The sequence below is a fragment of the Deinococcus detaillensis genome (assembly GCF_007280555.1).
In the GTDB taxonomy this organism is placed as follows: Bacteria; Deinococcota; Deinococci; order Deinococcales; family Deinococcaceae; genus Deinococcus; species Deinococcus detaillensis.
The window spans coordinates 57357-114193 of the sequence record NZ_VKDB01000004.1; the positions used below are offsets into that span (position 1 = coordinate 57357).

Below are 56837 nucleotides of genomic sequence, written 5' to 3' on the forward strand. Positions count from 1 at the left end.
TCAGCGTCAGTAAAGGCGGCGAGGCGTCCAGCTCGGCAGACCAGCACATCGGCGCTCAAATCACCCGGCTGCCAGATGACCCAGCGTTCACCCTGCCCAAGAATCAGCCGCAGGAGAACTGGGCCGTTCATCCGCCTCCCGGAATTTCAGCCGCCGTCTCCCCTGCTTTGCTGACCTGCGCCGCCTGAATGGCCGTCAGCGCGATGGTGTACACGATGTCGTCCACCAGTGCGCCGCGTGAGAGGTCGTTGACCGGCTTGCGCAGGCCCTGAAGCATCGGCCCCACCGCCACCACGCCCGCGCTTCGCTGCACCGCTTTATAAGTGGTGTTGCCGGTGTTGAGGTCAGGGAAAATAAAAACGGTGGCCCGGCCTGCCACGCTGGAACCGGGAGCCTTTTGCTGGCCGACGCTCAGCACGCTGGCCGCGTCGTATTGCAGCGGGCCGTCCACGTTGAGATCTGGGCGACGCTCTTTGACCAAGCGGGTCGCCTCGGCCACCTTTTCGACGTCCTCGCCGGAGCCGGACGTGCCGGTGGAGTAGCTGAGCATGGCAATTCTCGGCTCGATCCCGAAGGCGGCTGCCGAGTCCGCCGATTGAATGGCGATGTCGGCCAGCTCCTGCGCATTGGGGTTGGGATTGATGGCCGCGTCGCCGTAGACCAGCACCTGTTCGGGCATCAGCATAAAAAAGATGCTGCTCACCAGGGCCGCTCCCGGCGCAGTTCTGATCAGTTGCAGCGCGGGCCGCACAGTGCTGGCGGTGGTATGCACCGCGCCCGATACCAAGCCGTCTACTTCGCCCAGCGACAGCATCATGGTGCCCAGTACCACGTTGTCTTCGAGTTGGGCCTCGGCCATCGGCTCGGTGAGGCCTTTGCTGCGGCGCTGCTCCACCATCGGCGCGACGTAGCGCCCACGCACCGTTTCGGGGTCTAAAATTTCCAGCTCTGGCGGCAGCGTCACGCCCTGCGCCTCGGCCACCGCCCGCACCCGCTCGGGGGGAGCCAGCAGCACGCAGCGGGCGATGCCTTTTTCGTGGCAGATCACGGCGGCCTTGATGGTGCGCGGCTCGTCACCTTCTGGCAACACCACCCGCTTGGCGGCGGCTCGGGACTGCTCGATCAGGTAGTGCCGAAAAGCAGGCGGGGTCATGCGGCGTTCGCGTAGCGGGGCGCTGCCGCTCAGCAGCCCTTTGAGCGGCTGAATATCGAGGCGGTCGGCCATAAATTCTAATGTGCGCTCCAAGCGTTCCAGATCGTCCAGCGGGATCTTGCGCTCCATCTGGGTCAGGCGTCCGGCGGTGGTGTAAGTGTTGGCCGCCACTTGCAGCACCGGCATAGACCCGCTGAGCGCCGAGCGGCACAGCCGGGCAATCGAATCGTCGGGAGCGCTGCCCGCCGTGAGCAGCAGGCCCGCCAGCGGCACGCCGGAGAGGTGCGCTAAGCTGGCGGCCATCACGATGTCTTCGCGGTCGCCGGGAGCCACCACCAGTGCGCCGGGACGCAGCAAGTCGGCCACGTAGGGTGCGCTGCGGGCCGAAACCACCGTACTGATGACGCGGCGGGTACTCAGTTCGCCTTCGTTGAGAATAACGGCTCCCAGCGTGCGGGCCACGTCGCCGGTGCGGGGCGCGTACAACTCAGTTTGCTCACCCACCACGCCCAGCAGCGGCAGCTTACCGCCCGCCAGACTCGGAGCGTGGCGGCGCAGCTCAGCCAGCGCCGCGCCGAAGTCGGTGCCCAGCGGCACGTGGTTGAGAATCAGGCCCGCCAGCCCGCCGCCGTCCGAGCGGTCGTAGTCGCGGGCGGTGATCTCCAAGCTGTCGCCCAGCGCTCCCGCTCCCATGCCGGTGTCCAGACCGCGCATCGAGGCCACCAAGACCGCCTCCGCGCCCAGCGTGCGCGAGATCAGGGCGTTGAGGCCGCCCGCATAGCTGTTGCCGCCGCTGAGGTTCAGCCCCTCCACCACCACGATGTCTGCGCCGCTACGGGCTTGTTCGGCCAGCGCCACTATTTCTTCTAACAGGTCATCGCTGTCTTCTCTCCCCAGCAACATTTCGGCGTGGGCACGGGGCAAGGGGTCGGGAACCGTTTGCAAAAAGGTGCGGGCAAACACGGTGCTGCGGTCGGCGGCGCTGTGGTCTTGGGCAATCGGCTTGAGAAAGGCGACGCTGGCTCCACTGCGCGACAACGCGCGGGCGAGGCCGAGAGCCAGACTGGTCAGGCCGACATCTTGGCCGACCGGGCCGACAAAAAAGGTGGTGGTCATTGCGGGTGCCTCATGCAGAAAGTCTAACGGAGCGGGGCCTGCCGACTCTTCCTCAGCATCCCGAGTTGTGTAGCGCAGGCGAGAGCGCCTACAAGGAGGCCGGGCGCTGGGCGGTCACAGCAAAAATCCCTTAAACGCAGCGCTCAAAACTCCGTCACTTGCGGCCTGAAATCCAGTTCCAAAAGCAGGTCGCGGTACTGCGCTTCACTCAGCGCCGCGCCGGCATCTTGTGAGGCCACCAGCATGGCTTCCATCACATTGGTGGCGAAGTTGCGGCTGCCGATGCGCGGCGTGGTGGTAATCAGCCGCTTCACGCCGTGCTGCCGCGCCCACTCGCGGTCTGCTTCGGTAATGGTCTGGGTCAAAATGGTTTTGCCCTCCAACTTGTCGGGAGCGTAGCGCTTGACATAGTGGGTGTCACCGGCAATCACCTCGGCCCACTCGTAGTACTGGGTGCCCACGCCCTGCACACTCTGTTCCTGCTTTTCGCCGGTGGGGTAAAACCACTTGAACGGCAAAAAGGTCAGGGCCGGCAAAATCACTTTGGCCACCTTGCGGATGCTGTTCATGCTGCGCAGCGGCACATTCAGATTCAGCCCGAAAACAATGTCGCCGTAGAGGACGTTCGCGCCCGCCTCAGACAAGGCTTCGGCCATACCGAAACGGTCAACGCTGGAGACCAGCAAAGTGCGGCAGCCCTTCCAGTGAATCAACGGCTCGAGTTGCTTAATCGCCTCGCGCTCCAGGGTGTGCTTGAGGCCGGAGCCGTCCACGATTGGGGTTTTAAGGCCCGCCACCAGCGGCGCAATTTCGCGGAAGGTGTAGCGCTTGTCGCCCGCCACGATATAGATATCGGTGCCGCCCAGCCCAAAGGCGCTGACTTTGCCGTCTAAAGCCAGCAGCAACTCGCGCAGCTTTTTCATGTCGCCGTCGGTGCCGATGCGCTCCAACACGAACTTCTGGCCGAGCAGCTCGGTTTCTTCGCGGGCGTCGCGCTTGCTGGAGCCCAGCGAGACGCTGACCACGTGTTTGTAGCCTGCGGGAGCGGGTTTCCAGTGCGAAAGCATTTGGGCGGCGGTTTGGTCTTTGGGCTGGACTTGAGGCAAGGGGGCGCTCCTTTGTGGGTTGGCAAAACTTGAATAGCTGCTCAGTATTCTAAGCTCACAACTTCTGCTGACCCACTTCACGGCCGTAGAGGCGTGCGGCCCGCAGCAACTCGCGCCTCAGTCCCGCTTCTTCCCGCGCCAAGCGTGCCCGCACCTGTGAGAGTTCATTGACGCTGAGGTAGGCCGTCACCGAGTAGCGCCCTTCGGGATCAGGGCCGTGCGAGCTGGCCGGAATCCCGCTGAGGGCCGCGCAAAGTGAAGCCAAAAACGCCGCTTGATACTCGCCCGAAGCTTTGAGGGTGCGCTCAGGCCGCACCAACTGAGCCGCCCGCAAAAAGCCCAAGTCCCGCGCCGAGTCGGCCAGCGTGGCACCGGGGCTGCGGGCCACTTCGCTTTCAGTCAGGTACTGGCCCGCCCGCGTCAGGGCTTCGGCAGTAATTTCGGCGTCGGCCTGCGTCTGCACCCAGCCATCGGCGCGGGAAGCCACCAAACGGCCTAAGTCCAAAAAGCGCAAGACCCGCTCGCGCTCGGCCACGCTGAGGCCCGGCAAATCGGCGAGGCGGGTCAGGGCGGCGTCTCGCTCGGCGGGCGAACCGTCAAGAGAGAGCAGCAAGGTGTCGGCCTCGCGCACCGACAGACTGTCCTCAGGGTCAAGGGTGGTCGGCAGGCCCGCTTCTAAGTCGCGCAGGGTGAGGTTTGAATTTTCCAGCACCCGCATCAGCGCTCCCCGCGCCTTACTTTTCTCGCCGCCCACCGCGCCGCGCCACAGCGCGAGGAGTTTGCGGGCACGCTCAATGCTGCGGAAATCGGGCTGGGTCACGCTCGCTATTCTAAGGGGCTGAGACAGCAATCAGATGGAGACAAGCGTCACCGAAAGCTTGCTGAAATCTTGGTCAAAGCTGGCCACACTCAGTCCTTCGGCGCGGGCCAATTCAGCCAAATAAGCGTCGGCGAAATCAACGTTGTGCTGGGCCATGCTGATTAAGGCGGCGCTGATGACAGGGCGCTGCTGGGTGGTTACGCTGCCGAGTTCCAAGACCTGTTGCAGCGCCCCACTGATCCGGACAAGCGGCAATTTATAAAATGATTTCAGCACCCAGACGCACTCTGCTAGCACCAAAGGCGTCAAGATTAATCTCAGTTCGCCGCGTTCGGCCCGCTCTAACAGCGCTCGGCTCCGCCCGGCCATCTCCGGCGGCTCGTTGGTCAGGTAACGGAGCACGATATTGGCGTCCAGTAAAACGCCTTCAAGAGGTTGCGAACTGCTCATTTTTGCTTTGAAAACTTTTCAGCGAGCGCCTCCGCCACTGCCTGACGCTCGGCTTCCTGACTTTGATACGGAATTTCGCTTTTCAGAATACCTTGTAGGGAAGCCGCTGTCGGCCGCCGAACCAAACGGGCCTCGAAGCCGTTGGAAACGACTTCAATCTGCAACTGATCGCCCTGCACCAACTTGAGAGCGGCGCGAATCTCGTGCGGTACGGTGATTTGTCCCTTGCTGGTCATGGTCGTCCTTGACATCTAATTGCCTCCTTACTCATCACTATAGTAAGGAGGCAATTAGAAGAAAGGAAGAATCGCCGTTTAAGGATGCAGCCGCTTAAGGGTACAGCCCTCTCAGCGCCCGCGCTTCCAGCACCCGCGTGCAGGCCACGATGTAGGCGGCGGTTCTCAGCGTGACGCCGTGCCGTTCGGCCACCGCCCACAGGCTGTTGAAAGCTTCAGCCATGATCCTATCCAGGCGGGCATTGATCTCGTCTTCCGTCCAGAAAAAGCTCGAAAAATCCTGGACCCATTCAAAATAACTGACCGTCACGCCGCCTGCGTTGGCCAGCACGTCCGGCACCAGGGTCACGCCGCGCCCGCGCAAAATGTCGTCGGCGGCGGGGGTGGTCGGGCCGTTCGCGCCTTCCACGATCACGCGGGCCTGAATCTGATCGGCGTTGTCGACAGTGATCTGCTTTTCCAGCGCGGCGGGAATGAGCACGTCGCACGGCACTTGCCAGAACTCGGCTTTGGTCAAGGCGTCACTGCCTTCAAAGTTCAGCACGCTGCCGGTGGCCTGAAGGTGAGCCTGCACCGCGTAGGGGTCTAAGCCGCCGGCGCTGAAAATGGTGCCGGAGACGTCTTGAATCGCCACGATTTTTGCGCCGTGATCTTGAAAGATGCGGGCGGCAGCGTAGCCCACGTTGCCGAAGCCCTGCACCGCGATTTTTGCGCCTTCTAGCGGCATGCCCAGCTTGATGAGCGCCTGAGCGCCCGTCACGAACACCCCGCGTCCGGTGGCGTCGGCGCGGCCCAGCGAGCCGCCGAGCTGCACCGGCTTGCCCGTCACGACGCCGGTGGCGGTGCGGCCCACATTCATCGAGTAGGTGTCCATCATCCACGCCATCGTCTGCGGATTGGTGTTGACGTCGGGGGCGGGGATGTCTTTGTCTGGCCCGATCACGAGGCCGATTTCGGTGGTGTAGCGCCGGGTCAGTCTCTCGAGTTCGCCCTGCGAGTAGTTGCGCGGGTCAATCCGGATACCGCCCTTGCCGCCGCCGTAAGGCAAATTTACCGCCGCGTTCTTGACGGTCATCCACGCGCTGAGCGCCATCACTTCGCTCAGGGTCACGTCTTGGTGAAAGCGGACGCCGCCTTTGGCCGGGCCGCGCGAGGTGTTGTGCTGCACCCGGTAACCTTCAAAATGCGCCACCGTGCCGTCGTCCAGGTGAATCGGCACGTCCACGATCAGGATGCGCTTGGGCCGCTTGAGGGTTTCGGCCCAGTAGGCCAGCTTGCCGAGGTACGGCGTCACACGGTCGACTTGTTCCAAATAAATTTCCCAAGGGCCGAGGTTGTTTTTGTCGAGGTACGAGGGAACGCCGTGAAGGGCGCGGGGGGCCGGGTCGGTGGGCATGGTGGTCATAAGCTCCTTTTCAGTCGCGTCGGTGGTGGGTCAAGTGGAAAAACAAAGAGTAGGGCCGAGGCTAAGCTGTTGGTTACAGCCCGCAGAGCGGCGGCATTGGATCGCCCCGTCTCACGGATACACCCCGCGCAGCACCGCCGCGCCGTGCAACTTGTTGAGGGCCACGGCGTAAGCGGCAGTCCGCAGATCGGGCGTGCCGTGCAACTTGGCAAAAGCCATCACATCCGTCACGGCGGCGGTGATGCGCTTGTCTAAAGCGGCGTAAATTTCGTCTTCTTGCCAAAAAAAGTTGCTGGCGTCTTGCACCCACTCCAAGTAGTTGGTGATCACGCCGCCGATACTGGCAATCAAATCGGGAATCACCACGGTGCCCTGCGATTTCAGGTAGCGCTCAGCTTCCGGCAATACGGCGCGGTTGCTAGCTTCGATGACCAGGGGCGCACGAATGCTGGCGGCGTTGCCGGCGTAAATCGTGCCGTGGTCGTAACACAGCAGCAGCACATCGGCGTTGAGCGCCAAAGCTTCTTCGGTATCGAGGGCGGTGGCAAAGCCCATGACGCTGCCGGTCTCTTCTCTGTGAGCGTCCAGCGCAGCCAGATCAAGGCCCATTGAAGCGTAAGTCGCCCCGCCGGAATCGGCCACCCCGATGATGCGTGCGCCCTGAAGCGCCAAGTACGCGGCGGCTGAGCGGCCCGCGTCGCCGTAGCCGTGAATGACCACGCTTTTGTTTTGCAAGGTCTCGCCGCTCTCTTCCAAGATCATGGCGGTGACCAGCGCCGCGCCGCGCCCGCGTGCGCCTTTGGTGCCCAGCGAGCCGCCGAGCGGGATCGGCTTGCCGACGACCATGCCGTTGGCGGTGTTGCCCAGGTTTTCGTTGTAGGTGTCGAGCATCCAGGCCATGATCTGTTCGTTGGTGCCCACGTCGGGAGCCAGCACGTCACTTTGGTGGCCGATCACATCGACGAGTTCCGAAGTGTAGCGGCGGGTCAGACGCTCGGTTTCGCCCGCGCTGAGCGTTTCAGGATCGACGTTGACGCCGCCCTTGGCTCCACCCAGCGGCAAATCCGCCACCGCGTTCTTGAGGGTCATGATGGCGGCCAGCACTTCGCATTCGTGAACGCTCAGGCCCTCGCGGTAGCGCACACCGCCCATCGCCGGGCCGCGCGTGATGCTGTGCACCGTGCGGTAGCCCCGAAAGACTTTGACGCGCCCATCGTCCATTTTGACCGGCAAACTCAGACTGATGGTGCGCTTGGGGAATTTGAAGTACGCCAAACTCTGTTCGTCGGCGGTGGTAAACGGCAAGGCTTGTTCGAGCTGTTCTAGCAAGCCTTGCCAATTGAGTCCTGATGTCGGCACGTCTGGCCCTCCTGAGCGCAGCGTTCGGGGCGTGACACGATCAGCCCCACACTGTCTCTGTCAAAAAATCGGGTGATTCCAAGCTGTCTAGTTGTCTTGCCGCTTGATTCTAGACATCCGCAGCACCGAATGGAACCCCCTGAGCGCGGCAACCCGCACCGCCTGAGGCGAAATTACCGCACCCGCTGGACTTCGTAGGCGGCGTAGGCTTCCAGGCGGTCACGGTCAGGGCTGGGCGGTAAGCGGTGCAGCGCTGCAATGGCCAGCTCGGCGCGGCGCACGATCTCGTCACGGGCACGCTGATAAATACCCTGCGCGGCCACCAGTTCGCGCACGCGCTCTACGTCTCCGGTCTGCGCGGCGCGGCGCTCCAAAATACGCCGCACTTCGTCTGCGCTCCCGCCTTCCAGCAAATACAGCACCGGCAAGGTGGCTTTGCCCTCGCGCAGGTCGCCGCCCACCGGCTTGCCGATGGTGGCTTCGTCACCCATCAAATCGAGCAAGTCATCTTGCATCTGAAAAGCCAAGCCGTACTCGCGCCCGTAGGTTTCCAACGCCTCGGTCAGGTGGCCCTGCGCCGAGCGCAGCAGCGCCGGAGCGCGGGCGGCCAGCTCAAAGACCGCCGCCGTTTTGCCGTAAATGACTTGCAAGTAGTTGTCCAGCGAGTAATCGGCGTAGGCCGCCACCTGAAATTGCAGCACCTCGCCTTCGCACACCGCGCTGGCCGCCAAGCCAAAGGCGCGGGTCAGGCTCGGCGGCATCTCGGCGAGCAGCACCAGCAAGCGGCTGAGCATAAAGTCGCCGCTCATGACGCTCACCACGTTGCCAAACTTACGGAAGGCGGTTTCCTGGCCGCGCCGGGTATCCGAATCGTCAATCAGGTCATCGTGAAGCAGTGAGGCCGAGTGCAGCAGCTCTACGCAGACAGCCAGATCGGTGTCAAAGGGGTGCTGCTCGCCGCCGCTGAGGGCTTTGGAAGCCAGATACGTGATCGCGGGGCGCACCCGTTTGCCGCCTGCCGCCACCAAATCCTCACCGATCACCTCGATGAACTCAACTTTGGAGCGCAGCACTTCACGCAGTCGGGCTTCAAATTCGGCAAGGGGCACGGCGCTTACGGCGGTCATGGCCCCAGTATAAAGTCAAAGCGCGGGACTAAAGTTTGCAGAATCTACAGGTCGCAAGGTTAGGCGGCGGCGCAGCGGAGGTTCAGCTTTGCTGTTAGACTGCCTTTGTCACCTTTTCATCAGATCCACTTCTAAAGCAGCCAACCCGCCAATCGGCCCGCCTGCTTTTGGCAGCGGCTCACCGCTTAGCAGCTTTACCCACTGGAGGACACCCATGCTCCGATCCACCTTGCACCGGCCCGCTTTGACCCTCGCCCTGCTCAGCGGCGCTGCTTTATTCGGCTCGGCCAGCGCGGCCACCCTCGTCTACGGCATGGGCGGCGATCCCGTGTCGCTCGACACCGGCACCATCACCGACGGCAATTCCTCGCTAGCCCAGTCACTGGTCTACGACATGTTGGTGCGTTTCAAAAAAGGCACCTCCACCATTGCGCCGGGGCTGGCAACCCGCTGGTCGTCCAACAAAGACGCCACCGAATGGACATTTTACCTGCGTAAGAATGTGACGTTTAGCGACGGCACCCCCTTCAACGCCGACGCGGTGGTCTACAACGTCAACCGTTGGTGGGACTTGGCCGCGCCGGAAGGGGCCACCGCCCAGAGCAAGACCTTTACTTCATGGCAGTTTATTTTTGGCGGCTTCAAAAGCGACAAAAACAGCTTCCTGAAAAGTGTCAAGGCTGACGGGCCCGACAAAGTGGTGTTCACGCTCAACAACTCGTTTGCGCCGTTTCCCGAAGCGATGGCCACCACCTTTTTCGGAATCGCCTCGCCGACCGCCGTGAAAAAAGCCGGAGCGAAGTACGGCACGCCCGCCGCCTTGCCAGTCGGCACCGGCCCATTTGTGATGCAGTCGTGGCAAACCGGCGACCGGATTACCCTGACGACCAACAAAAAGCACTGGGGCAAAAAAGCCAGCTACGACAACCTGGTGCTGCGCTTTATCAAAGACCCCAGCGCCCGCCTCAACGAACTCAAAGCCGGAACCATCGATTTCACCTCCGATCTCAATCCCGACCAGCTCGGCGCAGTGAAAGCCGATTCGTCGCTCAACGAAATCATCGTGCCTTCGTTTAATGTCGGCACCCTCAGCTTAAATATCCGCAACCAGTACCTCAAGAATGACAAGGTGCGGCAGGCCGTCAGCATGGCCATCAACAAAAAAGCCATCGTGGACGCTTTCTGGAACGGGCTGGGCGTCTCGGATGCCAGCTTCTTGCCCCCGGCTCTCAACTGGGCCGCCTCCAAAAATGTGCCGGACGACTACAAGTACGACCCCGCCGCCGCCAAGAAGTTGCTGGCCGACGCGGGCTACCCCAACGGCTTCAGCATCGATTTGTGGTACATGCCGGTGAGCCGCCCGTATTTCCCGACGCCCAAACCGATTGCCGAGGCGATGGCCGCCGACCTGAGTGCCATCGGCATCAAGGTCAACCTCAAAACCGAGGACTGGGCCAAATACCTCACCGACCGCAACACCGCTCCGGGCTTTGACATGTACATGATCGGCTGGACGGGGCCGTATGCCAGCCCGTACAACTTCTACAACACCTATTACGGTGAGGCCTCACCCGCCGACACCGGCTACTCCAATCCCAAGATATTCGACCTGCTCGGCAAAGCGGTGGCCAGCAGCAATAAAGCGGTCAGTGCCAAAGCCTACGCCCAGATTGCCCAGATCACTTATGAGGCCAATATCCGCTTGCCCATCGTGCATTCCCGCCCGCTGGGAGCCGAGCGCAGCTACGTCAAAGGCTGGCAGCCCGGCCCATCGGCGCTGACGCCGTTTGAAGATATTACGATCGACGGCAAGAAGTAAGAAAGAAGCGGCGAGCGGTGAGAAGGCCGTAAAAGCAGCGTCGGCTCCAGTCAACGCGCACCTTCTCACCCACCATCCCTGAAGGAACACCCCTTCCCCTTGAGGTTGCCATGACCCAGACTCAGACCCCGCCCAACGCTATTCCCCCCGAACTCAAGCAGCAAGTCACAGCTTGGCGGCGCTACCTTCACCAGCACCCCGAACTGTCGTTTCAAGAACACCAGACCGCCGACTACGTGGAGGGCGAGTTAAAAAAGCTGCCTAACCTGACGCTGAGTCGCCCCACCCCGACCAGCATTCTGGCGGTGCTGAAAGGCGCGGCGGGAGCGGGGCGAACGGTGTTGCTGCGGGCCGACATGGACGCCTTGCCGATTCAGGAAGACACCGGCCTCGAATTTGCTTCCCAGAACCCCGGCGTGATGCACGCCTGCGGGCACGACGGCCACACCGCCATGCTGCTGGGCGCGGCCACACTGCTTTCGGCCAGTCCTGAAACGCTGCGCGGCGAAGTGCGCTTTATTTTCCAGCACGCCGAGGAGCTGTTTCCCGGCGGCGCTCAGCAAGTGGTCGACGCCGGAATCATGGACGGCGTGGACGCGGTGGTGGGCACCCATTTGATGACGCCGATTCCGACGGGCGTGATCGTGCTGCGCGACGGCCCGCTGCTGGCCGCTTCCGATGTTTTTAATATCCGCATCGAAGGCAAAGGTGGACACGCCGCCAGCCCCCACGAAACCATTGACCCGGTGGTGATTGCTGCCCAGATCGTGCTGGCTCTGCAAAGTGTGGTTTCTCGCCAGCGCGACCCCCTCGACCCCGCCGTGCTGAGCGTGACCCAGATCAACGGCGGCAGCGCCCACAACATCATTCCCGGCAGCGTGACCATGACCGGCACCGTCAGGACGTTCGACGCCGAGCTGCGCGAAAAAATGCCGGAGCGCATGGAAAAACTCATCAAGGGAATCACTGAGGGGTACGGAGCGAGCTACACCTTCGATTACGAAAACGGCTACCGCGCCGTCATCAACGACCCCAAAATTACCGAAATGCTGCGCGAGGTGACCCGCGAAACGCTCGGCGCTGAGGCGACACTCTCGGAAGGCAGGCCGATCATGGGCGGTGAGGATTTCAGCGCTTACCTGACCAAAGCGCCCGGCACTTTCATTGCCATCGGTGCGGGTGGCCCCGGTTACGCGCCTCACCACCACTCCAAGTTCACGGTGGACGAACGCGCTCTGGAACACGGCGTCTTGCTGTACGTCGGTGCGGCGCGGCGACTGACGCAGGCTGGTTAGAGTCCAGCTTGTGAGTGAAATGAAAAGCGCCGCCCTCAATTGAAGGCGGCGCTTTTAGTTGAAATGGGAGCCAGAAAAGCCTTCCTAACGCCGATTGCGCTCGATACCGCTGTTCGCTCCACTCACGCTGTCAGGCAACTTGTCCACCTGATCGGCTTTTTCCTGCATGCCCGTTTTCTGAACTTGCTTGATGCCGCTCAGATCGTTGGTGTCTTTGTCGCCGCCGCCGCCTTGCGGGGAAGCGGGGTTGGTATCGGCCGCTTGTGGCTCATGCTGCTGGGGTTCACGGTTGGGTTGATCGCTCATGGGTGAAACCTCCCTTGATTGTGGAATACGCTCAGTTTAGCGGATGAGGCCCTGCGCGGAGCGCTGCATCAACGTCCGGTCAAGCTCCGGTGAGTGACGGCTGGTAAAAGGGCCAAGATCACGGCACTCCGAAACGTTGGCCCTGACGCTTTCTGGGGCCGGGTTCGCCTTTAGCTTGAGGAATGAAATCCGCTTTCTTGATGAGCCTGATGGGCCTCGCCTTGCTGACGGCTCCCGCTGGAGCGCAGTCCGCCGCCGCGATTGCCAAAGTGGACGCCGCCGATATGGACATCGAAAAGGCCCGCAGCCGCAGTTATCCGGGCAGCGCCCTGAGTGTGCTGCAAAACCTCAGCGCGGGCAGCACCTACTCGCGTCAAGTGGTGAGCTATAAGTCCGACGGCCTGATTATACGTGCTCTGCTGACGGTGCCAAGCGGCACGCCGCCTAAAGGAGGCTGGCCCGCTGTCGTCTTTAATCACGGCTACATTCCGCCCAATATCTACCGCACCACCGAGCGCTACGTGGCCTACCAAGACGCCTTTGCCCGCGCCGGATTCGTGACTCTCAAGAGCGATTACCGGGGACACGGCAGCTCGCAGGGCGAAGCGCTTGGCGGTTACTACGCGCCGGGCTACACCGACGACGTGATGAACGCGTTGGGCAGCCTCAAGCAGGACAAACGGGTCAACGCGGCGCGGATCGGGATGTGGGGGCACAGCATGGGCGGCTTTTTAACCTTGCGGGCCATGACGATCGATCCCAGCATCAAGGCGGGCGTGATCTGGGGCGGCGTGGTCGCCAATTACAACGACCTGATGACCAAGTGGAATCACAAAGCGCCTGCCAGCATTCCGCAGCGGCTTCTCAACATCCGCAAAACGGCAGTGGCCAAGTACGGCACGCCCGCCGAAAATCCCAAGTTCTGGAACGCGCTGAGCGCCAATACTTACCTCAAAGACCTCGGCGGCCCGCTTGAACTTCACATCGGCTCGGCGGACGAGGAAGTGCCGCCCGCCTTTCACGCTGCGCTGGTGCAGCAGCTCAAAGCGGCAGGCCAGCCGGTGACGAGTTACGTCTACCCGGGCGACAACCACAACCTCAGCGGTAACCTCCGCACCGCGCTGAACCGGAGTGTGGCGTTTTTTAAGAAGAATCTGTGAGCAAAGGCCAGACGGAGCAAGCATGAGACGGATCATTCAACTCGGCCTCGTGCTGCTGCTGGGCGGCGCGGGCTACATCGCCCTGACCCAACCGGAGCGCCTAGCGCCTGGCCTGACCGAGTGGGCCAGCGCACCGGAGCCGCCGCAGAGTTTAGAAAAACAATCACCGGAAAAACAGACCCCGAAAACCCAAGCACCCAGCGTCATTCAAGTCTCACCGCTGGGCCAAATCACCGACGCAGCGATTCGGCAAGCAGTGGCCCAGCAGCCGATCAGCATTCCGGCTTTGCGGGCCAGAAGTTATCCGGGCAGCGCGTTCAAGGTGCTACAAAATTTGAAGTCGGGCCGCAATTATTCGCGTCAGGGGGTGAGTTATCAGTCCGACGGCCTGAGCATTCACGCCCTGCTGACCGTGCCGCTCGGCACGCCTCCCAAAAGGGGCTGGCCCGCCATCGTGTTTAATCACGGCTACATTCCGCCGGAGAAGTATCGCACCACCGAGCGCTACGTAGCCTACCAAGACGCTTTTGCCAGTGCTGGATTCGTGACCCTCAAGAGCGATTACCGGGGACACGGCGACAGCGGGGGCGAGGCGCTGGGCGGCTACAACGACGCGGGCTACACGGTGGACGTGCTCAACGCGGCGGCCAGTCTCAAAAAAGATGCGCGGGTCAACGCGGGGCGGCTGGGCATCTGGGGACACAGCATGGGCGGCCAACTCAGCTTGCGGGCCATTTTGGTTGATCCCGATATCAAAGCCGCCTCGCTGTGGGCCGGGGTGGTGGCCAGCTACGATATTTTGACGACCCAGTGGCGTCCACCCAGCGGTCAGCCGAATGTGGAGGAAGTGCCCAAGCTCGATAGCCTCAACCAGCGGTTTTTGCGGGCGCTGAGTCCCAACGCTTATTTGCAAGACCTGAGGGGGCGGCCCATAGAACTCCAGCAGGGCACCGCCGACGAGGAAGTGCCGTACCGCTTCCAGCAAGATTTCGCCGCCGATTTGCGGGCCGCCCAGCAGCCTTTCACGGCCTACAAATACGAGGGCGACAATCACAACCTCAGCCGCAATCTGGGGACAGCGCTGAAACGAAGCGTGGCGTTTTTCAAGGCGAATTTATAAAGTTTACAACTCCGCCGGATCGAGCACCAGCGGGTCTTCACTCTCGAAGGCCTCGCAGTACCGCGCCCTCCCGAGGGTGCCCCAATACATCAGTCTGGCCCTGCGCCGCTCCACAATTTCCGGCGTGACCGTTTCGCTGATGGCTGCGCCGGTAAATTGACTGACGTGCGCCCTAATCGCCGCTTCCCAAGTGGGCAGCTCAGCTTCGATGTCGACCAGGATGTTGGCGGTGATGTCGGCGTTGCCCTGATACATCAGCAGGCGCGAAATGCGGTGCGGCTTGCCCGGCACGTCAGCGCGGGCCAGCGCCGCCAGATGCACCGCCCGCTTGGCGAGGTGATACGCGCCGAAGTGATCGGGGTGGCGGTCACGCTGATGCGGCACGGCCAGCACACGCGGGCGCACGAAGCGCAGGGCAATCGCCAGAGCGCGGGCCTGCTCCGGGGTTTCCATCAGGCCGCCGTCGGGCAGGCCGAGTTGACCGCGCCAGCTCAAACCCAAAATGCGGGCGGCGTCCACACACTCGGCCTGGCGGGTATCGGGGTCGCCCTGCGTGCCGCCCTCACCGCGTGTGAGTTCCAGAATTCCGACTGCGTGCCCGCCACGTGCCAGTCTCGCCAGCGTACCGCCCGCACCGATCTCGGCGTCGTCGGGGTGGGGGGCCAGTACCAACCAATCCAGCGCCGTGGGTTTGCCGTAAGTGGTGTACATGGACTTCAGGGTAACGCGGCGGTGAGGTTAGGGTGTTCTGATGGAAGCTTCCGGCACACTGGCCAGCCTGCGGCGCTGCAACCAACCGTCCACGCCCCACCAACCGGCCACCGCAGCCGCTGCGAAAATCAACAAGCTGACTGTCAGCATCAGCGGGTTGAGGCCCAGCGACCCTGACAGCAAGAAATTCAGGTTGAGCAGCGCTCCGATCAGGGCGGCCAGGCCGGTCAAAAGGCCGAGCAGCAGCAGCGCTCCAACCGTCACTTCAGCCAGCGGGATGAGATAGGTCAAGATGCCCGCGCTGGGCTGGGCCACGCCTTTCAGTACGGCGGCGTACCAGCCGGTGACAGTGGCGTCTGGCCCCTGAGCACTGGCAATCGCCTTTTCAAAAAAGGTGCGGATGGCTTTGCCCGATTCCGCGCCCACCCAGGTCGGATCGCCAAATTTTTCGAAGCCGGAAGTCAGCCAGTTGTAGCCGAGCCAGAGACGCAGCAGCAGCCACAGCGCCGCCGTACGGGAACCTGTAAACAGTGGACTGGACCGCAGCAAATGGGGAGGATTCATCGGCCAAGCCTGTCAGAGCATGAGCGCCCAAGTCGGGTGAAATCCCGACTTGTGAAGATCAGATTTGGCTTACTTCAATGCGGGAATCCTCAGCCCCCCGCGTCCGTCCCAACCCTGAAAAGCGTAGAAGCGCCCCGGCTGAGCGGTGTTGAGGTAATCGGTCAGCGGCTCGCGCATGGGAGGGCTGTCGAGCTTGGCCAGCGCTTCCTCGGGCGCGTAAAAGCGGGCCTCCACGATCAGGCCGTCGGGGTCGTCAGGATTGAGCAGGCCCTCCCACGTGGCGTCGAAGACGATGGCGATCGCCCGCTCACTGCGCCGCGCGTCCTCGATATGCACGGTGTAGGCCATGTGTCGGATGCTAGTCAGCTTGAGGCCGGTTTCCTCGTAGATTTCACGGTAGACCGCTTCGGGGGCGGTTTCACCGGGTTCCACCATCCCGCCTGGCAAGGTGTAGCGCACCCGCCCCTGGCCTTGCCAGTCGTTGCCCACCAGCAGCACCCGCCCGTGCGCGTCGCGCAAGATGGCTGCCGTCACCAACAAGTCACGCCGGGGCATAATTCGCCTGCGGCTGAAGTAGGAGGGAAAGGCAGTAAACGGCGCGAACCTTAAGCCGCGCCATCGGTCATGCTGGCCAGCAGCGCCTCGCGTTCAAGCCGGGTCAGGGCGTCCACCACGCCGCCGAGCGAGCCGCCCATCACGGTGTCGAGGGCAAAGTTTTTGTCATCGCCGCTGAGGCGGTGATCCGTCACCCGGTTTTGTGGATAGTTGTAGGTGCGAACCTTTTCGCTGCGGTCGCCGCTACCCACCTGCGCGGCGCGGTTGGCGCTCTGGCCCGCTTCAAAGGCTTCGCGCTCACGCTCGGCGAGGCGGGTACGCAGCACTTCCAGCGCTTTCTCGCGGTTCTTGATCTGCGAACGGGTTTCCTGACAGACCACCATGATCTCTTCGGACGTGCCGCCTTTATACACGGCCCGCACCGCCGAGTCGGTGGTGTTGACGCTCTGCCCGCCCGCGCCCTGCGAGCGGTACACATCGATCCGCACATCGGCCAAATCGAGGTGAACGTCGCTCGGCTCGGCCACCGGCAGCACCGCCACCGTGACGGTGCTGGTGTGGATGCGGCCCTGCGTTTCGGTGGCCGGAACCCGCTGCACCCGGTGAACTCCGCGCTCGAATTTGAGGGTGCGGTAAGCGTAAGTGCCGCGCACTTCGGCCATCACTTTAGAAAATCCGCCGAGGCTGCTGCTGCTCTCGTCCAGAATGCTAATTTTGTAGCCGCGCTCGCCGAGGTAGCGCTCGTAGAGGCGCAGCAAGTCAGCGGCAAACAGGCCCGCCTCGTCGCCGCCCGCTCCAGCTCGAATTTCTAAGATTACGTCTTTGGCGTCGTCAGGGTCAGTCGGCAGCAGCAAGACTTCGAGTTCGGAGGCAATCTCGCTTCTCCGCGCCCGGCTGCCTTCCAGCTCGGCTTCGGCCAGCTCACGCATTTCAAGATCGGCCAGCAGCTCTTTGGCCTGCACTTCGGTCTGGGCCAAGCGCTGGTCTTCTTGATACAGCGAGGTGATCGGCTCGAGTTCGCGCTGGCGGCGGGTCAGCTTGACAAGGTGCGAGCTGTCGGCCAGCACCTCGGGGTCGGCGAGTTGGCGCAGCGTCAGGGCGTACTCGTGCGAAAGCTCCGACAAACGGGCGCTGAGGCTGGGCGTCAGCACGGCGGGCCTGCCGGTGGGCCACAGAGAAAAGAGCGACTTAAGGTGAACACAAGATTCATGCACTCAGTCTAGCGCGGCGCGTCTTTCGCAAATCCCTCTTTCCGTATACTCGCCTTTATGACCGCGCCGAACGCTCTTACGCCCGTACCCACCGTTTATTTCCCCGCTCCATCTTCCCCGCCCCGCCCCGCTGCCAGTCTGCGAACCGTCACGGTCGGGCTGCTCGGCTGCGGCTCGGTGGGTCAAAACATGCTGAACTTGCTGGAGCGGCGCAGGGCCATCTTCGCGGACTTGGGCGTGCAACTTGTCGTCTGCGGCGTGTTGGTGCGCGACCTTGCTGCTCAGCGCGACGTACCCACCGGAACACCGCTGACCACCGATCCCAGCTTCCTGAACGAGTGCGGCATGGTCGTGGAAGTCATGGGCGGCATCGACAAACCGCTCTCGCTGCTTTCTGGGATTTTGCGCTCAGACCGTCCCGTGATCACGGCCAACAAAGCGCTGCTGGCCGAGCGCTGGGACGTGCTGCGCGAACACGCCTTGGGCGGGCGGCTGTACTACGAATCCGCCGTCATGGCCGGAACGCCGATCATCGGGCCGATGAGCACGGTGCTGCGGGCCAGCCGCTTTATTCGGCTTCAAGCGGTGCTCAACGGCACCTGCGCTTACATCCTGAGCCAGATGGAAGAAGGCAAGCCGTATCAGCAGGCCCTCAGCGAGGCACAGGCCCTCGGGTACGCCGAAGACCCGCCCACTTTGGATGTCGGCGGCTTCGACACCGCGCACAAGTTGGCAGTGCTGGCCCGCTTCTGCGCCGATGGCGACTTCAAATTTGCCGATGTCAAGGTCAGCGGCATTGAGGATGTGACGCTGGACGACATCGCGGCGGCCAGAGCAGCGGGCGAGAAGATCAAATTGGTGGCGACGCTAGAGCGGGATGGCGGCGGCTGGAAAGCCGAAGTCGCGCCGACCCGCCTCAGCAACGACCACCCGATTTGCACGTCGGGCGCGGGGCGCAATGCGATGGTCTACGAAGGGGAGGAATGCGGACCGCTGATCTTCGCTGGCGGCGGCGCAGGCGGCATGGTCACGGCCAGCGCTGTCGTGGGCGACATGATGGACTGTGTGCTGGGCTTTCCGGGCCACGTACCGCTGCACTAGCTTGAGCTTTTCGGAGGGGAATTTAGTTCAACCTAAACTGTGAATATCTCATAAACATCTAAGGCGCTGCGTTCCCGCTTACAACCCTTTAAGAACCTCGCCCCGACCAACGGAGCGAGTTCAGTGGAGGAATCATGAGCGATATCAACCGCAGGGAAGCACTCGGCACTTTAGGCAAACTCGGCTTGGGCGCGGCGGCGCTGGGCCTCGGCGGCAGCGCTCTGGCCGTGCCTGCCAAGAACATCGACGGCGACGTGCTGAACTTCGCCCTCAACCTCGAGTACCTGGAAGCGGCCTTTTACGCCGCTGCCGTAGGCCGCCTCGCTGAAGTCCGCGCCATCGGCGGCTCGGCTCCGATTGCTCTGCCGGCCAACTTACCCGCGAGCGGCATGCAGTTTAAGGACAGCAACATTCAGGCTTACGTCAACTCGATTGCCGACGACGAAATCAAACACGTCAAGTTTTTGTATAGCGCACTGGGTAAAGGCGCAGTGGCCCGTCCGCTGCTCGACCTCTCCTCGGCCTTCGACGCCGCCGGTCAGGCCGCTTCGGGCGGAGCCATCAAGGGCTTTAACCCCTACGCCAACGAACTGTTCTTCCTGCACGGCGCGTTTATCTTTGAAGATGTGGGCGTCACCGCTTACAACGGCGCGGCCACTTTGCTGACCAACCCCGCCTACTTGCAAGCCGCCGCCGGTATTTTGGCCGCCGAGGCTTACCACGCCGGCAGCATCCGCACCTTCCTCCTTCAGAAAAAAGACGTGGTGGCGGCAGCTGGCCTGACCGTCGAGCAGATCGTCAACGCCATCAGCGCCCTGCGGGCCAAAGTCGGCGGCGGCAAAGACAAGGGCCTGACCGAGAACGGCAAGCCCGTCCTGATGCCCGACGACGCCAACGGTGGAGCGTTTGCCCGCACCACCCGCGAAGTCCTTAACATCGTTTACCTTGCGCCCGACGCCAACAAAGGCGGCTTCTTCCCGCAGGGCCTCAACGGCGCGATCAAGTAAACGCGGGCCAAGCAAGTTGAGTTTGTCCACTCGCCGTCAGGTGAGGGAGATGAAGCCAACAAGGTGAAGGCGTTTCAGCAAAAATAAGCAACCGCGTTTGGTTGAACAAGGCGTCCGGTAGAAAAATCCGGACGCTTTGCTTATGTTTGGTGTTCAAAACGGCTCTACGGCGTCGCGCCGAATCCCAAGTCGTCGACCTCGCCCGCCGCTGCCAAGTCTTCCAAATGAGCAGAATCGTTGAAGCCCAGCAGCGTGCCGCCCTGATCCGAAAGCAGGACCCGCGTGACGCTGGTGTTGGCCACCGATAATCTGGCCCAGGCGTTTTGCGGCACGCCGCCGAGCGCCAGTCCCACCGCCACCCGCACCACCCCGCCGTGGGTAAATACCATTACCCGCTGGCCCTGATGCTGGGCGGCGAGGGTGAGCAGCGCCGCCGAAGCGCGGGCGTAAAGATCGGCCATGCTCTCCCCGCCGGGTCTGCGGCTGGCCCACGGATCGGCCCTCAGAGCGCTGAGATAATCGGGGTAGCGGCTGCGGATTTCCGGTAAGGTCAGGCCGCTGAGCTGGCCCACGTCAATTTCGCGCAGGCCCGACACCAGCTGCACTGGCGGATCAGCCGCGAGGCGCTCGGTGACGATTTCGGCGGTGCGCCGCGCCCGCAAGAGGTCACTGGAATACACGGCGGCAAAAGCCTGACCAGTCAGCCGCTCGGCTAAGCTAGAAGCTTGCAACACGCCTTCCAGACTCAGCGGCACGTCGGTTTGGCCTTGATAGCGCCCATCGGCGTTCCAAGTGCTTTCACCGTGCCGAACCACCCACAGCTCCGTCGAGGCGTGCTGCTCCGGTAAGCTCAGGCCGGTGGGCGGCTTGGGAAAAGTCTTCACAAATCGGCTCCAGCCACGTCAAAAGGCCGGCGCAACTCCACGCCCTCCCCTACTACCACTTCACCGATGACCCAAGGCGCTTCGCCGGCAGTCCGCAGAGTCTCCAGCGCCGCCTTTACCTGGCCAGGCGGCAGCATGAACAGAAAGCCGACGCCCATATTCAGCGCTCTGTACGCTTCCCGGATGTCCATCTGGGAGCGCGAGACGATCCGTACAAAGAGTGGCGGCACAGTGTAGCTGCCGAGATCGAAGCGCAAACCCAACCCTGTCGGCAACACACGCGGCGGATTGTCGATCAGGCCGCCGCCAGTAATGTGGCTCATGGCCTTCACGTCTAGGCCGGCCTGCTCAAGGGCGCGGTGGGCCGCCAGATAACTGCGGTGCGGAATGAGTAAGGCGTCTTGCAAGCTCATCCCGAGTTCGGCATCAGGACTGTCCCAATCGAGGCCGTCCAGCGCGGCGCGGGCGAGGCTAAAGCCGTTGGTGTGCAGGCCCGCACTGGGTAGGGCGATCACCACGTCACCGGCCCTAAGGCCCTCACCGGTAATCAGATTGGCCCGGTCGACCACACCGACGATGGTGCCCACAATGTCCAGTTCGCCCTCGACGTAGACACCGGGCATTTCAGCCGTTTCGCCGCCGAGGAGTGCCACGCCCAGCGCCTCACACGCCGCCGCCGCCCCGGTCACGAAGTCGGCGACCCGTTCGGGAATCAGCCGACCCATCGCCACGTAATCGAGGAAAAACAGCGGACGAGCGCCCTGCACCAAGATGTCGTTGACGCAGTGGTTCACGATGTCTGCGCCGAGGCCGCCGAACTGTCCAGCGCGGGTGGCGACTTTGGTTTTGGTGCCCACGCCGTCGGTGGAGGCCACCAACACCGGATCGCTCAGGTTCTCGAAGCCGGCCCGAAACAACCCGCCGAAGCCGCCGATGCCGCCCAGCACCTGCGGGCCGTGCGTGCGGGCCACCGCGCCTTTCATTAGGGCCACAGCGCGTTGACCGGCATCGATGTCCACGCCAGCGCGGGCATAAGCGGAAGGCTGGGAAGCCGAGCGGCGCTGCGCCTCGGTGTTCAACTCAGTCTCAGGGGGGTTTTGGGACATCAATCAACTCTCCTCTAGTTCGGGCCGGCTTCCAGCGGCACTGCGCTGCGAATCCAGCTCACTTCAATGTGCTGGCCGCAGTCTACCCGACGCAAACTCCCGGCTCAAACTGGGTGAGCGCCTGAAGTTATTCTGACGGCCCAGTCACTGCTTTTTTGCACCTTTCCTGCGCCACCACTTTTCTGTGCCACCACCAGCGGCCCGCCGCGCCCAAACCCACCGCCACCGACAAGCCCAGCACGCCCCAAAACAAACGCTGGGGACTGGCCGCCAGCCACACCACCAGCGCTGTTGCTGGCAAAGCGCCCAGCGCCGAGGCCGCCATAAACGGCCAAAAACTCATCCCCACTGCGCCGGCCACCAAGTTCATCACCTCGGCTTTGAGGGCAGGCATCAGGCGCACGAGCAGCACCGCCTGCACGCCGCGCCGCTCGGCAAACTGTTCTAAGCGCCGGGTCATGGTTTCGCCCGCCAGCCGCCGCACCGCCCAACCGCCGTAGCGCCGCCCCACCGCGTAGCCCAGCGCCGCGCCCAGCAGCGTGCCGGTGTAGACGATGGCAAAGCCCCACCAAAAGCCGTAGAGCAGCGAAGCCAGCACCACGTCAGCGGCGGCAGGCAGCAGCGGCACCACCGCTTGCAGCAGCATGCCGGCCAGCAGCGCCAGCGGCCCCCAGATGCCCAACCGTTCCACCAAAGCGCGGCGCTGGGTGTCGTCGGAGCCAAACAGAGCGCTGGCGGTTTGCCACAGCCACGGACGTACCCCGGGAATCAGCAGCAGGCCGCCCAACAGCACGGCGGCCAGCAGCCAGCCCAACGGAGCAAAAGGCCTTTTGCCTTTAAGGCGGCTTGAGCATTCTAAGGATTGAGGAGCAGAATCGGGGGGCAAGCGTCTCCAACGGTCACAACGTATCCAGCAGGCACCGGCTGAGTGAGCACCGGGGGCACAGTCCAGCCCGCAGAATAGCGCTCAGATTGCGGACAGGGGCAGCCTTAAGCGGACGGCGCGAGCAGCAGCGCCGCCCCCGCCGCTTCAGCGCCCGTCACCAATCTGCCGTCCAACAAATGGATTTGGCGGTCGGCCAGCGCGGCCAGGTGTTCATCGTGGGTAACGAGCAGCACGCCCGAAGCATTTTCGCGGGCCAGATCAATCATCAGTTGGGCGACCTTTGCCGCGTTGGCGCGGTCTAAGCTACCGGTGGGTTCGTCGGCCAGCAGCACGGCAGGGCGGGCCATCAGGGCGCGGGCCACCGCAAGGCGTTGCCGCTCTCCGCCGCTTAACACTTCCGGATACACCTGACCACGCCCGCCGAGGCCGACTTGCCTGAGCAGTTCTTTGGCCCGCCCGGTCAAGTCCTCGCCCAAAATCATGCCCGGCACCCGCAGGTTATCCAGTAAGCTCAAATCCGGCAGCAGGTAATGGTGCTGAAACACCAGGCCCAGCGCCCGCACCCGCCGCTTGGCTCTGGCTTCGACGCTAAGGCTGTCTACCCGCACACCTTCCCAATACACCTCGCCGCTTTGCGGTTGGCCGAGGCCGCCCAAAAGGTGCAGCAAGGTGCTTTTACCGCTGCCCGACGGCCCCATCACCGCCACCACCTCGCCGCGTGCCACCTCCAGACTGACTTCGTGGAGCACCTGGGTTTCTCCAAATCGCTGGCTGATCTTGACGGCGTGGAGAGCGGGAGTCACGCCGCCCAGCTTAGCAGAGCGCAGGAACCGAGAAGGCGCAGGCTTCAGCTTTGGAGTACAATGTGTAATATACTCACTTCAGGCCTCCTGAGACGGGTAGCGTGCTGACAAGTTGACAGTTGTCAGCGGCGATATGTCATGATGAACGGACTGAGCGAGCGGGCACGCCTCCAAACGTGAAATTTTTACACTCGCTCGCCCCTTTACCTTAGATTCTGAAGTCCGGCGACGTAGTACACCAAAAACGCCGCACCTTCCCGCCGAACTGGAGAAGAAGTTGAGTAACGTAAAAGCATGGATTATCGGTTGTTCAGCCGTCGCCGTTTTGGGCGGCGCACTGGCGCTTGGCGTGGCAGTGAACGAAGGCCGCTTGCCGACAGGAACCAGCGTGAACGGCGTGGATGTCAGCGGCCTGAACCAAACTGAGGCGCTGGCCAAAGTCAAGGCGACCATCAAGGTGCCGCAGGTAAGCGTCAAGGCTCCCAGCAACAGTGCAGCCAGTAGCAGCGCGGCCAGTCAGGTAAGCGCCCCCCAAAGCTGGACGCTGAGCGCCGACAAGTTGGGCTATCAGGTGGACGCAAACAGCAGTGTGGCCGCCGCCTTTTCGGACGCCGAGAACCGCAACCTGGTACAGAAAGTTCAAGACCTCGCCGGACAGATTGCGGGCCAGAGCAGCGCCCAGAACTACCCACTCAAGATCAGCGTGGACGCCAGCGTGGCCAAGAAGACCCTTGCGGATTTGACGGCTTCCCTCAACACCGCGCCCAAAAGTGGCAAGATTTTCTTCGACAAAACCCGCTACGCCATGACCCCCGACACGCCGGGCCAGAAGATGGAAGTGGACACGGCAGCCACCGCTTTTGCCAATGACCCCAGCTTGCGCGAAATGACCATCAGTACCGTGCCTTGGATTTCGTCTGATAGCAGCGCCAAATTGCAAGCGCTGGTGGACAAAGGCAACGCCCTGCTGCGCCCCATGACCGTGCAGCTCGGAGACAGCCAGCACACTGGCGTCCTCAGCGCCTTGCAAGTCGCCAATTTGTTCTGGGTGCGGCCCAGCGGCTTGGAACTCGACAAAGTCGCCATGAAGCAGAGCCTCAAAACGCTCAGCAGCTACCTCGACGAACCGGCCCAGAACGCCCGCTACGCCAACCAGGGCGGCAAATTGGTGCGGGTCAAAGAGCAGGCGGGCTTCGTGACCGATCAAGCGGCGGCGCTCGCGGCCCTCAGCAAAGCGGTGCTTGATCCCAGCGTCAAGACCCTCAGCTTGCCGAGCAAAACCCAGCAGCCAAGCATCACCGTGGCGGCGCTGCCTGACCCCAACAAACTCACGCTGATGACCACCGGCGTCAGCACCTATTACCATTCCAGCCCCGAGCGGCGCACCAATGTCGCCAACGCGGCGGCCAAAATTGACGGCGCGGTGGTGGAAGCGGGCGGCGTCTTTAGCTTCCTCAACACGCTCGGCAGCATCAGCGAAGGCAACGGCTTTGTCGGCGGCCTGATTATCAGCGGCGGGCGCACGGTAGACGGCCTCGGCGGCGGCGTGTGCCAAGTCTCGACCACCACCTTCAGGGCACTGTATCAAGCTGGAATGCCCATCGTGGAGCGCAACCAGCACTCTTACCGGGTGGGCTACTACGAGCCGCGCGTGGGCTTTGAAGCCGCCGTCTATGATCCCGGCGTCGACCTCAAGATGAAAAACGATACCGGCGGCTTGATGCTGATCCGCACCGTCAACAACAACGCCCTCAGCCGCCTCGAAGTGCAGGTCTGGGGCGTGCCGCAAAGTCGCACCGTCAGCGTGTCGGGGGCCACCATCCTCAGCAGCACGCCGCACCCCGCGCCCAAGTACATCGTCAATTCGAGTCTGCCGCGCGGCGCGAGCAAGCAAGTCGACTGGGCGGCCAACGGCTACAACCTCTACATCACCCGCACCATCAAAGACGCTTCGGGCGTGCGGACAGACCGTGTGGATACCCTTTACAAGCCCTGGCAAGCCGTGTACGAAATGGGGCCAAGCTAAACGAAATTTGAGTGCAAAGAAAGCAAAGGGGCCAACCGGTAGAGGTGGCCCCGCCTTTTTTGGATGGCCGCTTAACCCGCCTGCTCCGGCTCAAAGTCCTGACTGGCCAGCACCACCGACGTTTCCACTTGCCGGTCTGGAATGTTCCAGAAGGTTCGCAGCAAGGCATTCTTTCGGCTCTCCGAAACCAAGGCGAAGCCGTGCCTTTGGTAAAACCGGATGGCCCACGTCGCCGCTTGCCAAGTTCCGATCAAGATGGGCTTGGACGTTTGGGATGTCAAATCTGCGAGAAGCTGGCCGCCGATGCCCTGACCCCGCTGGGCGCTGCGGACGTAGGCGTGGCGAATCAGATTGACCTCCCCCTTGTCTTGGATTCCCATCACGCCGGTCACCCGCCCCGCGTCCACTCCGTCACCCTCAACCCAGCAGCGGAAGCGCACACCGTCCGCGATTTGCCCGGTTAATTCCGACTCGCTCATATAAGGTTCAACCCAGCGGTCTGCCGGAATGATGCCCTTGTATGCGCTGGCGGCGTCGTTGATGACCGCGTAGATTTCGGGCAGGTCACTGGCTGAGGCGTCCCTAATCATTTTGCCTCGCCAGTGCTGGAGCGCAACACCAATTTCGGCTCGAAGGTGCGGACGCGCGGTGGCCCCCGGTGCCCACTCAAACGCGAGAGCAGCAAGGTGGCCGCTTCGTAAGCCATGGCTTCCACCGGCTGGTGCAGTGTGCTCAGGCCACGCGCCGCCGCCCATGGCTGATCGTCAAAGCCCAGCACTTTGAGCTGCGTGCCCACCTTGAGGCCGCGTGCGTGTGCTTCGTCGAGCACCGCTCCAGCCAGCAAGTCGGCGGACGCGAAAACGGTGGCGGGAAATTCGGCCCCGTCGAGGAAGCGGGCGGCCACCGTGCGGGCAGCGTGCGGATCGAATGAGCTGGTAAGTTCGGCGGTGGTGGAGCGCCCAGCCGCCGTCAGAGACTCGTGAAATCCGGCGCTGCGCTCCTCGAACACCCGCGAGGTAAAAATCTGATCCAGCTCGGTTTCGACCCAAATAGCGTAGAGGTGGCCCGCTTGTTGGGCGACAAACTCTCCGGCCAGCACGCCGCCGAGGTGGTTGTCCATCCGGGCGCAGTCCACGCCTTCGGCGTAAGCGTCCACCAACACCACCGGCTGCTGATCGCGCAAGCGGTTGTCGGTAAACATCTGGGTCAGGTTGTAGGTGGCCATCACCAGCCCGTCGGCTTGGTAGGCCAAAGTGTGGCTGCCCAAATAGCGCTCCAAGCGGGCGCGGTCGAGCAGCGGAAAGATCGCCACGTCGTAACGGGCTTCTTGAAAAGCGGCTTCGAGGCCGTCGAGCAGCCGGACATAAAACTCGGTGGTCACGACCGGCAGCAAAATACTGATGGTGTACGACTTGCCGCCCGCGATCCGGCGGGCGTGGGGATTGGGAACGTAATCGAGTTGGTGAATGGCGCTGAGCACCGTTTGGCGGGTGGAATCGCGCACGGCGGCGTGGTTGTTCAGAACCCGCGACACCGTGCCGACGCCGACGCCCGCCAGACGCGCCACGTCTTGAATGGTTGGTTTGTGCATTGGCGGCATTCTAACCCCAGAACGCGGCGGCGTGGAAGCAGCTTCCAAAGGCATTTAGAGTGGGAGGGGACAAAGGCCAGCCGGTTAGGGCGCAAAATGCGGACAAAGCCGGTGAAGCTGAAACGAAGGAAGTGAAGATGACCGAAGTTGAGCACACGCCCACCCAACCCAGCCGCGATGGCCACGCCAGTGGGAGCAGTAGCCACAGCCGTCCTTGGTATGTCTCGCTGCTGTTTGCGCTGGCAGCCGTTGCCCTGCTGCTCGGCGGCGCGTGGGTGTACGCCCGCTTGCAAAGCCCTTTTCCCTTTTTCGGCACCGCCTACACGCCGCCGCTGAGCGCTCCGAGTTTGTCCGGCACCGATCAAAGCGGCAACGCCTACACCTTTGCGCCGAACGGCAAAACCACCGCGCTGTTTTTCGGCTTCACCCATTGCCCCAACATCTGCCCGCTGAGCCTGACCTATTTGAATCAGCTGCGTGAGACATTACCCGCCGCCGAGCGCCAGAACTTTCAAATCGTGTTCGTCAGCGTCGATCCGCAGCGCGACACGCCGCCGCTCATCAAAAGCTATCTCAGCTTTTTCGGCAATGCGGTGGGCGTGCATATTCCCGAACCCCAACTGGCGAAGGTGGCGCTGAGCTACGGCGCGGCCTATACCAAAGCCGACATCAAAGGGCCGGACGATTATCAAGTCAACCACACCACCGCCACTTACCTGATCGACAAGCAGGGCAAAATCCGCTTGCTGTGGGACTACACCCAGTTGCCGCAGCTCAAGCGCTTAGAGGCCGACGTCAATGAGGTGATGCGGTGAGCTTGGCTGCTGCTCCCAGCGGCCTTGACGCCAATAATCTCAGTCCCAGCCTCAGTGAGTTGCTGGCCCTGCGCTTCGACGCTTGGGTCTGGCTGCCACTGATTTTGGTGGGCGCGTGGTACTTCGTGGCCTTTGCCCGCAGCCGCAAAACAAGTCCTAACGCTTGGCCGATCTGGCGGGCAGTGCTGTTCGGGCTGGCGCTGATCTGCACCGTGATCGTGACCCAGAGTCAGGCGATCACACTGACCCTCAACAGCATGGCGCTCTACATGGGCCGCCTGATGGTGCTGGCCGAACTGGTGCCGCCACTGGCCGTGCTGGGGATGCCGCGCCATCTCAAGATTTCGCGTGAGTCCGCGCTGGGCCGCGTCCTCAGCGTCATCCTCGATCCGTGGGTGGTGCTGGCGCTGTGGGTGGCTATCCTTATTTTCTGGAATATTCCAGCTGGATTTAACGCCAGCATCGTCACCAACACGGCCGGCGCACTCCTGCCAGGCTTGTACCTGCTGGGCGGCCTGCTGGTCTGGTCAGTGATTTTGCGGCCCCTGCCGAGCATTCAGGGGCGCAGTTTGGGCAACCGGGGCTGGTTCGGGCTGCTCAGCGGGCTGCCGATGATGGCGGTAGCGGCGGTGTGGCTGTATAGCCCCAAAGTGCTGTACACGCCTTACGTGAGTGCGCTGTGCTTGTGGAACCTGACTCCGCTGCAAAACCAGAGCATCAGCGGCTGGATCATGATGCTGGCGGGCCTGCCGGGCATGGCGGTGGCCTTGGTGCAACTGATGGGCTGGCTGATCGAACTCGCCGACAGCGGCACGCAAACGCCGCCTCCGCCCACCGCCTAAACTGCAGACATGTTTCCCACCCCAGCCCAAGCCGAGCAGCTTCTTCGAGAGGCCGAAGCGCTCAATCCCGGCGGCTGGGCGGCGCACTCGCGCTTTGTGGCACAGGCCGCCCGCGCCATAGCCGGGCATCATCCTGACCTCGATCCTGTGCGGGCTTACGTGCTGGGACTGCTCCACGATATTGGACGGCGGACTGGCCCCAACCAAGACCGACATATTTTGGATGGCCATGACTTTTTGCTCTCGCTCGGCTCCCCCGACGCCGCCCGCATCGCCCTGACCCACAGCTTTCCAGTGGCTGATCTGGCGACCTTACAGGGCGAGTGGGACGGCACCGCTCAGGAGTGGGCGCGGCTGAGTGAGCTGCTGACCGCCGCCCAGATCACCGAAGAAGACCGCTTGCTACAACTTTGCGACGCGCTGGCCCTGGCGGATGGATTTTGCACCGTGCAGGAGCGTTTGGTGGACGTGACCCTGCGCTACGGATTTAACGCGGCGACGCCGCACAAATGGCGGGCCATGCTCAAACTCAAAGCCGACTTTGACGTCAAATGTGAAAGAAATGTGTACAGCTTGCTGCCAGGATTGGTTGAGCGCCTGACGCAATGACCGGATTGACACAATTAACAAAAGAGCCAAAAAATGGGTCTGATGCAGGCGGTGTGATGAATTTGACATTTTGAAAGTGACCTGCAAGAGTTCTGTAGGTCACTTTCAGGCAGACTGGGCATTAAGGAGAACTAAAATCATGCACCAGAAGTTCATCAGCCCAGCATCCTTCTCGCGGGCGCTGTGTCATCTTGTGGCTTTGGGAACGTTATCGGCCAGCGAAGCCGTCAAATACCGCAGCGGTGTAGTGCCGCACGATTTTCAGTTGCTGCTGCCGCACGGCGCGGTGATGCGCCACAGTCCGGGCGGCTACGTTATTCAGGGCGGCAACCCCGGCGCGTTTCAGGCCGACCTGGCCTGGGCGCTGGCCTGAAACTTCCAACTTGGTTAGGGCTTAGAGCAGTTCTCCAAATTACGTCACCGGAATAGCGGCCTCCCGGCGACCCCATTGTCTTGTGCACAGCGGCACCCATCGGGCCTGCCCGCCTCCGTCCTGCTCGCTGTATTTCACTCCCGCTGGTCGGTCATAAGAATAGTATTTTTATGACAAATGCTTTAGGCGGTGACGCCTTCAGCGGAATAAGTATCAGCCGCCAGCCAAGCCCGCGCCACCGGATCACTGAGCAGCGCCACATTGACCCATTCGCCTTCGGTATTGGCCGAGAGCTTGAGCCGCACTTGCAAGTCAGGGTTAAGCTGATAAAAGCCCGTTTTGACGCGCTGCCACAGTTTGCGGGCTGGTTGATAATTGCTCCCTACTTCGGCGCGGGCCAGCACATGATTAAAGTAACTGCGCTTACGCCGCGCTTCCCTCAGCACACTCTCTGCGAAGGAGTCCAGGTTGAGCTGCAAGCTATCCACGTAAAAGCCTGTTCGGCGCTTGTGCAACTCAGCTTCATTGAGCGGCGGATCTTGTAAGGTCGAAGCGTAATTTGGCCCCAGCGCCAGCATCATGCTCAGGAAATAGTATTCTGCGCCTTCCGGCATTAAGCGCACCAATTTGTCGCTCACCAGCACGTCCAGCGCGGCGGGGCGCACCCGTGCGTAGATCAGGCCGAGGCTGCGCTGAGCATACTGGGCGTCCTGCGCGGCGCGGCTGAGGGCCAGTATCTGCGGCGTGCGGCCAAACACATCGGTCTGGGTCACGTCGGCTCCGCGCTCCAGCAATGCTTCTGTCAGCGCCAGATTGCCCGCCAGTACCGCCAACATCAGCGGCGTCAGGTTTTCGGGGGTGCGGTGATCCACGCCGTATTTGTCGGCGTCACTGAGTACCGAGCGCGGGTTGGCTCCGGATTCATAATTTTTGCGGTATTTGTCAGCCACCGCTTGCCACTGAATCTGGCGGTCTTTGGCATTGTTGCGCAAATACGCCTGAGCAGGCTTGATTTTGAGGTCACGCAGCTCGGTCAGCAAACTCTCGGAGCGGTTCAGCACCGCGAAATCCACCAACGAGCGGGCCACTTTGGCGTCACTCGGCTGGGTACGCACTTCATTTTCCATCCGGCGCAAGACTTCCGGCGTCCAGACTTCCCACGGCACCGGCTTTTGCTGCAAAATTCGGCGGCGAATATCACCGGCCTGCTCTTTTTTCCCTTGCAATTCCAGCTTGCGGGCCTCGCGCTCCCAGTCGTCGCGGCTGGCCTTTTTGACCTGGAGCTGCTCGGCTTCGTCGCCCAGCTCCACGCCCAGCAAGCTCAGCAGCGGGTGGCGGGTGTCAGCTTCAATCAGGGTCACGCGGCGGACGGCGCGGGTCACAGCCACATACAGGGCATTGACATAAAACTTGTAGATTTCCAGGGACTTATCGGTTTTGTCTTTGGCGCGGCTGTATTTGAGGTTGTCTTTTTGCAAATCAGCCAGTTCAACGCCCTCGGTGATCTGGCGGTAGGTGGCCCGCTCACCGCTGATAAAGTTGTACAAAATGATATTGGGATATTCCAGGCCCTTGGCTTCGTGAACGCTGAAGACCAGCGGCGTGCCAAAGACTTTGCGTGCCCCGGCTTTGTCGCTGTCGCGCAGCACCAATACAGCGTACTCGGTGCTGTCACGGGTCTGCTCATCAAGGTGCTTTTTGACCCGTACATCATCCGGCAAGAAGGTTACGCTGCCCGCTTCAGCCGCCACCGCCTCCACCAAAAAATTACTTTCGCGGTCAATGCTGCCAAAGCGGGCGTGCTTGATTTTGAGCAGATCATTGGCGACCCGCGTGACCTGCGAGGCGTTGCGGAAATTGGCCCGAAGAACATTGATGGCTTGCCGCTCAGCCAAAGCGGGATCATTCCACAGCAGCGTTTTCACTGCCGCCCACGAAAAGAAATTGGGGTGGACAATCTGGTTGCTGTCGCCGCACAGCAAAAACTGGCCGGGCACTTTAAGGCTTCTGAGAATCAGCGCAAGTTGAGCCGCCGTCAGGTCTTGTACCTCGTCCACCACCACAAAGTCCACACTGGGCGAGACCTGCGGCAAATACTCGGCGGCCAGCAGACTGGAATCGTATAAGCGTGCCTCGGCCAGCCAATTCAGGTAATTTTGAAAGAACTGGTCAATCAGCGGACGCTGCTCGGCGGCGTAAATAGATTGCCGCACCCCCAGCCCAAGGTACGCTTCACGGCTCAGCGGGCCGCTCGGCGAACTGCTCAGCACGCCCCGAAACTCCTCAAACAGTTGGTGGGCGTCGGTGAAGCTCAGATTAGGTTGCCGCACAAACCAAGTTTGAAAATCCTCAAAGCGCACTTCACGTCCCCTCGGTACCCGAATGGTGGACAGGTAATCTTTGAACGACAAAAACTGCACGTCTTGGCTCTCATTTTCAAAGCCGTGCGCGGCGTACAGCTCAGCGGCGCTTTGGGCCAGATATGGTGAGAGCGTGACATACAGCACTTGGCCGGGTAATTCGCGCAGCTTTTGCAGGGTCAGGGCGGTTTTGCCGCTGCCCGCCGACCCCACCAAAATCACCGGCGCAGGCGTGCGGTACACGGCGTCTTGAGTATCGTCAAACGAAATCACTTTGTCCAGCACGTGAAATTCGCGGCGGCTGGGATGCAAATAGCGCACTGGATGGGCGCGAGCGCTGATCTGTTCGGGGCTGTCGGAATCGGCGGAAAGCAGCTTGGCCTCGTCAAACTTGCCGGAATCCATTTTGCTGAGGTCGAGCGCCGCTCCGCGCAGAAAACGCGATTTCTCGTAGGCGTGCTGGTGAATGACTTCCAGCGCCAGACAGATTGTTTGCGAATCGTGCTTGACAAAAGTGAGCAGCAAGCGGTTGGTGTCGTCCAATTTGGCGCGGTAATACTGACCTTGGGCAAGCTTTTTGATGTCTGGGGTACGGAAATCGTCACGCTCTACCGCTTCACGCACTTTGGCAAGCTGTTTTTTAACCTTACTGGCATCAAGGTCGTGGTAAGTCATAAAACGCATGGGTTTCAGTTTGGCACACAGCAGCGCAAAGGGCCGCTCCATTCCTCAGCGGCCCTCCTCTACCCAGTTTTGAGGCGCTCTAGAACTGCGCCAGCACTTCTTCCAGCCGCACCTTTTGGGCGCTGAAATCAATGACGCGGCGGCGTTCTTCCTCGGTCACTTCGGCGGGGGCGCGGGCCACAAAGGCTTCGCTGCTGAGCTTGCCCTGCGCCTGCTTAATCTGCTTGTCCAGCTCAGCCAGGCGCTTTTTCTGCTTGCCCAGCCACTCGGCGGTGTCCACCGTGCCGTCGAGTGGGGCGCGGATAATCACGCCCGCATCCACGGCGCTCAGCGTGCGGCCCGAAAGCTGAGGTACCAGCGTCACGCGAGCAATGCCTTCCACCACGCGGGCGTTGTCGCTGACCAGGCTGGCCGCTTCGCCCTCCACCGCCACTTCCAGGCGGTCTTGCGGCGAGAGGCCCAGCTCGTTTTTGAGGACGCGGGCGGCGCTCACGGCGGCGCGGAGCCGGGTAAAGGCCTGGGCCGCTTCGTCATCTTGCAGGGCAGGGTTGGTTTCCGGCCAAGCGTGAACCGCGACTTGGCGGCGGTGGCCCAGCGCCTGATACAGCTCGGAGGTGATGAACGGCATGAACGGGTGCAGGAGTTTGAGGATGTGTTCCAGCACCAATTTCAGCGTCGCCAGCGTGCCGATGTTCGCCGCACTCATGCTGGGCTTGGCCGCTTCCAAATACCAATCGCAGTACTCGTCCCAGGTAAAAGCGTAAATGGTGCGAATCGCCGCGCCAAGGTCGAAAGCGTCCAAGTGCGCTGTGACTTCCGCCGTCACCGCGTTAAGGCGGCTGATGATCCAGCGGTCGGCCAGGGTCAGCAGCTCCTTATGTTCGGCCAGGTGAGCCAGCAGGTCGCCGCTGCGCGGGTTGACCCCTTCCGGCATCTGCGAGGCGGCGCGGACATACGGGGCCAGCAGACCGTCGTCGGGCAGATCGGCGGCCACTTCCGAGAGGCGCAGGCGCACGAAGCGGGCGGCGTTCCAGAGTTTGTTGGCAAAGTTGCGGCCCTGCTCGTAGCGGCGGGCGTCGTGGCGGATGTCCTGACCGCCAGTGCTCAGGTAAGCGAAGGCGAAGCGCGAGGCGTCCACCCCGTATTGGTCAAAGAGTTCCAGCGGGTCAATGCCGTTGCCCTTGCTCTTGGACATTTTCTGGCCCTTGCTATCGAGGTACAGGCCGTGCAGCATGATGGTATTGAAGGGAGCCTTGCCGGTCAGGCCGTAGGCGGCCATCTGCATCCGGGCCACCCAGAAGAACAAAATGTCGTAGCCCGTGACCAGCACCTGCGTCGGATAGAACTTGAGGAAATCTTCGTTGCCCGCGTCAGGCCAGCCGAGGGTGGAAAACGGCCACAAGTTGGAGCTGAACCAAGTGTCGAACACGTCGGGGTCACGCTTCAAGGTGAGGTGGGCATACTGCGGGTCGGCGTCGCAGTCCAGATCCGGATTTTCCGGCGAAGGCACGTAGATGTTGCCCTGCTCGTCGTACCACGCCGGAATCTGATGGCCCCACCAGAGCTGGCGCGAGATGTTCCAGTCGCGGATATTTTCCAGCCAATCGCGGTTGACTTTGGTGTAGCGCTCCGGCACGAACTGCATTTCGCCTTTGTCTAAGCCCGCCAGCACCTGCTGGGCCAGCGGCTTGACATTGACAAACCACTGCAAGCTGACGATGGGTTCCACCGGGACTTTGGTGCGCTCAGACAGACCAATGGCGGTGTCGTGGTCTTTTTCTTCGACTAAATCGCCACTTTCAACGAGCGCTTTGACCACCGCTTTGCGGGCGGCGAAGCGCTCCAAGCCGCGAAACGGTTCGGGCACCAGATCAGAGGTCAGGTTGCCACTCAGGTCGATCACGCTGGGGCGGGCCAGGTTGTGCCGCTCGCCGATTTCAAAGTCGGTGGGGTCATGCGCGGGGGTGATTTTGAGTGCGCCCACGCCGAAGTCGCGTTCTACGGCGCTATCGGCAATGATCGGAATGAGTCGGTCGGTCAGCGGAATCCGCGCCTTCATCCCGACCAGATGCCTGAAGCGCTCATCTTCGGGATGAACGGCGATGGCCTGATCGGCGAAAATCGTTTCGGGCCGTACGGTGGCGATCAGAATTTCTCCGGCCTCGCCGTTGCTGGCCGCCGCCTGCGAATCTTCCAATTTGTAGCTGAGGGTAGACATCTTGCCCTTGCGGACTTCGCGGTCAATTTCCAGCTCGCTGAGGGTGGTCTGGGCGGCGGGGTCCCAGTTGACGATCCGCTCGCCCCGGTAGGCCAGACCCTCGTGGTAAAGCTTGACGAACTGATGCCGCACCGCTCGCGAAAGCCCCTCATCCATGGTGAAGCGCTCGCGGGTCCAGTCGGCGCTGACGCCGAGGCGGCGAAGTTGATCCAAAATGGTGCCGCCCGATTCGTTTTTCCAGCTCCAAACTTTTTCCAAGAAAGCCTCGCGCCCCAGGTCGTGCCGGGTCACGCCGCCGTCACGGAGCTGCTTTTCCACGACCACTTGCGTGCTGATTCCGGCGTGATCCATGCCCGGCAAGTACAGCGCTTCAAAGCCCGCCATGCGCTTGTAGCGGGTCAGGGTGTCGATCAGGGTGTTGTCTAAGGCGTGCCCGAGGTGCAGGCTGCCGGTCACGTTGGGCGGCGGAATGACAATGGTGAAGGGAGGCTTGGCGCTGGTGGCGTCAGCGCGGAAGGGTTCTTCAAACCATTTTTTGGCCCAGGCCGGTTCGGTGGCGGCGGGGTCGAAAGCCTTGGGCAGTTCGTTGAGGGCGTCAGGGTTGATGGTATTGGGGTTGATGGTATTGGGTTCAGTCATTGAATTACTCCTGTGGGAAGGAAAGCGTCAAAATTCCAATCTAATTTGGGGTTGCTCAGCGGCACCCAGCGAAACCGGAACAACTGCTCGTCGGCGCGGTGATCCCAGGTTCCGGGCAAGCCAGGCGGCGAGGCGAGCCGAAAGAAGTGCCGCATCTCGCGTTTTTGATGCTCGGCGTTGATCCATACGACGCTGCCCAGATACAGCGGAGCCCCGAAGCCAGTGCGTCCGGTTTCTTCTCGGCATTCGCGGCTGGCGGCCTCGGCAGGTGTTTCGCCCAGTTCCACGCCGCCCGCCGGAACTTGCACGCCGGAGTCGTCGGGGACGTGGTCAAAGGCGAGCAATTCAGCTTCAGCAGAAAGGCGTGTGACCATGCAGACGGCCTTTTCGCGCAGTCGCCTCAGCTGAGCCACCTGCCGAGCTTCCCCCAATTCATTAAAGAGGGTTTGGATAAATTTCTGGTCAACTTCGCTTACCATCACCGCCAACCTCGCAAGAAGGGAAAGACAAGGCGAGGCAACAAAAAACGCCCCATCCGCTGACTGCTGCGGACGAGACGCCGTTAAGGTCATTCCCGTGGTACCACCGCTCTTCCCGCCTCGGCAAAGAGGCAAGCCCTTGAACGCGCTGTAGCGGGCGCACCCGGAGAAGTCTACTGAGCCTGCCGATGAATCCAGCAGAGCTGTTCTTTCCTCATGCTCGCGGGCGACGTTCTCCGGCGGCGTTTCCCAGCTTCTTCTCAGTCTAGCCAGGGGCTAGAGAAGCTTTCTCTGTGGGCGCTCACAGCGGGTACTCTTCCCGGTCACTGCACGGCCGAGTATAGCGCAAAACAGCGGACGTCTCTCACAAAAACCTATGAAATACTCCGCGAATGCGCTTTCTTAACCTCCGCACCCTGACCCTCTCTCTCCTTTTACTGGCCCCCGTAGCCCAAGCCCAAAGCGCCGCTCCAACCACGCCTCTCACTGCCGCGCCCACGAGCCAAACTGCGCCGCTCAAGCTTCCGGCGGGCGTGCAGTTCGTGACTTCTGTTGAGGGCATCAGCGAGTACAGGCTCACCAACGGCCTCAAAGTGCTGCTGGCCCCTACCGCCTCCAATGCGCTGATGACGCTGCACGTGACCTACTTGGTCGGCAGCGTCAACGAGGGCCTGGGCGAAGGCGGCATGGCGCACCTGCTGGAGCACATGCTGTTTAAGGGCACGCCCACCAACAAAGACATTCCGGCCCTGCTGCGCGAGCGCGGAGCCAACGCCAACGCCGATACCCACGCCGAATACACCGATTACCACGCCACCCTGAACGCCACCAAAGCCAATTTAGACTTTCTGACGGGTTTGGAAGCCGACCGGATGGTCAACAGCTTGATTCGGCCAGAAGACCTCGCCAGCGAACTCAAAGTGGTCATCAACGAGTTCGACAACGGCGAGAACAATCCGGGAAATTTGCTGTTCAAGGCCACTCAGCAAGCCGCCTTTGAATTTCACCCGATTGGCCGCAGCGTCATCGGCAACCGCTCGGAAGTCATCAGTGTTCCGGCCAGCAGCCTCAAGACCTTTTACCAGAAGTACTACCAGCCGGACAACGCGGTGGTGACGCTGACGGGCAACTTCGATCCGCAGTACGCCTTGGAGCGGCTTGGAGCCACCTTCGGCAAAATCGCCAAGCCGGTTCGCAGCGCCAGCACCACCCTGACCAAGGACTACACCGTGGAACCGCCACAAAGCGGTGAGCGCACCGTCAGCATTCGGCGGGTGGGCGCTTCACCGCTGCTGATCAACAGCTACCACGCGCCCGCCGAAACCCACCCCAACAACGCCGCGCTGAGCATGTTGGCGGCGGTGCTGAGCGAGCAGCCCGACGGCAGGCTGTATCAGAAATTGGTCGCCAGCAAGTTGGCGGTGGGCGCGGGCATGAACGTGGACTCGTACAACGTACCGGGCCTGACGAGCTTCGTGGTCAGCCTCGCGCCGGACGGGGACGTAACCAAGGCCAGAGCCGCCCTGCAAGGCGTGCTGGACGGTATCGCCAAAGACCCCATCACCGACGCCGACGTGACCCGCATCAAAAACCAAGTCATCGCTTACATTAACCGCCTCTCCGCCGACCCTGCTGCCACCGCCGAAGGAATCATTTCGGGGCTGCCGACAGGAGATTGGCGCACCTTTTTTGCTCAGCGCGACGCTTTTTTGGCGGTCACGGCGGCGGATGTTAACCGCATGGCGCAGACGTACCTGAAGGCCAGCAACCTGACGGCGGGCACTTTTTATCCCACCCTCAAGCCCGATCTGGTGACGGTGCCGATTGCGCCGAGCGTGGCCGAGACCTTAAAGAACTTCAAGCCGCGTGCCGCGCAGGCGCAGGGCGAGAATTTGAACACCGCTCCTGCGGCGTTGGAAGCCCGCGTAGAGCGACTCACCTTGCCGAGCGGCGTCAAAGCGGCCTACCTGAAAAAGGCCGTTCAGGGCAACCGGGTGCTGCTCAGCCTCAATCTCGACTTTGGCAACGAAGCCAGCGAGAGCGGCGTCCGCACCCGCGACGCGGCGGGTTACATCGACAGCCTGCTGCTGCGCGGCTCCGAGAATCTGAGCATTCAGCAACTGCGCGACCAGCTTGCTAAGCTCAACGCCACCCTCAGCATCAGCGGCGGCTCGACGGGCCTGAACCTCAGCGTAACCTCGCCGCCGGAGAATCTGGCCGCCGCCATGACGCTGGCCCGCACGGTGCTGCGCGAACCGCTGTGGCCCGAAAGCGACTTTGAAGACCTCAAGAGGGGCACGCTCAGCAACTTGGAAAGCGCCAAGACCGAACCCAACGCGCTGGCAAGCGTCGCGCTGGGCCGCGCTTTTATGCCGGAAGGCACCAAGCGTGGCAGCCGTTTTTATGGCCGCACCTTTGACGAGCGCATCGAAGACCAGAAAGCGCTGACCCTGGCCGATGTCAAAGCGGCTTACACCAAGTTGTGGGGCCTGTCGTCGTCGGCGCAGCTCGCAGTCGTGGGGCCACTGGACAAAGCGGTGGTGGAGAGCAGCGTCAGTCAGCTGCTGGCGGGCTGGACTTCCGGCGTGCCGTACCAGCGCCTGAGCAGCCCGCTGGTGATCGCCAAGCCGCAAACCCTGAGCATTCAGGTGGCCGACAAAACCGGCGCGGTGCTGCGGGCCTCGCAAAACTTTGCACTCAAAAATACCGATCCCGATTACGCGCCGCTGCTGATTGCCGTGCAGATTCTGGGCGGTGACGGCCTGTCCTCGCGCCTTGCCGACCGGATTCGCCAAAAGGAAGGACTGAGCTATTCGTCTGGTGCCAGTATCAGCGTAGACACCGATGAAGCGCTGGGCAGCTTCGACGTGTCAGCTACCGCTTCACCCAAAGATTTGGGCAAGGTGGAGACCGCCATCCGCGAGGAAGTCGCCCGCGCCCTCAAGGACGGTTTCACGGCCAGCGAGGTCAGCAAAGTGCAGGCCGCCATTGCTCAGGCCACCGCTGCCAACCGCAGCGACGACGGCAACTTACTGGGGGCGCTGGCTTCGCAACTGTACTACGGTCAGACCTTTGCCGACAGCGCCCAATTGGACGCCCGCATTCAGGCCGTGACTCCGGCCAGCGCTCTGGCGGCATTTAAGAAATACGTCGATCCCAGCAAGTTGGTGGTGGTTAAGGCGGGGAGCTTTTAGAGCGGTAGATTCGAGATCAATTGATCCGCAATAAAAAATGGAAGGCCGCTCGAATTGCAGCGGCCTTTGTTGTGGAGCAGGTTCGTTGCCTCGTCGCTCTCTCACAAGGACAAAGGGTCAATCAACACTTCGCTAAATACACACGTCCAACCGGCTCAGCCCCCGAATCACAAAGCCGCCCACGTACTCCGACGCGGCGGTGGCATCAGTCAGCCGCAGCGTCGGCGCGTGGCGAACCAGTGCCCGCAAGCTGAGGGCCAACTCCAAGCGGGCCAGCGGCGCACCGAGGCAGTAATGTTTGCCCAGCCCGAAGGTCAGGTGCGGATTGGGGTCACGGCTCAGGCGCAGCTCGTCAGGCTTCTCAAAGCGGCGCGGGTCGCGGTTACCGCTGGCGTAGATCAGGGCCACTTGATCACCCATCTTGAGCGGCGTGCCGTTCCATTCCAAATCCTCCAACACGTAGCGCTCGAACATCGGCAGCGGGGTATCGAAGCGCAGCAGCTCCTCCACGGCGGTGCGGAAGAGGGGCAGGCTGTCTTCGGATTGAGCCGCCTCCACCAGCTCGGCCCACTTCTCCGGTTGCCTCAGCAGCGCCAGCACGCCCGCCGACAGGCCGTTGACGCTGGCTTCATGTCCGGCGTTGAGCAGCAGAATGCAGGTGTCGGTCAACTCGGACTCGCTCAGCTTCTGGCCGCCGTCTTCGACTTGCACCAGCGCGGTGATCAGGTCATCTTTTGGCTCGGCCCGGCGCTGGGCAGCGAGGCGGCGAATCAGGGCGCTGAATTCCACCACCGCACTCTCGGCCTCAGTTTGCTGGTCGGCGCTGTAGTTCGGCTCATACAGCTTGACAATGGCCGCCGACCAGGGGCGCAGCAAACCGCGCTCGGCTTCCGGCACGCCCAGCAGTTCGGCAATCACCCGCACCGGCAGCGGCTCGGCGTAATCGGCCACCACGTCAAAGCTCGGCCCCAACTGACTCAGGTACTCTTCCAGCATCGCCTCGATGCGCGGCTGCAAAGTTTCCACCCGGCGCGGCGTGAAGGCTTTGCCCACCAGCGAGCGCAAACGTGTATGCTTTGCGCCCTCGGAATCGAGCATGTGGTTGCCGTTGAAGGCGTCGAAGTGCGCCTGCGCCGGGTCGGGCGGCGGCCAGCCGAGTTCGTCGCGGGAGTACAGGTGGGTGAGGGTGCGCCCAAAACGCTTGTCGCGCAGGATGCCGGAGATGTCGTCGTAGCGCAGGAAAACGGTCTGCTTGATGGCCGCGTCGTAAAAAATCGGCGTGGTGTCGCGCCATTCCGAGAGCAGCGGGTAAGGATTCTGGACAAAGGCCGGATCGGTCAGCGGCAGAGTGGGGGGCGCGGGAGGCATTCTCCGAGAATAGAGCGGGCGTCAACTGGAGGAGTTAAAACGCTAAAACTTCGCCGCTCCCATTCACAGCTGCGCGTGAAGCGCCCGCGACAACTCGCCCGCCGCCTTGATGCCCGCGTTGAGCAGTTCCATATACTGCTGCGGAGCAATCGGCTGGCCTTCCGCGCCGCCCTGCGCTTCCAGAATCAGGCCCTTGGAGGTGGCCACCACGTTGAGGTCAGCGCTGGCCTGCATGTCCTCGCTGTATTCGAGATCGACCAACAATTCGCCGCCCACGTAGCCCACGCTCACTGCTCCCAACTCGTGCAGCAGCGGCCACTCGCTGAGCGTACCTTTGCGAATCAGGCGGTCGGAGAGGTCGAACAGGGCCGCGTATCCGGCCAGCAGACTGGTCACGCGGGTGCCGCCGTCGGCTTGCAGCACGTCGCAGTCGATAATCAGGGTCTGGTTTTTGAAGGAGCGCAGGTCGGTGACCGAGCGAAACGAGCGGCCCAGGAGGCGCTGAATCTCGTGCCGACGCCCATTTTGCATATTGCGCTCGCGGTTTTGGCGGTCATGGGTGGCACGCGGAAGCATTAGGTACTCGGCCATCAGCCAGCCTTCTTTCTTGCCACGCATGTGGGGCGGCACTTTCTGATCAACGGACACGGTGGCCAGCACCTTCGTCTGACCGAGTTCCACCAGAGCGCTGCCCTCGGCGTAAGCGTTGATGTTGCGGCTGACTTTGAGGGGGCGGGCTTGATCGGCAAAGCGGTCTTGTCTCATCTATTTTGTCTCATAAGGTCTGTCTCATCTGGCAACACTCTCTTGTGTAAGTTGGTTTAACTCGGCGTGTTCGACCTTCACCGTGTGGCCCAGCAAAGCCGCCATCACGGACGCGACCTCGACAGGGTTTCCGGTGGCGAAGTAACGCACCTCTCCAGAAACGTCTGAGGCTACACTTCCCAGCACCTGCACCGTGCGCCGGGCCACTGCCGCGCCGGAGTCGAGCAGCGCGAAGGTGTTCCCAAACTCGGCTCGGATACTACTCGCCAGAAAGGGAAAATGCGTGCAGCCCAGCACCAGCTGGTCGGCTCCAGCAGCGGCAGCGGGCGCTAGAGCCTCACGCAAAGCGGCCCGCGTTCGCGGCGAGTCGGCTTCTCCGGCTTCGACCAGCGGCACCAATTCAGGGTGACTCAGGCGCAGCACCCGCACCCTAGCGGGCACCGCGAACTGCTGAATCACCTCTTCCAAGAGCGCCCCACGCAGCGTGACCGGTGTGGCCAGCACCGCCACCGTGCCGCTCTGAGTGGCCGCCACCGCTGGCTTGAGCGCTGGAACGAGGCCCACGATTGGCAAGGTGTGGCCGTACCGCGCCCGCAAAAAGTCGAGGCTAAAGGCGCTGGCGGTGTTGCAGGCGATCACCGCGCCCGCGCAGCCCTGCTGACGCAACCAATCGGTGCAGGCGGTGGTCAGGGTTCGGACTTCGGCCTCTGAGCGGCTGCCGTAAGGCACGTGGGCCGTGTCGGCCAGATACACGAAATCCTGATGCGGCAGCGCCCGCCTGAGTTCGCTCAGCACGCTCAAACCGCCCATGCCCGAATCGAATACCCCGATGGGCCGCTGAAGTGCGGGAGAAAAAGAGGTCATAGCTCTGCAGAGTCTAACGGTTTGCTGAGCTGACCTTCGGCTGTCTGTTCTCAAGGTATCGTGGAGCCATGTACGGGCTGAACCCACCGCTGAAGACCTTGTTCGCTCTTCTTTGCCTCACTCTTCCGGCAGCCAGCGCCCAAGCCGCCCCAGCTGCATTGCCCTTTTCTTACACCAACTTTCAACTCGGTCTGCTCGGCGGGTACGCAGATGGCCGCAGCGTGCAGGTGTTTGCCAATTACAATAACCTCGCCGGCCCGCTGGGGCTACGGCTGAGTGTGGGCCGCAGCAGCAAGGAGGGCGGTTTTGACGAAGACGCCGACTTGGGCTTACTCGGCACCCTTAGAGAGCAGAGGAAGAGCGGCCTGATCAGCAGCGAGCGGGCCAGCGCCCTCTTTTTCGGTTTGGGGGCGACCTATGACCTCGGCCAGCAAATTCCGGGTTTGGAAACCAGCTTCTACGGCGGGCTGCGCTATGGCCGGTTCAACTCGCGCCTGACCTACAAAGGCGGCCAGTACACCGATTATTCCAGCAGCGCTTTGGGGGTGGGCCTCGGCTCTCAGGCAGCCTACTTGCTGACCAATTCGCTCAGCGTAGTGGGCGACGTGGGAGTAGATCAGTATTCGAGGAGCGGCCCTATCGTCAGCCGTGACGACAGAAATAACACCGACACCTTCAAGCCCGGTGAGGGCGGCTACGACACGATCAATAAAGCCGTCAAGCGCCCCGGCACGGTGCTGAAGGTGATGCTGGGCGTGAGATACAGCTTTTAGAAGGCGGGACACGGCCAAGCTGCCCGGACGCCCCTCACAACCCCGCCTCCCGTATACTGCCTGCATCGTGAACGGAACCATTCAAATCAGCGAGGCGGCGCTCGCCTCTTTAATCGGCCTGACGGCCCACGAAATTCCCGGCGTGGTGGGCATGGCCCCGGCCAACCTCAAAGAAGGCCTCCAGCGCGTGCTGGGCCGTGCTCAGGCCCGTGACGGCGTGGTAATCGTCAAAGACGGCGGCAAGACCAGCGCCGACCTTTACGTGGTGATGGCTTACGGCGTCAACATTCCAGCGGTGGCCCAAAACATCGCCGAGCGAGTCGAACACACCGTCAAAACGCAAGCGGGTCTGGAACTCAGCTCCACTCGCGTTCACGCCGTGGGAGTGCGCCATGTCTGAACTCAATCCGTCCAATGCAACTGAACCGAGCACCCCTCTAGCCAAACTCGCCCTACAACCTAAAGACCTCGCCGCTATGCTGCGCTACGCCACCGATTGGCTGGGCGTCTACCGCGAGCAGGTCAACGCGCTCAACGTCTATCCGGTGCCCGACGGCGACACCGGCACCAATATGCACCTGACCATGCAGTCGGTGCGGCGCGAACTCGACACCTGCGACGAGCGCGTCATGAGCAGCGTGGCCCGCGCCATCAGCTACGGCGCACTGCTGGGCGCGCGCGGCAACAGCGGCGTGATCCTGAGCCAGCTCCTCAAAGGCTTTGCTGAGACCATCAAGGACGCCTCCCAAGTCGATGCCAAGTTACTGATCAGCGCCCTGAACGCCGCCCAGAAAAGCGGCTACGGCGCGGTGATGAAGCCGGTGGAAGGCACCATCTTGTCGGTGGCACGCGGCGTCGCTGAGGGGGCAAAGGGAGAAACGCCCGACGCGGTGCTGGAGCAGGCCCTCTTTTCCGGACAGGCCATGCTCGACAAGACCCCCGACATGCTTCCGGCGCTCAAGCAGGCTGGCGTGGTCGACAGCGGCGGGCAAGGCTACCTGTATTTGCTGGAGGGAATGCTCGGCCAGTTGCGCGGCGATCAGTTACCGCCCGAGCCGGAAGTCACCCACTACGCCCAGCAGCAGTTTGAAAACGAGGAATTCGGCTTTTGCACCGAGTTCTTGATGAGCGAGGCCACCCAGCCGATTGAAGCCATCCGCGAGCTGGTCACGCCGTTTGGCGACAGCCTCTTGGTGGTGGGCGCGGAGGGTTACGTCAAGGGCCACATCCACACCAACCGCCCTGACGAGTTGCTGGCGGCAGTGGGCCGGCACGGCAAGATGCTCAAAACCAAAGTCGAGGACATGTCCGAGCAGCACACCGAAATTCTGGGCATGGCGGGCGCAGCAGCGCGGGCCGAGGAAGAAGTGCCGCCGAGCGGCTTGGTGGCGGTGGCCAACGGCTACGGGGTGGTCAAGGTGTTCCGTTCACTAGGAGCGCGAATCGTTTCGGGCGGGCAGACCGCCAATCCCAGCGTGCAGGACATTGTGGACGCGGTGCGGAGTGTCAGCGCCGAGAAAGTTTTGGTGCTACCCAACAACAAAAACGTGCTGATGGCCGCTCAGAAAGCCGCCGAACTCTTGGATGGCCGCGCCGTGGTCATTCCCACCCGCACCTTGGGACAGGGCATGGGCGCGGCGCTGAGCTTTCAGGCCAGTGAGAATGCCGCCGACCTCGCCGCGCAGATGGAGGAAGCTGCCAAGAGTGTCACCACGCTGGAGGTCACGCGGGCCAGCCGGGCCACCGTCATCACCACGGCGGCGGGCAAGGAGCTGCACATTGCCGACGGCGACGTGATCGGCCTGCAAGACGATGAACTGGTGCAGGCAGGCGGCTCACCTGAAGATGCGGTGCTGGAGATGCTGAGAGCGGCCCACCAGGGCCAGGAAGTCGTGGCCGTGTTCGGCGGGCCACAAAAATCGCAGGCCGACTTGGAAGCGCTGGCCGAGCGCATCAGCAGCGAATTTGCCGAGGTGGAAGTCGAAACCCACGCGGGCGGGCCCGATTTGTACGACTACCTGGTGACTCTGGAATAAAAAGAGCTGTCGAAGAAAAAAGCTGTAGTGGAGAGCCGAGAGAATGACATCAGTCTTCTTTGCGGCTCTCTTGTTTAGGAACAGTGTTGGGCCTCATCTCACGTTTCCCCCATATCCGTTAACCCGCCCCTCTGATACGGCTTCCTCCGATGTTTTACAAAAATGCGCCCCCACTCTTCTCAGGGTCTCTTTTCCGTCAGGCGTTTTTGCCTTCTTCAGTCGGGCCAACCATTTTGTCATGACGAATTGACCGGACTCCTGATCACCTGCGCTAAAGTGCGGGGCGTGCCTTCCCGCTCTCCTCTGCGTTTACCGCGCCGCCCGCTCAAACCGCTCAAAGTCACGCTGAATACTGCCCGTTTCAACTCAGCGCTGAGGCCGCCGCTGAACGCTCCACTTCGGCGCACTGTCCGCAGCCGCATTGAAACGGGGCGGCTGGTGCTGTACAGCGTGGTGGCGGGCGCGTTGGTGGGCGTGCTGGGCATTGGGCTGCGCTTACTTCTGGCACAAGTCCTCGACTGGGGCGCGGCCATCACCGGCTACAGTCCGCCCGGCACTCCCGGCGAGGGGGGCCTGCTGATGGCCTTTGGCGAGGCGCTGCCTTACGGCCTGCTGGCTTTGCCCGTGGTGGCGGTGCTGGCAGCGTGGCTGACGCAGGGCAGTCCTTCCGACCCGCTTTCCGAGACGGTCAGCGCTTACCACCGGCGCGGCGGCACCCGGCTGAGTACCCAGCTGCGCCTCTTGGGAGCCAATTTGCTGGGCTACGGCGTGGGTCTGCCGATTGGTCGGGACTCTACTTTTACGGCGCTGGGCGGCTTCTCGGCGCGGCTGCTGGCCCGATTTGGGCGCATCAGCGTGGCCGAAGACCGCCAACTGACTTTGGCGAGCGTGGCCGCCGCGCTGGGGCTGGTGCTGCACGCGCCGCTGGTCGCCGCCGTGCTGCTGGCCGAGGTGCTGTACCGCCGATTCGAATTTGAATTTGAAGTGCTGATGCCCTGCGTGCTGGCGTCGGTCAGCGCTTACGCGGTCTACGGGCTGGCGTTCGGCGCAAGCCCGCTGTTTGACGTGCCGACGTTGCAAGCCCCCAGCGCCCTGCAATTGCCGCTCTACGCGCTGATTGCGCTGGTCACCACCGCAGTCGCCTGGGTGGGTGTCTGGCTCTCGCGCCTGTGGCCGCAGAATTGGCTGAGCGGCTGGCCGCGTCTAGTCTGGGCGGGGCTGTTCGGGCTGGCAACAGCGGCAGCGGCGTTTTATTTCACCCCAGCGGTGCTGGGCGGCGGCGCAGGCTGGGCGCAGCTCTCACTCTCGGGCTTTTTGGGCGGCGAGGCGCTGGCGGGCGGCGGCTGGAAATGGGTGCTGCTGGCACTCGGGGTGCGGCTGGGCTTCGGAGGCGGGGTGCTGCCCTCGGTGGCCACCGGCGCTTTGATCGGGGTGGGGCTCAACGCCACTTTGCCCACTCCGCTCGATCCCACCGTCTGCGCTCTGGTGGCGGCGGGAGCCTACCTCACCGTGACACTCAATATCCCGCTGGCCGCCGCCCTGCTGGCCGCGACGTGGGGCGGCGACGCCCTGCTGCCTGCCGCGCTGATCTCGTCGGGAATCGCTCACCTGCTCAGCGGCCAACTCGGTTACGTGGAAGGACAGTTGCGCGACCGCCGCGCCGCCGAGTTGCAAGTCATCACCCCGACCACCACCATTCTCAGCGCCGCGCCGCCGCAGAGCAGCGAAGACGCCTTTTACCGCGTGGCTGTGCCGCCCGCTTGGCTGGGCGCACGCATCAGTTTGCTGAGTTTGCCGAGCGGAGCGCAGGTGGTGGGCTTGGAGCGCGGCGAAACGATTCTCAGCGCCACCCCCGACCTTAAATTGGAGAACGGCGACGTGCTGGACATCGTGGCCAGCGACGCCGCTTTCGGTGAGTTGCGCGAACTGCTGAATCTGGGGTGAAGTCGGGCGTGGAAACTGAACGCCTTCAGCGCTCCACTTTCCCTTGAGTCAGTATCCCGCAAGCCCAGTGAACCCGCTCCGGCAGACTGCCCCGCCCCTTCCTACCGAGTTCAGTTGATGAAGAGATTAGGCCTGCGCAACCTCAAGGCAACTTGAGTCGTCAGACGTTACCCTGAGTGCTTATGCGCCTCGCCCGCTCTCTACTCTCCGTATTCGGCACAACCCTCGGTTTTTCGTACGTCAACGCTTACCGCTACCGCACCTTGCAGCAGCGCACCCAGCTCGGCGGCCTGACGCGGCCCCTCAAAGTCGTGCTGCTCTCAGATTTGCACTACGGCAACTGGATCGGGCGCGGCTCGGTGCGGCGCTGGGTGCGCTCGGCCATGGAGCAGCAGGCCGACTTGATCGTCATTACCGGCGACTTCTTGGACAGCAGCGTGTCGTACCGGCCCATCAAGACGCTCATCAAAGAACTCTCGGCACTTCAGGCTCCGCTGGGCGTCTACGGCGTCTTCGGCAACCACGATTGGACGAGCTTAAATACCCAGCCAGTTCGCGCCCGCTTCGCCCAGCAGCTCGCCGAGGCGGGCATCACCATCATCAACAATGCGGGCGTGCAGCTCAGAGACGACTTTTATTTGTGCGGCATCGATGACTGGTGGTTCGGTAACCAAGACCTCCAATCCACCCTACAAGCCAAAACCGGCGGGGCCACCTTGATGCTCTCGCACAACCCCGACTTTTTGCCGCACGTGCCGGAAGGCGTGGGCCTGACGCTCTGCGGCCACACCCACGGCGGGCAAATCAAATTGCCGTTTCTGGGGCCGGTCAAGCAGGCCAGCTTGTACGGCACCCGCTTTCTGGAAGGCTGGGTGCAGACGCAGCCCGAACAGCCCAGCGCCGCCGAGCCGGCCATCGAACCTGCTGAGTCGCGCACCATTCGCGGCTATGTGACGCACGGCCTCGGCGTGACCGGCTTACCGCTGCGCCTCAACTGCCCCGCCGAGTTGGTGGTGTTCGATTTGCAGCCGCCCGCCGAGAACCAAGCGCCCGCCGACCCGAACCAAGCGCCGCCCGCGCCTTAGCCGCTGCTAAGCCAGCTTGCCGATGCGCCGCTGACGCCCCGGCCTCAGACTGAAAGGATGACCACACTCCTTTCAAATCCCAGCGTATTTGACCCGCCTACGGCCACTCCCGCCGAACGCCTCGCCGTCGCGCGACTGACGGCCGAGTGCTTTGCGTTCGCCTATCCGGAAGACCCGCCATTGCTGCTGAAGCAAGAGGCGGCGGGCCTGAGCTTCGTGACGCCCGGCGAAAAGGTGGAGCATGTTGTCGTCCGGGAGGACGCTCAAGTGCTGGCATGGGGAATGCTGGAGTACAGCTTGGAGCAAAACTTACATCTGGCCCGCGCCCGATTGCTGGTTCATCCAGAAATGCGCCGCCGGGGAGTTGGGCGCAGGGTGGCCGAGCGGCTGATCTCGCAGGCGCGGCAAGCCGGACGCACCACACTGACGTTTGTTACCACCGACCGCGCTCCGGCTGGGCAACCGTTCGCCGGGGAATTGGGAGCCACGCCGGCCATTACAGATCGCCGCAGCCAATTGAACCTGGCGGCTGTATCCACTGAGTTGCTCGACGCTTGGCTCAGTCGTCCAGCGGGCGAGGCCTACCAACTCCACCTCTGGCAAACGTATCCGGAAGCGTACTTAGAACGGATGGCCCAGATGGTCATGGTGATGAACACCGCCCCACGCGGCGAACTGGACTACGACGACTGGAAAATCACGCCGGAAATGCTAAGAACGTGGGAACAGCAAATCCGTGAGGTGGGCGAAGTGCGCTGGACAGCAGTGATTGAAGACACCCAAAGCGGCGAACTGGTCGGTTATAGCGAAATCTACTGGACGCCGCAGCGGGCCAGCGCCGTAGATCAGGGCGCAACGGCCGTCAGGCCCAGTGAACGGGGACGGGGGCTGGGCAAGTGGCTCAAAGCGGCCCTGACCCACCAAATTTTGCAGCAGTGCAGCGGAGCGCAGTTTATCCGCACCAGCAACGCCAATGAAAATGCCGCCATGCTGGGCATTAACGTGGCGCTGGGCTTCGAGCCTTTTTCCGAGCAAACCGAGTGGCAACTTCACCTGATCTAATTTTATCTGCTCTAATCCTTCAGCCCGCACCCAAGCGCTAGCCTGATCTCTATGTCTCCCCACACGCTGATTCTGGCCCGCACCCTGACCCAAGACGACGCCCAACCTGAAGCGCAGGCCGTGTTGGTGGGCGCAGGGCGGGTGGTGGCTGTGGGCAGCCGAGAAGAGATGCAAGCGCTCTCCCCCGCCGCCAAGGTGCTGGATCACCGCGACCTGCTGCTGACACCGGGGCTGTGCGACGCCCATATTCATCTGGTGAGTTACGGCTTCTCGCTTTCGCAACTGCCGCTGCACGGCGCAGGCAGCGTGGCGGAAGTGGCGGCCAAAGTCGCTCAGCGCAGCGCCAACACACCCGCCGGAACTTGGATTCGCGGCGGCGGCTTTTTGATGTCCGAGTTGGGCCTGAGTGATTACCCCACCGCCGAGATGCTCGACATGGTCAGCCCGCACCATCCGGTGCTGCTGTATTCGCGGGACTTGCACTTGGCTTGGGCCAACAGCTTGGCGCTGCGGCTGGCCGGTATAGACGCGCACACCCCCGATCCGGCAGGCGGAAAAATCGTGCGCCCGCTGGGCAGTTTGCTGGAAAACGCCACCGCGTTGGTGGCCCACGTGATTCCGGCTCCCAGCCCGGCACAGTGGCTCGCCGCCGCCGAAGCCGGAGCGCGAGACCTCGCCCAGCGCGGCTACGTCAGCGCTCATACGATGGCTTACGAGGACGGCGAAGCGCCCCGCGCCCTGCAAACGCTGGCGGCGCGGAGCGAGTTGCCGCTGAGAATCTGGGCTTGCTTGCCACATCAGCGCTTGGCCGAGGCGGCAGAACTGAAAAAAGCCAACAGCGCCTTGTTTGAGTTCGGCGGCCTCAAGTTCTTCGCTGACGGCGCACTGGGCAGCCGCACCGCTTGGCTGCACCCGCCGGGATTTGCTGACGGCTCCGGCACTGGCATCGCTTTAGACAGCCCCGAGCTGATCCGTGAATTGGGGCGGGAGGCACTGGAACTCGGTTTGGTGCCGGTCACGCACGCCATAGGCGATAGGGCCAACACCGAAGTCCTCGACGCTTACGACCACTTGCGGGAATTGGCCCAGCAAAAGGGTCTGCGCCTGAGAATCGAACACGCCCAGCACCTGCGGCCCGCTGACCTGCCGCGTTTCTCGGGGCTTGTCGCCAGCGTCCAACCGATTCACCTGCAAGGCGACGCCGCCATGATCGGCGACTTGCTGCCGCAGCACCTCCAGACCAGTTACGCCTTCAAGTCGCTCACGGCGGCGGGCGCAATACTGGCCTTCGGCTCAGACGCGCCGGTGGCTCCGCCGGACGTGCGGGCCAGCTTTGCCGCCGCCGTGACCCGGGTGGGCGATGACGGCACCCGGCTGGCCCCAGCCGAGGCGCTGAGCCCAGAAGAAACCCTGTGGGCCTTCACACGCGGCCCCGCGCTGGCGGCAAACTGGGCCGACGAGGGCGTCATCCGGCCCGGCGCGAGGGCCGCCTTTACCCTGTGGGACAAGCTCGGCGGGAACGCGCAGGCACTGGTGCTGTGATTGCCCTAAATACAGCGAGGTTGACAAGCCCAGATGCGGCGGCTATCCTTTAACCCGCCCGTGCCCGTGAAAACGCAGCGCGGTGAAACTCAACAGTGTTGGATTAAAACAGTGTTGGGCCAAATGGGTTGGTCTGGTAGTGTAGCGGTTAGCATATCTGCCTGTCACGCAGAAGGTCGCGGGTTCAAATCCCGTCCGGACCGCCAACCAAGAAGCAAGGTATCGCGCCTTGCTTTTTTCTTGTTTTGTGTGGCCCGCTCTTCCCTCACCCAGCCGTGAAATGTCACCCCGCTTGACCTATTGCCCCGATTTGCCCGCTATCATGCGCTCTGGTTTCGCACGGCGTGGTTGCCGGCAGCAGAAAAGCGTGGGCAGTTCGCCGCCTTCTGCCTTCCGGCCACTACCCCGCGCACGGCGAGCCTCAATTCTGTTTGGCCCACTGTGCCTAGGAGGACGCCCCTACTTTGAAAACCACCTCGAAATATTCGATTGCCGACGCCGCCGAAACCTACCTCGTACCCAACTGGAGCAACGGGTGGTTTAGGGTCAACGACGACGGCCAAATGGAAGTCACCCCCTCGCCAGGCCTGCACGTGGTCATTCAGGATGTGGTGGAGAGCGTGCTGGAGCGCGGCGAGAGCCTGCCGGTGATTATCCGCTTTCCGCAGGTACTCAGCGGACGGGTCAAGCAGCTCAACGAGGCTTTTCACAACGCCATTGAAGAGTACAAGTACAAGGGCGCTTATCAGGGCGTGTTTCCGATCAAGGTCAATCAGCGCCGCTTGGTGGTTGAGACCATCGCACAGGCGGGTTACAGCTACGCGCACGGCTTAGAAGCGGGCAGCAAAGCGGAGCTGGCACTGTGCCTCGCTCAGAAGATGAACCCCGACGCCCTGCTGTGCTGCAACGGCTTTAAGGACGACGGCTTTATCAAGCTGGCGCTGTGGGGCCGCACGCTCGGCAAAAACGTGGTGATCACGCTGGAGAAATACAGCGAATTAGAGCGGATTCTCAAGCAGGCCAAAGCGCTGGGCGTCAAACCGGCCATTGGGGTGCGCTTTAAGCTGCACGCACGCGGAAGCGGCCAGTGGGAAGAATCCGGCGGTGACCAAGCCAAATTCGGGCTGAACGCTTACGAGCTTTTGCGGGTGGTCGAAAAGTTGCGCGAAGAAAATATGCTCGACTCGTTGGTGATGCTGCACACCCACATCGGCTCGCAGATCACCGACATCCGGCGCATCAAAGTGGCGGTGCGTGAGGCCACCCAGACCTACGCGGGTCTCATCGCGGCGGGCGCACAGCTCAAGTACCTCAACGTGGGCGGCGGCCTCGGCGTGGACTACGACGGCTCCAAAACCACCTTTTATGCCAGTATGAACTACACGCTGGCCGAATACGCCGCCGACATCGTCTACACCGTGCAGGAAGTCTGTAAAGCGCGGAGCGTGCCGGAACCCACCATCGTCTCTGAATCGGGCCGGGCGCTGACCGCCCACCACTCGGTGCTGGTGATGCCGGTAGTAGACGTGACCGGGCCGACCCGCGACCTTCAAGACATTCCCGAAGCGGGCGAGAACACCCACCAGATCGTCAAGGATATGGAAGAGGTGCTCGACAACATCACTGCCCGCAATTACCGCGAGATGTACAACGACGCGGTGGGCGACAAGCAGACGCTGCACAATTTGTTCGACCTCGGCTACGTGACCCTGAGTGACCGCGCCAGGGGCGAGGCGCTGTTCAACGCCGTTCTGCGCAAGATCAGCAAACTGATTGCCGGTGAAAAGTACGTGCCTGACGAACTGGAAGACTTGCAAAAGGTGCTGGCCGACAAGTACATCTGCAACTTTTCTTTGTTCCAGAGCTTGCCGGACAACTGGGCCATTCAAGCGCTGTTTCCGATTGTGCCGCTCTCGCGCCTCGATGAAAAACCCACCCGGCAAGGCACCTTGGTGGACATCACCTGCGACAGCGACGGCAAGATCGAGAAGTTCATCGATCTGCGCGACGTGAAAGCCACCCTACCGCTGCATGAACCCAACGGCAAACCGTATTACCTCGGGGTGTTTTTGGCCGGCGCTTATCAGGACGTGCTGGGCAGCTCACACAACTTGTTCGGCAAAGTCAGCGAAGCGCACGTCACTGCCCGTCCGGGAGGGCGGTATCACATCGACTTGTTCGTGCGCGGCCAAAAAGCCCGCCGGATGATCGAGTCGATGGGCTACGAGGAAGGCATGCTCAGAGACAGCATCGAAGATCAAGCCGACGAAGCGATCAAGGAAGGCCTGCTGACCGATGAGCAGGAAACAGAGCTGCTTGAAGACTACGGCGAGGAGCTGCTGGGCTACACCTATTTGGAGTACGAGGCGGACTGAGAACGATAAAAGGGGACGCCAGTGCTCGTCGTCCCCTTTCATCGAGACTGCCAAAATGCTCGAGTCAATCTATTAGGCCCAACTCTCTGCCGCGTCTGACAGCATCGGTTCGGTTCGTGGCTTCCAACTAAGTCATAACCTTTTCTCGCTCGGTAGTTGCTTCATATTTTTATCCAAGGGAGGAAGCACAATTTATATGAAACTGCGCGAAATTCTGAACAAGATGCCTGTTCATATCGTCATAGCGTTAGTTACTTTCCTGGTGATAGAAACTATGGTCACAGGAGGGTCTGTACCTTTAGGAAGCACTCTGACCACAAGTCATTTTATATTTGCGCTTTTGCTATCTATTGTCTCATCAGTGATTAATATTCACATTCGGAATAAAAAATCATAGAAGTTCTACTGGTCTATCAGCGACTTAAACCATGATAAAATGTGCGGGCTTGAGAACACTTTCTCAGTTCCATCGGGCACGAGCAGCAGCAGTTTCAGCTTCAGCGCTGGGTACAACCCAGGCGTTGCTGGAAACGCCACCAGTCTCAGCGCTGGCCTGGGCCTCACGGCCAGTTACTCAGCCTGAGTTACCTGTATCGCCCCTGAACTGCTGCCACCAGACTGATCACAAATCCCGCCGCGAAAACCGCCACATCGCCAGAGCGACGGCCAGCGCGGTGTAAACGGCGGCCCAGATCAGTATGCTCGGCTCAATCGGCGTGGTGGAGGCCAGCGGATTGGCTCCCCGCGCCACTTGGGCGAGTTGCAAGGCCCCCTCTGTTTGCAGGTGGTAACTGGCCCCCAGCCACAGTGCGTTGGTGGGCATCACGATGTTGGCAGCGTTGCCGAGCGTTTCCATGGTGGGCGAGTTGGCCAGCGCTCCAATCGACTTGAGGATGCCGCCCGCTGAGCCAAGACCGTAGAGCACGAACACCGCGATGCCGTTGGCGAGGGTGGCAAACAGCGTGCTGCCCAGCACCGTCAAGCTGGTGATCAGTACGATGCCGAGCAGAATTTGGGCGACGGCTGCCACTGGTGCGGGCGGCAGGTAGCCGGTGATGAGATACAGGCCGGTGAGCAGCGCCACCGACACCAGCGTCACATACAGCACGTTAACCCCAGTGAAACCCAGCCAGCGTCCCAGCACCACCTGAGCGCGGGTAACAGGGCGGGCCACCACCGACTGCATCACCCCGTTTTCGATGTCGCCGCTGATGGAGGCCACCGTGGAGAGAACGGCCATCAGCGAGCCGAGGAAGTACACCAGGTACATCCCGAACAAGCCCGAATACACCACCGGCAATGCGCCGAGGCCCCGGCGCGGCCCAGCCGATAAGCCCGCATCGGCAGCCCGCTCAGCCAAGTTTTGCTGCAAGCGCAGCACGCCGTAGAGGTAAAAGCCGATAAAGGCGGCGGTCAGAATCAGCAAAACCACGATCAGTTTTTTGCGGAGCGCTTCGCTGAGCGACAACCGGGCCATCAAGAGAACATTACTCACAGCGCTGCTCACGCGACTTTCTCCGTTTTGAGGTGGCCGAGTTGGATTTGCTGGCCGGTGTCACCGTTTTGGCCGACCAATTCCAAGAAAAGGTCTTCGAGGTCGTGGCGCTGCGGCGTCAGGGCGTAGAGCTGCGCTCCCGATGCGAAGACCGCTTGAGCAATCGCCGGAATGGCTTCTTCCCCACTCACCACCACGCTGACTTGCTGCTCTGTCTGGTGTTCGAGTTGGCCCAGCCTGCCCAACGCGGCGGCGAGTTCAGGCGATAAATGATCCACCTTGACCAGCACCGGCAGCGCTCCGCCCAAGAGTTCAGTCATCGTTCCGGCCCTCACCACCACGCCCGCTTTCACAAAGGCCACCCGGTCTGAGACCTGCTCCACTTCGCTCAGCAGGTGCGAGTTGAGAAACACTGCCACGCCTTCGCCGCGCAGCTCCTGAATGATCTCGCGGACTTCCACCCGGCCCACCGGATCGAGCGCCGAGGTGGGTTCGTCGAGGAAGACCAAGCGGGGCCGCGCCAGAATCGCTCCGGCCAGACCCGCCCGCTGAAGCATGCCTTTGCTGTAGCCGCCGAGCGCCTCCGTGCCGCGCCCCCCGAGGCCCACCCGCTTCAGCACGGCAGGAATGCGGGTTCTGAGTTCTTCAGCTTTGAGCCCCGCGAGCTGACCGTGAAACTTCAGAAACTCCTCGGCGGTCATCCAGGTTTGGAATCGGAACTGCTCCGGCAAAAAGCCGAGGCGGGCCCGCACGGCCGGGTCATCCGGCGAGCCACCCAGCACTTTGATGCTGCCGGAAGTAGGCCGCACCAAGCCGAGCAGCATCTTGACGGTGGTGGATTTGCCTGCGCCGTTGGGGCCGAGGAAGCCGAAGACTTCGCCCTCTCCGACTTCGAGGTCGAGGCTCTGGACGACGGCGCGGCCTTTATATTCTTTGCGGAGCTGCTCAGTTTGAATAGCTAAAGTCATGCGTGCTTCCTTTTTTTGGTGCTTGATACAACCTTGTGCCTGCCGCTCATGAGAGCGCTCACCAAAAGGTAGCGTCCCAAGGTGAGTGGGGCTGTCTGTTGGCTTGCGGTTCAGTCGCCGGTGTGGGACTGAGTGTCTGCAAGTCCAGCATCTGCGGGCCAAGTCTCCAACCACCCCAAACACTGCCGCCCGACAAATTCGGCGTAGTCTTGCCGCGCCCGCTGCTCTGGCTCAGCTCGGCCCATCTGGCGGTGAAGCTCGGTCAGGTATGCCAGCCGCGTTTGATCTACTTGGTCAAAGGCGGCTTTAACTTCCGCGTTTCTGAGCGACCACGCCCGCACCGATAAATCCAGCGCATGATCCAGCGGGCGGATAATGGCGGCCAACTGGCTCAGCCGCCCCGCTCCCTCGGCAGCTTGTTGGGCCTGCTCAATCGGCGCGGTGGTGTGACGCTCCCGCCAAGCATCGAGCAGAGCCGTTCGGAAGCCCTCCGCATTTTGAAAATGGTGATAAAACGCCCCCTTAGTCAGCCGCATGGCCGCGCAGAGCCGCTCGATGGTCAGGGCTTGCTCGCCTTCTTCCCGCAGCAAGACAAACCCCGCTGCCAGCCAATCTTGTTTGGCTGTCCTCATTCGATTGGTCCCATACTCTTTAGCTCCTCACCAATGCCCACGCCAGCAATCCCAAGACAATACACAGCGGCGAGTAGATTTGTTTGTTGAGCCGCACGAACGGACTTCCCGCCGGACTGGGCCGCAGCCGTTCCATAAAGTACCCCCCACTCCGCCCAGCAAAAAGACCACTGCCAGCGCCCCCATTCCCCAGCGCAGCCACCCCGTCGGCAGTGGCAAAGTCAGCACACCCACAAACGCCAGCACCATACCCGCCGCCAAAGCCAGTGCCAGCGCCACGCCGAAGCAGGCCCAAGCCGGCGGCGGCGACATTCCGACAGGGCCGCCCACCACCGTGCGAGCCAAACTCTGCGGGTCTTTGCCGGGCCAAACGCCGCCGAAGCCCCAGTAAACGTGAACGGAGGAGATTGAGAGCAGCACCAATGTCAGCAGACCCATTGAGATTATTTCCATACCGTATAGTATGGTATGTATCGAGAGGAATACGAGCCACCTCTCTACGCCTAAAGGAGCCTTATGAAACCGTATTTCGTGCTGATCTATCGACCAGGGCCCAATTGGGTGCAGGGTAAGCCTGTCTTTGGACAGGCGCTGGGGCCACACCTGGCATACATGAAGGGCTTGAACGAGGGAGGTCTGCTCAAAATGGCTGGCCCTTATCCCGACGATGCCAGTGGACTGATCGTTCTGAACGTCACTTCAGCCGACCAAGCCCACCAAATCATGCAGGGTGATCCGGCCATCGCCACGCAGATGATGTGCGGCACGGTTCACCCTTGGCTCAATGTTCTGGAAGAT

General features: G+C 62.1%; 52 protein-coding genes and 1 tRNA gene (3 of these 53 running past the window's edge). 22 read left to right on the top strand and 31 right to left on the bottom strand.

What is annotated here, in order from left to right; genetic code table 11:
• The 9 genes from FNU79_RS05850 to FNU79_RS05890 form a co-directional block, all read right to left on the bottom strand.
• Positions 1-131 carry the beginning of a hypothetical protein gene (locus tag FNU79_RS05850; protein WP_143719956.1) on the bottom strand. Its footprint begins 364 nt before the window's first position, so the window shows 131 of its 495 coding nt (coding positions 1-131); its start codon is at positions 129-131; its stop codon lies off the left edge, out of view.
• On the bottom strand, positions 128-2269 hold the full coding sequence (gene pta, locus FNU79_RS05855) for a phosphate acetyltransferase (protein WP_143719957.1): 2142 nt from the start codon (positions 2267-2269) through the stop codon (positions 128-130). The genes FNU79_RS05850 and pta overlap by 4 nt, the downstream gene beginning before the upstream one ends.
• 143 nt (positions 2270-2412) lie before the next feature.
• Positions 2413-3336 (bottom strand): quinate 5-dehydrogenase, encoded by a 924-nt coding sequence (locus tag FNU79_RS05860; RefSeq protein WP_143720097.1) that lies wholly within the window; start codon positions 3334-3336, stop codon positions 2413-2415.
• 94 nt (positions 3337-3430) lie between these two features.
• Complete coding sequence (locus FNU79_RS05865; protein WP_143719958.1) at positions 3431-4195, bottom strand: hypothetical protein; 765 nt, start codon at positions 4193-4195, stop codon at positions 3431-3433.
• A 30-nt stretch (positions 4196-4225) separates the two neighbouring features.
• Positions 4226-4645 (bottom strand): PIN domain-containing protein, encoded by a 420-nt coding sequence (locus FNU79_RS05870; protein WP_143719959.1) that lies wholly within the window; start codon positions 4643-4645, stop codon positions 4226-4228.
• Positions 4642-4896, bottom strand: coding sequence for an AbrB/MazE/SpoVT family DNA-binding domain-containing protein (locus tag FNU79_RS05875; RefSeq protein ID WP_143719960.1), 255 nt, complete (start codon positions 4894-4896; stop codon positions 4642-4644). The genes FNU79_RS05870 and FNU79_RS05875 overlap by 4 nt, the downstream gene beginning before the upstream one ends.
• A gap of 79 nt (positions 4897-4975) precedes the next feature.
• On the bottom strand, positions 4976-6286 hold the full coding sequence (locus FNU79_RS05880; RefSeq protein ID WP_124867321.1) for a Glu/Leu/Phe/Val family dehydrogenase: 1311 nt from the start codon (positions 6284-6286) through the stop codon (positions 4976-4978).
• A 111-nt stretch (positions 6287-6397) separates the two neighbouring features.
• The gene (locus FNU79_RS05885) at positions 6398-7645 is read right to left on the bottom strand and encodes a Glu/Leu/Phe/Val family dehydrogenase (RefSeq protein WP_143719961.1); all 1248 of its coding nucleotides are present in this window, start codon (positions 7643-7645) and stop codon (positions 6398-6400) included.
• 173 nt (positions 7646-7818) lie between these two features.
• Complete coding sequence (locus FNU79_RS05890) at positions 7819-8772, bottom strand: polyprenyl synthetase family protein (protein WP_143719962.1); 954 nt, start codon at positions 8770-8772, stop codon at positions 7819-7821.
• Positions 8773-8986: 214 nt separating this feature from the next.
• Between FNU79_RS05890 and FNU79_RS05895 the strand changes: the two genes are divergently transcribed.
• Together FNU79_RS05895 and FNU79_RS05900 are read left to right on the top strand one after the other, a co-directional pair.
• Positions 8987-10591 (top strand): ABC transporter substrate-binding protein, encoded by a 1605-nt coding sequence (locus FNU79_RS05895; protein ID WP_143719963.1) that lies wholly within the window; start codon positions 8987-8989, stop codon positions 10589-10591.
• A 110-nt stretch (positions 10592-10701) separates the two neighbouring features.
• Positions 10702-11886 carry a M20 family metallopeptidase gene (locus FNU79_RS05900; protein ID WP_143719964.1) on the top strand — a complete coding sequence of 395 codons (1185 nt, stop codon included), beginning with the start codon at positions 10702-10704 and terminating at the stop codon, positions 11884-11886.
• Positions 11887-11970: 84 nt separating this feature from the next.
• Here FNU79_RS05900 and FNU79_RS05905 read toward each other — a convergent pair whose 3' ends face one another.
• The gene (locus FNU79_RS05905) at positions 11971-12192 is read right to left on the bottom strand and encodes a hypothetical protein (RefSeq protein WP_143719965.1); all 222 of its coding nucleotides are present in this window, start codon (positions 12190-12192) and stop codon (positions 11971-11973) included.
• A gap of 182 nt (positions 12193-12374) precedes the next feature.
• Here FNU79_RS05905 and FNU79_RS05910 point away from each other — a divergent pair, with 182 nt between their 5' ends.
• Together FNU79_RS05910 and FNU79_RS05915 are read left to right on the top strand one after the other, a co-directional pair.
• Positions 12375-13352 (top strand): alpha/beta hydrolase family protein, encoded by a 978-nt coding sequence (locus tag FNU79_RS05910; protein WP_143719966.1) that lies wholly within the window; start codon positions 12375-12377, stop codon positions 13350-13352.
• A gap of 22 nt (positions 13353-13374) precedes the next feature.
• Entirely contained in the window at positions 13375-14472 is a 1098-nt protein-coding gene (locus FNU79_RS05915; RefSeq protein WP_143719967.1) for an alpha/beta hydrolase family protein, read from the top strand.
• A gap of 3 nt (positions 14473-14475) precedes the next feature.
• Here the strand turns inward: FNU79_RS05915 and FNU79_RS05920 are convergent, their stop codons facing one another.
• The 4 genes from FNU79_RS05920 to prfA all read right to left on the bottom strand — a co-directional run bounded on the left by FNU79_RS05920 (position 14476) and on the right by prfA (position 17450).
• A complete protein-coding gene (locus tag FNU79_RS05920; protein ID WP_143719968.1) occupies positions 14476-15183 on the bottom strand; it encodes a PIG-L family deacetylase in 708 nt (235 codons plus the stop codon).
• A gap of 27 nt (positions 15184-15210) precedes the next feature.
• On the bottom strand, positions 15211-15747 hold the full coding sequence (locus FNU79_RS05925) for a DoxX family membrane protein (protein ID WP_143719969.1): 537 nt from the start codon (positions 15745-15747) through the stop codon (positions 15211-15213).
• A gap of 69 nt (positions 15748-15816) precedes the next feature.
• Positions 15817-16302, bottom strand: coding sequence for an NUDIX hydrolase (locus FNU79_RS05930; protein ID WP_124867311.1), 486 nt, complete (start codon positions 16300-16302; stop codon positions 15817-15819).
• A gap of 50 nt (positions 16303-16352) precedes the next feature.
• Complete coding sequence (prfA, locus tag FNU79_RS05935) at positions 16353-17450, bottom strand: peptide chain release factor 1 (protein WP_143720098.1); 1098 nt, start codon at positions 17448-17450, stop codon at positions 16353-16355.
• Positions 17451-17651: 201 nt separating this feature from the next.
• On the opposite strand from prfA, the gene FNU79_RS05940 reads away from it, so the two are divergent.
• Positions 17652-18614, top strand: coding sequence for a homoserine dehydrogenase (locus FNU79_RS05940; protein WP_143720099.1), 963 nt, complete (start codon positions 17652-17654; stop codon positions 18612-18614).
• A gap of 134 nt (positions 18615-18748) precedes the next feature.
• Positions 18749-19621, top strand: a complete 873-nt coding sequence (locus FNU79_RS05945; RefSeq protein WP_143719970.1) for a ferritin-like domain-containing protein — start codon at positions 18749-18751, stop codon at positions 19619-19621.
• A 164-nt stretch (positions 19622-19785) separates the two neighbouring features.
• On the opposite strand, the gene FNU79_RS05950 is transcribed toward FNU79_RS05945, so the two are convergent.
• The 4 genes from FNU79_RS05950 to FNU79_RS05965 form a co-directional block, all read right to left on the bottom strand.
• Complete coding sequence (locus tag FNU79_RS05950) at positions 19786-20505, bottom strand: histidine phosphatase family protein (RefSeq protein WP_143719971.1); 720 nt, start codon at positions 20503-20505, stop codon at positions 19786-19788.
• The gene (gene purM, locus FNU79_RS05955; protein WP_143719972.1) at positions 20502-21611 is read right to left on the bottom strand and encodes a phosphoribosylformylglycinamidine cyclo-ligase; all 1110 of its coding nucleotides are present in this window, start codon (positions 21609-21611) and stop codon (positions 20502-20504) included. Before purM ends, FNU79_RS05950 begins: the two co-directional genes overlap by 4 nt.
• 127 nt (positions 21612-21738) lie before the next feature.
• A complete protein-coding gene (locus tag FNU79_RS05960) occupies positions 21739-22497 on the bottom strand; it encodes a TVP38/TMEM64 family protein (protein ID WP_225429909.1) in 759 nt (252 codons plus the stop codon).
• A gap of 104 nt (positions 22498-22601) precedes the next feature.
• A complete protein-coding gene (locus FNU79_RS05965) occupies positions 22602-23300 on the bottom strand; it encodes an ABC transporter ATP-binding protein (RefSeq protein WP_225429910.1) in 699 nt (232 codons plus the stop codon).
• Positions 23301-23577: 277 nt separating this feature from the next.
• Here FNU79_RS05965 and FNU79_RS05970 point away from each other — a divergent pair, with 277 nt between their 5' ends.
• The gene (locus FNU79_RS05970; RefSeq protein WP_143719973.1) at positions 23578-25326 is read left to right on the top strand and encodes a VanW family protein; all 1749 of its coding nucleotides are present in this window, start codon (positions 23578-23580) and stop codon (positions 25324-25326) included.
• 71 nt (positions 25327-25397) lie between these two features.
• Here FNU79_RS05970 and FNU79_RS05975 read toward each other — a convergent pair whose 3' ends face one another.
• Both FNU79_RS05975 and FNU79_RS05980 read right to left on the bottom strand, forming a co-directional pair.
• Positions 25398-25916, bottom strand: coding sequence for a GNAT family N-acetyltransferase (locus FNU79_RS05975; RefSeq protein WP_143719974.1), 519 nt, complete (start codon positions 25914-25916; stop codon positions 25398-25400).
• Positions 25913-26917, bottom strand: a complete 1005-nt coding sequence (locus FNU79_RS05980; protein ID WP_143719975.1) for a LacI family DNA-binding transcriptional regulator — start codon at positions 26915-26917, stop codon at positions 25913-25915. The genes FNU79_RS05975 and FNU79_RS05980 overlap by 4 nt, the downstream gene beginning before the upstream one ends.
• 137 nt (positions 26918-27054) lie before the next feature.
• Between FNU79_RS05980 and FNU79_RS05985 the strand changes: the two genes are divergently transcribed.
• The 4 genes from FNU79_RS05985 (at position 27055) to FNU79_RS06000 (ending at position 29556) form a co-directional block, all read left to right on the top strand.
• Positions 27055-27732: an SCO family protein gene (locus FNU79_RS05985; protein ID WP_143719976.1), complete on the top strand. Its 678-nt coding sequence runs from the start codon at positions 27055-27057 to the stop codon at positions 27730-27732.
• The gene (locus FNU79_RS05990; protein WP_143719977.1) at positions 27729-28574 is read left to right on the top strand and encodes a cytochrome c oxidase assembly protein; all 846 of its coding nucleotides are present in this window, start codon (positions 27729-27731) and stop codon (positions 28572-28574) included. The genes FNU79_RS05985 and FNU79_RS05990 overlap by 4 nt, the downstream gene beginning before the upstream one ends.
• Before the next feature lie 9 nt (positions 28575-28583).
• The gene (locus FNU79_RS05995; protein WP_143719978.1) at positions 28584-29183 is read left to right on the top strand and encodes an HD domain-containing protein; all 600 of its coding nucleotides are present in this window, start codon (positions 28584-28586) and stop codon (positions 29181-29183) included.
• A 139-nt stretch (positions 29184-29322) separates the two neighbouring features.
• The gene (locus tag FNU79_RS06000; RefSeq protein WP_124867300.1) at positions 29323-29556 is read left to right on the top strand and encodes a hypothetical protein; all 234 of its coding nucleotides are present in this window, start codon (positions 29323-29325) and stop codon (positions 29554-29556) included.
• 182 nt (positions 29557-29738) lie between these two features.
• On the opposite strand, the gene FNU79_RS06005 is transcribed toward FNU79_RS06000, so the two are convergent.
• From FNU79_RS06005 to FNU79_RS06015, 3 genes are all read right to left on the bottom strand, one after another.
• Complete coding sequence (locus FNU79_RS06005; protein ID WP_143719979.1) at positions 29739-32600, bottom strand: ankyrin repeat domain-containing protein; 2862 nt, start codon at positions 32598-32600, stop codon at positions 29739-29741.
• 79 nt (positions 32601-32679) lie between these two features.
• A complete protein-coding gene (locus tag FNU79_RS06010) occupies positions 32680-35457 on the bottom strand; it encodes a valine--tRNA ligase (RefSeq protein WP_143719980.1) in 2778 nt (925 codons plus the stop codon).
• Positions 35454-35831 (bottom strand): NUDIX domain-containing protein, encoded by a 378-nt coding sequence (locus tag FNU79_RS06015; protein WP_143719981.1) that lies wholly within the window; start codon positions 35829-35831, stop codon positions 35454-35456. The genes FNU79_RS06010 and FNU79_RS06015 overlap by 4 nt, the downstream gene beginning before the upstream one ends.
• A 497-nt stretch (positions 35832-36328) precedes the next feature.
• On the opposite strand from FNU79_RS06015, the gene FNU79_RS06020 reads away from it, so the two are divergent.
• The gene (locus FNU79_RS06020) at positions 36329-39130 is read left to right on the top strand and encodes a M16 family metallopeptidase (protein WP_143719982.1); all 2802 of its coding nucleotides are present in this window, start codon (positions 36329-36331) and stop codon (positions 39128-39130) included.
• Between the two features lie 132 nt (positions 39131-39262).
• Here FNU79_RS06020 and FNU79_RS06025 read toward each other — a convergent pair whose 3' ends face one another.
• The 3 genes from FNU79_RS06025 to murI all read right to left on the bottom strand — a co-directional run bounded on the left by FNU79_RS06025 (position 39263) and on the right by murI (position 42127).
• On the bottom strand, positions 39263-40498 hold the full coding sequence (locus tag FNU79_RS06025; protein ID WP_143719983.1) for a cytochrome P450: 1236 nt from the start codon (positions 40496-40498) through the stop codon (positions 39263-39265).
• A gap of 63 nt (positions 40499-40561) precedes the next feature.
• Positions 40562-41263, bottom strand: coding sequence for a ribonuclease PH (rph, locus tag FNU79_RS06030; protein WP_143719984.1), 702 nt, complete (start codon positions 41261-41263; stop codon positions 40562-40564).
• A 24-nt stretch (positions 41264-41287) separates the two neighbouring features.
• Positions 41288-42127, bottom strand: coding sequence for a glutamate racemase (gene murI, locus FNU79_RS06035; protein ID WP_143719985.1), 840 nt, complete (start codon positions 42125-42127; stop codon positions 41288-41290).
• Positions 42128-42195: 68 nt separating this feature from the next.
• On the opposite strand from murI, the gene FNU79_RS06040 reads away from it, so the two are divergent.
• From FNU79_RS06040 to speA, 9 genes are all read left to right on the top strand, one after another.
• Positions 42196-42900, top strand: a complete 705-nt coding sequence (locus tag FNU79_RS06040) for an outer membrane beta-barrel protein (protein ID WP_143719986.1) — start codon at positions 42196-42198, stop codon at positions 42898-42900.
• Positions 42901-42967: 67 nt separating this feature from the next.
• Positions 42968-43300, top strand: coding sequence for an Asp23/Gls24 family envelope stress response protein (locus tag FNU79_RS06045; protein ID WP_124867291.1), 333 nt, complete (start codon positions 42968-42970; stop codon positions 43298-43300).
• 76 nt (positions 43301-43376) lie between these two features.
• Positions 43377-44936, top strand: a complete 1560-nt coding sequence (locus tag FNU79_RS06050; RefSeq protein WP_143720102.1) for a DAK2 domain-containing protein — start codon at positions 43377-43379, stop codon at positions 44934-44936.
• A 285-nt stretch (positions 44937-45221) separates the two neighbouring features.
• Entirely contained in the window at positions 45222-46880 is a 1659-nt protein-coding gene (locus FNU79_RS06055; protein ID WP_225429912.1) for a chloride channel protein, read from the top strand.
• A 182-nt stretch (positions 46881-47062) separates the two neighbouring features.
• A complete protein-coding gene (locus FNU79_RS06060) occupies positions 47063-47965 on the top strand; it encodes a metallophosphoesterase (RefSeq protein ID WP_143719987.1) in 903 nt (300 codons plus the stop codon).
• A gap of 57 nt (positions 47966-48022) precedes the next feature.
• Positions 48023-49027 (top strand): GNAT family N-acetyltransferase, encoded by a 1005-nt coding sequence (locus FNU79_RS06065; protein ID WP_143719988.1) that lies wholly within the window; start codon positions 48023-48025, stop codon positions 49025-49027.
• Between the two features lie 51 nt (positions 49028-49078).
• Complete coding sequence (locus FNU79_RS06070) at positions 49079-50569, top strand: amidohydrolase (protein WP_143719989.1); 1491 nt, start codon at positions 49079-49081, stop codon at positions 50567-50569.
• Positions 50570-50699: 130 nt separating this feature from the next.
• A tRNA-Asp gene (locus FNU79_RS06075) sits at positions 50700-50775 on the top strand.
• A 258-nt stretch (positions 50776-51033) separates the two neighbouring features.
• Entirely contained in the window at positions 51034-52944 is a 1911-nt protein-coding gene (gene speA, locus FNU79_RS06080; protein WP_143719990.1) for a biosynthetic arginine decarboxylase, read from the top strand.
• 622 nt (positions 52945-53566) lie between these two features.
• Here the strand turns inward: speA and FNU79_RS06085 are convergent.
• From FNU79_RS06085 to FNU79_RS06100, 4 genes are all read right to left on the bottom strand, one after another.
• A complete protein-coding gene (locus FNU79_RS06085; protein WP_185974623.1) occupies positions 53567-54439 on the bottom strand; it encodes an ABC transporter permease in 873 nt (290 codons plus the stop codon).
• 8 nt (positions 54440-54447) lie between these two features.
• On the bottom strand, positions 54448-55407 hold the full coding sequence (locus FNU79_RS06090) for an ABC transporter ATP-binding protein (RefSeq protein WP_143719991.1): 960 nt from the start codon (positions 55405-55407) through the stop codon (positions 54448-54450).
• Between the two features lie 110 nt (positions 55408-55517).
• Positions 55518-56039, bottom strand: a complete 522-nt coding sequence (locus FNU79_RS06095; protein ID WP_143719992.1) for a TetR/AcrR family transcriptional regulator — start codon at positions 56037-56039, stop codon at positions 55518-55520.
• Positions 56040-56066: 27 nt separating this feature from the next.
• Entirely contained in the window at positions 56067-56492 is a 426-nt protein-coding gene (locus FNU79_RS06100; protein WP_143719993.1) for a DUF3995 domain-containing protein, read from the bottom strand.
• Positions 56493-56555: 63 nt separating this feature from the next.
• On the opposite strand from FNU79_RS06100, the gene FNU79_RS06105 reads away from it, so the two are divergent.
• Positions 56556-56837 carry the 5' portion of a YciI family protein gene (locus FNU79_RS06105; protein WP_143719994.1) on the top strand. 3 nt of this gene lie beyond the right edge of the window, so 282 of the gene's 285 nt are visible here — the first part of the coding sequence; the start codon lies at positions 56556-56558; the stop codon falls past the right edge of the window.
• Position 56837, bottom strand: a 1-nt sliver of a protein-coding gene (locus FNU79_RS06110) for an aldo/keto reductase family protein (protein WP_143719995.1). Its footprint extends 947 nt past the window's final position; only 1 of the gene's 948 nt is visible here; its start codon lies off the right edge, out of view; its stop codon straddles the right edge of the window (only 1 of its three bases is visible, at position 56837). The two genes, FNU79_RS06105 and FNU79_RS06110, sit on opposite strands and share 4 nt — an antisense overlap.

Bases quoted from the DNA above. Each gene is read 5' to 3' on its own strand.
- pta (WP_143719957.1), bottom strand. From the start codon at position 2,269: ATGACCACCACCTTTTTTGTCGGCCCGGTCGGCCAAGATGTCGGCCTG.
- FNU79_RS05860 (WP_143720097.1), bottom strand. From the start codon at position 3,336: ATGCTTTCGCACTGGAAACCCGCTCCCGCAGGCTACAAACACGTGGTC.
- FNU79_RS05870 (WP_143719959.1), bottom strand. From the start codon at position 4,645: ATGAGCAGTTCGCAACCTCTTGAAGGCGTTTTACTGGACGCCAATATC.
- FNU79_RS05875 (WP_143719960.1), bottom strand. From the start codon at position 4,896: ATGTCAAGGACGACCATGACCAGCAAGGGACAAATCACCGTACCGCAC.
- FNU79_RS05880 (WP_124867321.1), bottom strand. From the start codon at position 6,286: ATGACCACCATGCCCACCGACCCGGCCCCCCGCGCCCTTCACGGCGTT.
- FNU79_RS05890 (WP_143719962.1), bottom strand. From the start codon at position 8,772: ATGACCGCCGTAAGCGCCGTGCCCCTTGCCGAATTTGAAGCCCGACTG.
- FNU79_RS05895 (WP_143719963.1), top strand. From the start codon at position 8,987: ATGCTCCGATCCACCTTGCACCGGCCCGCTTTGACCCTCGCCCTGCTC.
- FNU79_RS05900 (WP_143719964.1), top strand. From the start codon at position 10,702: ATGACCCAGACTCAGACCCCGCCCAACGCTATTCCCCCCGAACTCAAG.
- FNU79_RS05905 (WP_143719965.1), bottom strand. From the start codon at position 12,192: ATGAGCGATCAACCCAACCGTGAACCCCAGCAGCATGAGCCACAAGCG.
- FNU79_RS05910 (WP_143719966.1), top strand. From the start codon at position 12,375: ATGAAATCCGCTTTCTTGATGAGCCTGATGGGCCTCGCCTTGCTGACG.
- FNU79_RS05915 (WP_143719967.1), top strand. From the start codon at position 13,375: ATGAGACGGATCATTCAACTCGGCCTCGTGCTGCTGCTGGGCGGCGCG.
- FNU79_RS05920 (WP_143719968.1), bottom strand. From the start codon at position 15,183: ATGTACACCACTTACGGCAAACCCACGGCGCTGGATTGGTTGGTACTG.
- FNU79_RS05925 (WP_143719969.1), bottom strand. From the start codon at position 15,747: ATGAATCCTCCCCATTTGCTGCGGTCCAGTCCACTGTTTACAGGTTCC.
- FNU79_RS05930 (WP_124867311.1), bottom strand. From the start codon at position 16,302: ATGCCCCGGCGTGACTTGTTGGTGACGGCAGCCATCTTGCGCGACGCG.
- FNU79_RS05945 (WP_143719970.1), top strand. From the start codon at position 18,749: ATGAGCGATATCAACCGCAGGGAAGCACTCGGCACTTTAGGCAAACTC.
- purM (WP_143719972.1), bottom strand. From the start codon at position 21,611: ATGTCCCAAAACCCCCCTGAGACTGAGTTGAACACCGAGGCGCAGCGC.
- FNU79_RS05975 (WP_143719974.1), bottom strand. From the start codon at position 25,916: ATGATTAGGGACGCCTCAGCCAGTGACCTGCCCGAAATCTACGCGGTC.
- FNU79_RS05980 (WP_143719975.1), bottom strand. From the start codon at position 26,917: ATGCACAAACCAACCATTCAAGACGTGGCGCGTCTGGCGGGCGTCGGC.
- FNU79_RS05985 (WP_143719976.1), top strand. From the start codon at position 27,055: ATGACCGAAGTTGAGCACACGCCCACCCAACCCAGCCGCGATGGCCAC.
- FNU79_RS05995 (WP_143719978.1), top strand. From the start codon at position 28,584: ATGTTTCCCACCCCAGCCCAAGCCGAGCAGCTTCTTCGAGAGGCCGAA.
- FNU79_RS06000 (WP_124867300.1), top strand. From the start codon at position 29,323: ATGCACCAGAAGTTCATCAGCCCAGCATCCTTCTCGCGGGCGCTGTGT.
- FNU79_RS06005 (WP_143719979.1), bottom strand. From the start codon at position 32,600: ATGCGTTTTATGACTTACCACGACCTTGATGCCAGTAAGGTTAAAAAA.
- FNU79_RS06010 (WP_143719980.1), bottom strand. From the start codon at position 35,457: ATGACTGAACCCAATACCATCAACCCCAATACCATCAACCCTGACGCC.
- FNU79_RS06015 (WP_143719981.1), bottom strand. From the start codon at position 35,831: ATGGTCACACGCCTTTCTGCTGAAGCTGAATTGCTCGCCTTTGACCAC.
- FNU79_RS06020 (WP_143719982.1), top strand. From the start codon at position 36,329: ATGCGCTTTCTTAACCTCCGCACCCTGACCCTCTCTCTCCTTTTACTG.
- FNU79_RS06025 (WP_143719983.1), bottom strand. From the start codon at position 40,498: ATGCCTCCCGCGCCCCCCACTCTGCCGCTGACCGATCCGGCCTTTGTC.
- rph (WP_143719984.1), bottom strand. From the start codon at position 41,263: ATGAGACAAGACCGCTTTGCCGATCAAGCCCGCCCCCTCAAAGTCAGC.
- murI (WP_143719985.1), bottom strand. From the start codon at position 42,127: ATGACCTCTTTTTCTCCCGCACTTCAGCGGCCCATCGGGGTATTCGAT.
- FNU79_RS06040 (WP_143719986.1), top strand. From the start codon at position 42,196: ATGTACGGGCTGAACCCACCGCTGAAGACCTTGTTCGCTCTTCTTTGC.
- FNU79_RS06050 (WP_143720102.1), top strand. From the start codon at position 43,377: ATGCTGCGCTACGCCACCGATTGGCTGGGCGTCTACCGCGAGCAGGTC.
- FNU79_RS06060 (WP_143719987.1), top strand. From the start codon at position 47,063: ATGCGCCTCGCCCGCTCTCTACTCTCCGTATTCGGCACAACCCTCGGT.
- FNU79_RS06065 (WP_143719988.1), top strand. From the start codon at position 48,023: ATGACCACACTCCTTTCAAATCCCAGCGTATTTGACCCGCCTACGGCC.
- FNU79_RS06070 (WP_143719989.1), top strand. From the start codon at position 49,079: ATGTCTCCCCACACGCTGATTCTGGCCCGCACCCTGACCCAAGACGAC.
- FNU79_RS06090 (WP_143719991.1), bottom strand. From the start codon at position 55,407: ATGACTTTAGCTATTCAAACTGAGCAGCTCCGCAAAGAATATAAAGGC.
- FNU79_RS06095 (WP_143719992.1), bottom strand. From the start codon at position 56,039: ATGAGGACAGCCAAACAAGATTGGCTGGCAGCGGGGTTTGTCTTGCTG.
- FNU79_RS06100 (WP_143719993.1), bottom strand. From the start codon at position 56,492: ATGGAAATAATCTCAATGGGTCTGCTGACATTGGTGCTGCTCTCAATC.